57 protein-coding genes, 5 tRNA genes and 1 pseudogene (2 of these 63 only partly in view) are annotated in these 57,671 nt (G+C 58.7%); 47 read left to right on the top strand and 16 right to left on the bottom strand.

Going from position 1 to position 57,671, the window contains the following annotated elements; genetic code table 11:
- The 16 genes from L6R21_09180 to L6R21_09255 form a co-directional block, all read right to left on the bottom strand.
- A protein-coding gene (locus tag L6R21_09180) for an SDR family NAD(P)-dependent oxidoreductase (GenBank protein MCK6559363.1) crosses the window boundary here: on the bottom strand, positions 1–6,530 show its 5' portion. Its footprint begins 2,206 nt before the window's first position; 6,530 of the gene's 8,736 nt are visible here — the first part of the coding sequence; the start codon lies at positions 6,528–6,530; its stop codon lies off the left edge, out of view.
- A gap of 186 nt (positions 6,531–6,716) precedes the next feature.
- Entirely contained in the window at positions 6,717–7,220 is a 504-nt protein-coding gene (locus tag L6R21_09185) for a DinB family protein (protein MCK6559364.1), read from the bottom strand.
- A gap of 171 nt (positions 7,221–7,391) precedes the next feature.
- Positions 7,392–9,047 (bottom strand): acyl-CoA dehydrogenase family protein, encoded by a 1,656-nt coding sequence (locus L6R21_09190; GenBank protein ID MCK6559365.1) that lies wholly within the window; start codon positions 9,045–9,047, stop codon positions 7,392–7,394.
- Between the two features lie 761 nt (positions 9,048–9,808).
- Positions 9,809–10,177 carry a type II toxin-antitoxin system PemK/MazF family toxin gene (locus L6R21_09195; GenBank protein ID MCK6559366.1) on the bottom strand — a complete coding sequence of 123 codons (369 nt, stop codon included), beginning with the start codon at positions 10,175–10,177 and terminating at the stop codon, positions 9,809–9,811.
- On the bottom strand, positions 10,174–10,437 hold the full coding sequence (locus tag L6R21_09200; GenBank protein ID MCK6559367.1) for a hypothetical protein: 264 nt from the start codon (positions 10,435–10,437) through the stop codon (positions 10,174–10,176). Before L6R21_09200 ends, L6R21_09195 begins: the two co-directional genes overlap by 4 nt.
- 281 nt (positions 10,438–10,718) lie before the next feature.
- Positions 10,719–11,720, bottom strand: a complete 1,002-nt coding sequence (locus tag L6R21_09205) for a DUF1028 domain-containing protein (protein MCK6559368.1) — start codon at positions 11,718–11,720, stop codon at positions 10,719–10,721.
- Positions 11,721–11,956: 236 nt separating this feature from the next.
- Entirely contained in the window at positions 11,957–13,096 is a 1,140-nt protein-coding gene (locus L6R21_09210) for an acyl-CoA dehydrogenase family protein (GenBank protein ID MCK6559369.1), read from the bottom strand.
- Between the two features lie 51 nt (positions 13,097–13,147).
- Positions 13,148–14,143, bottom strand: a complete 996-nt coding sequence (locus L6R21_09215; GenBank protein MCK6559370.1) for an AAA family ATPase — start codon at positions 14,141–14,143, stop codon at positions 13,148–13,150.
- Positions 14,140–15,330, bottom strand: coding sequence for a putative DNA binding domain-containing protein (locus tag L6R21_09220; protein ID MCK6559371.1), 1,191 nt, complete (start codon positions 15,328–15,330; stop codon positions 14,140–14,142). Before L6R21_09220 ends, L6R21_09215 begins: the two co-directional genes overlap by 4 nt.
- A gap of 322 nt (positions 15,331–15,652) precedes the next feature.
- Positions 15,653–16,426, bottom strand: coding sequence for an enoyl-CoA hydratase-related protein (locus L6R21_09225; GenBank protein ID MCK6559372.1), 774 nt, complete (start codon positions 16,424–16,426; stop codon positions 15,653–15,655).
- 61 nt (positions 16,427–16,487) lie between these two features.
- Positions 16,488–17,795, bottom strand: coding sequence for an amidohydrolase family protein (locus tag L6R21_09230; protein ID MCK6559373.1), 1,308 nt, complete (start codon positions 17,793–17,795; stop codon positions 16,488–16,490).
- A gap of 41 nt (positions 17,796–17,836) precedes the next feature.
- Positions 17,837–18,955, bottom strand: a complete 1,119-nt coding sequence (locus L6R21_09235) for a hypothetical protein (GenBank protein MCK6559374.1) — start codon at positions 18,953–18,955, stop codon at positions 17,837–17,839.
- A 182-nt stretch (positions 18,956–19,137) separates the two neighbouring features.
- On the bottom strand, positions 19,138–20,745 hold the full coding sequence (locus tag L6R21_09240; GenBank protein ID MCK6559375.1) for a hypothetical protein: 1,608 nt from the start codon (positions 20,743–20,745) through the stop codon (positions 19,138–19,140).
- Positions 20,746–20,798: 53 nt separating this feature from the next.
- Positions 20,799–23,720, bottom strand: coding sequence for a hypothetical protein (locus tag L6R21_09245; protein MCK6559376.1), 2,922 nt, complete (start codon positions 23,718–23,720; stop codon positions 20,799–20,801).
- Positions 23,721–23,904: 184 nt separating this feature from the next.
- Positions 23,905–25,029, bottom strand: coding sequence for a hypothetical protein (locus tag L6R21_09250; protein MCK6559377.1), 1,125 nt, complete (start codon positions 25,027–25,029; stop codon positions 23,905–23,907).
- Between the two features lie 489 nt (positions 25,030–25,518).
- On the bottom strand, positions 25,519–26,004 hold the full coding sequence (locus tag L6R21_09255; protein MCK6559378.1) for an arginine repressor: 486 nt from the start codon (positions 26,002–26,004) through the stop codon (positions 25,519–25,521).
- Positions 26,005–26,788: 784 nt separating this feature from the next.
- On the opposite strand from L6R21_09255, the gene L6R21_09260 reads away from it, so the two are divergent.
- The 47 genes and pseudogenes from L6R21_09260 to rpsD form a co-directional block, all read left to right on the top strand.
- Positions 26,789–26,861 (top strand) — tRNA-Thr (locus L6R21_09260).
- A 38-nt stretch (positions 26,862–26,899) separates the two neighbouring features.
- Positions 26,900–26,981 (top strand) — tRNA-Tyr (locus L6R21_09265).
- Positions 26,982–27,070: 89 nt separating this feature from the next.
- Positions 27,071–27,143, top strand: a tRNA-Gly gene (locus L6R21_09270).
- A gap of 12 nt (positions 27,144–27,155) precedes the next feature.
- Positions 27,156–27,228 (top strand) — tRNA-Thr (locus L6R21_09275).
- 51 nt (positions 27,229–27,279) lie between these two features.
- Positions 27,280–27,429: a 50S ribosomal protein L33 gene (gene rpmG / locus L6R21_09280; GenBank protein MCK6559379.1), complete on the top strand. Its 150-nt coding sequence runs from the start codon at positions 27,280–27,282 to the stop codon at positions 27,427–27,429.
- A 14-nt stretch (positions 27,430–27,443) separates the two neighbouring features.
- Positions 27,444–27,517: transfer RNA gene (locus tag L6R21_09285), tRNA-Trp, on the top strand.
- A gap of 59 nt (positions 27,518–27,576) precedes the next feature.
- Entirely contained in the window at positions 27,577–27,780 is a 204-nt protein-coding gene (secE, locus tag L6R21_09290) for a preprotein translocase subunit SecE (protein ID MCK6559380.1), read from the top strand.
- Positions 27,781–27,814: 34 nt separating this feature from the next.
- Positions 27,815–28,396, top strand: a complete 582-nt coding sequence (gene nusG / locus L6R21_09295; GenBank protein ID MCK6559381.1) for a transcription termination/antitermination protein NusG — start codon at positions 27,815–27,817, stop codon at positions 28,394–28,396.
- A 20-nt stretch (positions 28,397–28,416) separates the two neighbouring features.
- Entirely contained in the window at positions 28,417–28,839 is a 423-nt protein-coding gene (rplK, locus tag L6R21_09300) for a 50S ribosomal protein L11 (protein MCK6559382.1), read from the top strand.
- A 45-nt stretch (positions 28,840–28,884) separates the two neighbouring features.
- A complete protein-coding gene (gene rplA / locus L6R21_09305) occupies positions 28,885–29,592 on the top strand; it encodes a 50S ribosomal protein L1 (protein MCK6559383.1) in 708 nt (235 codons plus the stop codon).
- 25 nt (positions 29,593–29,617) lie between these two features.
- Entirely contained in the window at positions 29,618–30,166 is a 549-nt protein-coding gene (rplJ, locus tag L6R21_09310; protein MCK6559384.1) for a 50S ribosomal protein L10, read from the top strand.
- A 124-nt stretch (positions 30,167–30,290) separates the two neighbouring features.
- Positions 30,291–30,635, top strand: a complete 345-nt coding sequence (gene rplL, locus L6R21_09315; protein ID MCK6559385.1) for a 50S ribosomal protein L7/L12 — start codon at positions 30,291–30,293, stop codon at positions 30,633–30,635.
- Positions 30,636–30,719: 84 nt separating this feature from the next.
- Positions 30,720–34,526, top strand: a complete 3,807-nt coding sequence (gene rpoB / locus L6R21_09320) for a DNA-directed RNA polymerase subunit beta (GenBank protein MCK6559386.1) — start codon at positions 30,720–30,722, stop codon at positions 34,524–34,526.
- Positions 34,527–34,603: 77 nt separating this feature from the next.
- Positions 34,604–38,818, top strand: a complete 4,215-nt coding sequence (gene rpoC / locus L6R21_09325) for a DNA-directed RNA polymerase subunit beta' (GenBank protein ID MCK6559387.1) — start codon at positions 34,604–34,606, stop codon at positions 38,816–38,818.
- 99 nt (positions 38,819–38,917) lie between these two features.
- Complete coding sequence (gene rpsL, locus L6R21_09330; GenBank protein MCK6559388.1) at positions 38,918–39,301, top strand: 30S ribosomal protein S12; 384 nt, start codon at positions 38,918–38,920, stop codon at positions 39,299–39,301.
- Between the two features lie 12 nt (positions 39,302–39,313).
- On the top strand, positions 39,314–39,784 hold the full coding sequence (gene rpsG / locus L6R21_09335) for a 30S ribosomal protein S7 (GenBank protein MCK6559389.1): 471 nt from the start codon (positions 39,314–39,316) through the stop codon (positions 39,782–39,784).
- Between the two features lie 188 nt (positions 39,785–39,972).
- Positions 39,973–42,051: an elongation factor G gene (fusA, locus tag L6R21_09340; GenBank protein MCK6559390.1), complete on the top strand. Its 2,079-nt coding sequence runs from the start codon at positions 39,973–39,975 to the stop codon at positions 42,049–42,051.
- 88 nt (positions 42,052–42,139) lie between these two features.
- Entirely contained in the window at positions 42,140–43,330 is a 1,191-nt protein-coding gene (gene tuf / locus L6R21_09345; GenBank protein MCK6559391.1) for an elongation factor Tu, read from the top strand.
- Between the two features lie 130 nt (positions 43,331–43,460).
- Positions 43,461–43,769 carry a 30S ribosomal protein S10 gene (gene rpsJ / locus L6R21_09350; GenBank protein MCK6559392.1) on the top strand — a complete coding sequence of 103 codons (309 nt, stop codon included), beginning with the start codon at positions 43,461–43,463 and terminating at the stop codon, positions 43,767–43,769.
- Positions 43,770–43,826: 57 nt separating this feature from the next.
- Positions 43,827–44,447: a 50S ribosomal protein L3 gene (rplC, locus tag L6R21_09355; protein ID MCK6559393.1), complete on the top strand. Its 621-nt coding sequence runs from the start codon at positions 43,827–43,829 to the stop codon at positions 44,445–44,447.
- 7 nt (positions 44,448–44,454) lie between these two features.
- Positions 44,455–45,084, top strand: a complete 630-nt coding sequence (gene rplD / locus L6R21_09360) for a 50S ribosomal protein L4 (GenBank protein MCK6559394.1) — start codon at positions 44,455–44,457, stop codon at positions 45,082–45,084.
- Entirely contained in the window at positions 45,081–45,389 is a 309-nt protein-coding gene (rplW, locus tag L6R21_09365) for a 50S ribosomal protein L23 (GenBank protein MCK6559395.1), read from the top strand. The genes rplD and rplW overlap by 4 nt, the downstream gene beginning before the upstream one ends.
- A gap of 52 nt (positions 45,390–45,441) precedes the next feature.
- A complete protein-coding gene (gene rplB, locus L6R21_09370; GenBank protein MCK6559396.1) occupies positions 45,442–46,290 on the top strand; it encodes a 50S ribosomal protein L2 in 849 nt (282 codons plus the stop codon).
- Positions 46,291–46,307: 17 nt separating this feature from the next.
- A complete protein-coding gene (gene rpsS / locus L6R21_09375; protein MCK6559397.1) occupies positions 46,308–46,613 on the top strand; it encodes a 30S ribosomal protein S19 in 306 nt (101 codons plus the stop codon).
- A gap of 15 nt (positions 46,614–46,628) precedes the next feature.
- On the top strand, positions 46,629–46,994 hold the full coding sequence (rplV, locus tag L6R21_09380) for a 50S ribosomal protein L22 (GenBank protein ID MCK6559398.1): 366 nt from the start codon (positions 46,629–46,631) through the stop codon (positions 46,992–46,994).
- A gap of 12 nt (positions 46,995–47,006) precedes the next feature.
- Positions 47,007–47,630: pseudogene (rpsC, locus tag L6R21_09385) on the top strand (30S ribosomal protein S3).
- 39 nt (positions 47,631–47,669) lie between these two features.
- On the top strand, positions 47,670–48,089 hold the full coding sequence (gene rplP / locus L6R21_09390; GenBank protein ID MCK6559399.1) for a 50S ribosomal protein L16: 420 nt from the start codon (positions 47,670–47,672) through the stop codon (positions 48,087–48,089).
- 48 nt (positions 48,090–48,137) lie between these two features.
- Positions 48,138–48,356, top strand: coding sequence for a 50S ribosomal protein L29 (gene rpmC, locus L6R21_09395; protein MCK6559400.1), 219 nt, complete (start codon positions 48,138–48,140; stop codon positions 48,354–48,356).
- A gap of 27 nt (positions 48,357–48,383) precedes the next feature.
- Positions 48,384–48,662: a 30S ribosomal protein S17 gene (rpsQ, locus tag L6R21_09400; protein MCK6559401.1), complete on the top strand. Its 279-nt coding sequence runs from the start codon at positions 48,384–48,386 to the stop codon at positions 48,660–48,662.
- A 107-nt stretch (positions 48,663–48,769) separates the two neighbouring features.
- Entirely contained in the window at positions 48,770–49,138 is a 369-nt protein-coding gene (rplN, locus tag L6R21_09405; GenBank protein MCK6559402.1) for a 50S ribosomal protein L14, read from the top strand.
- 30 nt (positions 49,139–49,168) lie between these two features.
- Positions 49,169–49,510 carry a 50S ribosomal protein L24 gene (gene rplX / locus L6R21_09410; protein MCK6559403.1) on the top strand — a complete coding sequence of 114 codons (342 nt, stop codon included), beginning with the start codon at positions 49,169–49,171 and terminating at the stop codon, positions 49,508–49,510.
- Positions 49,510–50,184: a 50S ribosomal protein L5 gene (gene rplE / locus L6R21_09415; GenBank protein ID MCK6559404.1), complete on the top strand. Its 675-nt coding sequence runs from the start codon at positions 49,510–49,512 to the stop codon at positions 50,182–50,184. The genes rplX and rplE overlap by 1 nt, the downstream gene beginning before the upstream one ends.
- Before the next feature lie 25 nt (positions 50,185–50,209).
- On the top strand, positions 50,210–50,395 hold the full coding sequence (locus L6R21_09420; GenBank protein MCK6559405.1) for a type Z 30S ribosomal protein S14: 186 nt from the start codon (positions 50,210–50,212) through the stop codon (positions 50,393–50,395).
- A gap of 22 nt (positions 50,396–50,417) precedes the next feature.
- On the top strand, positions 50,418–50,813 hold the full coding sequence (gene rpsH / locus L6R21_09425; protein ID MCK6559406.1) for a 30S ribosomal protein S8: 396 nt from the start codon (positions 50,418–50,420) through the stop codon (positions 50,811–50,813).
- A 21-nt stretch (positions 50,814–50,834) separates the two neighbouring features.
- Positions 50,835–51,371 carry a 50S ribosomal protein L6 gene (gene rplF, locus L6R21_09430; GenBank protein ID MCK6559407.1) on the top strand — a complete coding sequence of 179 codons (537 nt, stop codon included), beginning with the start codon at positions 50,835–50,837 and terminating at the stop codon, positions 51,369–51,371.
- Positions 51,372–51,477: 106 nt separating this feature from the next.
- Entirely contained in the window at positions 51,478–51,858 is a 381-nt protein-coding gene (gene rplR / locus L6R21_09435) for a 50S ribosomal protein L18 (protein MCK6559408.1), read from the top strand.
- Positions 51,859–51,867: 9 nt separating this feature from the next.
- Complete coding sequence (rpsE, locus tag L6R21_09440; GenBank protein MCK6559409.1) at positions 51,868–52,410, top strand: 30S ribosomal protein S5; 543 nt, start codon at positions 51,868–51,870, stop codon at positions 52,408–52,410.
- Positions 52,407–52,595 (top strand): 50S ribosomal protein L30, encoded by a 189-nt coding sequence (rpmD, locus tag L6R21_09445; protein ID MCK6559410.1) that lies wholly within the window; start codon positions 52,407–52,409, stop codon positions 52,593–52,595. The genes rpsE and rpmD overlap by 4 nt, the downstream gene beginning before the upstream one ends.
- A gap of 29 nt (positions 52,596–52,624) precedes the next feature.
- Positions 52,625–53,101, top strand: coding sequence for a 50S ribosomal protein L15 (gene rplO, locus L6R21_09450; protein MCK6559411.1), 477 nt, complete (start codon positions 52,625–52,627; stop codon positions 53,099–53,101).
- Between the two features lie 6 nt (positions 53,102–53,107).
- Positions 53,108–54,448 carry a preprotein translocase subunit SecY gene (secY, locus tag L6R21_09455; GenBank protein MCK6559412.1) on the top strand — a complete coding sequence of 447 codons (1,341 nt, stop codon included), beginning with the start codon at positions 53,108–53,110 and terminating at the stop codon, positions 54,446–54,448.
- An 84-nt stretch (positions 54,449–54,532) separates the two neighbouring features.
- Entirely contained in the window at positions 54,533–55,210 is a 678-nt protein-coding gene (locus L6R21_09460; protein ID MCK6559413.1) for an adenylate kinase, read from the top strand.
- Positions 55,207–55,977, top strand: coding sequence for a type I methionyl aminopeptidase (gene map / locus L6R21_09465; protein MCK6559414.1), 771 nt, complete (start codon positions 55,207–55,209; stop codon positions 55,975–55,977). Before L6R21_09460 ends, map begins: the two co-directional genes overlap by 4 nt.
- 4 nt (positions 55,978–55,981) lie before the next feature.
- Positions 55,982–56,200, top strand: a complete 219-nt coding sequence (gene infA / locus L6R21_09470; protein MCK6559415.1) for a translation initiation factor IF-1 — start codon at positions 55,982–55,984, stop codon at positions 56,198–56,200.
- A 47-nt stretch (positions 56,201–56,247) separates the two neighbouring features.
- Positions 56,248–56,364, top strand: coding sequence for a 50S ribosomal protein L36 (gene rpmJ, locus L6R21_09475; GenBank protein MCK6559416.1), 117 nt, complete (start codon positions 56,248–56,250; stop codon positions 56,362–56,364).
- A gap of 93 nt (positions 56,365–56,457) precedes the next feature.
- Positions 56,458–56,853: a 30S ribosomal protein S13 gene (gene rpsM / locus L6R21_09480; GenBank protein MCK6559417.1), complete on the top strand. Its 396-nt coding sequence runs from the start codon at positions 56,458–56,460 to the stop codon at positions 56,851–56,853.
- Positions 56,854–56,910: 57 nt separating this feature from the next.
- Positions 56,911–57,300, top strand: coding sequence for a 30S ribosomal protein S11 (rpsK, locus tag L6R21_09485; protein MCK6559418.1), 390 nt, complete (start codon positions 56,911–56,913; stop codon positions 57,298–57,300).
- Between the two features lie 26 nt (positions 57,301–57,326).
- Positions 57,327–57,671 carry the 5' portion of a 30S ribosomal protein S4 gene (gene rpsD / locus L6R21_09490; GenBank protein ID MCK6559419.1) on the top strand. Its footprint extends 285 nt past the window's final position, so 345 of the gene's 630 nt are visible here — the first part of the coding sequence; the start codon lies at positions 57,327–57,329; its stop codon lies off the right edge, out of view.

Consider the following 57,671-nt stretch of genomic DNA (forward strand, 5'->3'; position numbering starts at 1 on the left):
AGATCCAATGCCGTAAGCTCGCCTTCCGGGTCGAGCGCCGGCAGCCAGTACACGCCTTGAATCGGCCCGGCTGTCAGCCAATTGGTGAGGCGCGCCTGTAGCGTTTCAGCGTTGGGCGCGTCGTCAATCACCAACGTTTCCACGCCGAGTTTTTGCAGCCGGCCGGCAAGCGCTTTGCCTACACCGCCTTGATCCAGCATCAGCAGTACGCGGCTGCCGGCCGCGAGCGTGACGCCCGTGGGTATGCAGAGGGCGAGCGGCGGCCGCAACACCGGCACCGGCATGCGCCGCGGAATCTGATTGGCGGCCTCCAGACTGGCGGCAACCGGCGCGGCTGCGACGGTCACGCCGGTAACTGTTGCAGCCGGAGGCGGTGTCGCGACTGCCGGCGCGGTGATGCCGGGTTTGAGATCCGGCCGGCGATCATAGACGAATTGAATGGTGTGCTTGAGCGTGGGGAAATCGCGCAGCTTGAGCGTGTCATCGCGCGGGATGTCATACGCCGCACGAATGGCCGTGAACATCTCGGCTTGCTTGACGGTGTCAATGCCCAAATCCGCTTCGAGATCAAGATCGAGATCGAGCATGTCCGGCGGATAGCCGGTTTTCTCTGCGATGATCTCCAACACTTTCAGCTTCACCGGATCCTCGCCAGCCGCCGCGACGATCGTTTCCGGCTCCGCGGCCGGCGCAACCGGCATAGGCGCGGCGATGCCGGGTTTGAGATCCGGCCGGCGATCATAGACGAATTGAATGGTGTGCTTGAGCGTGGGGAAATCGCGCAGCTTGAGCGTGTCATCGCGCGGGATGTCATACGCCGCACGAATGGCCGTGAACATCTCGGCTTGCTTGACGGTGTCAATGCCCAAATCCGCTTCGAGATCAAGATCGAGATCGAGCATGTCCGGCGGATAGCCGGTTTTCTCTGCGATGATCTCCAACACTTTCAGCTTCACCGGATCCTCGCCAGCCGCCGCGACGATCGTTTCCGGCTCCGCGGCCGGCGCAACCGGCATAGGCGCGGCGATGCCGGGTTTGAGATCCGGCCGGCGATCATAGACGAATTGAATGGTGTGCTTGAGCGTGGGGAAATCGCGCAGCTTGAGCGTGTCATCGCGCGGGATATCATAAGCCGCGCGAATCGCGGCAAACATCTCGGCTTGCTTGACGGTGTCAATGCCCAAATCCGCTTCGAGATCAAGATCGAGATCGAGCATGTCCGACGGATAGCCGGTTTTTTCAGTGATGATTTGCAGAATGCGCTGCTGCACCGGATCGCCTGCAATTGCAGGCGCAGCAGCCGGCGGCGGCGCAACGATTGCCGGCGCCGCAGGCATTGGCGCGGCTGCGGGTTTGCGGAGATCGGGCCGGCGATCATAGACGAATTGAATCGTATGCTTGAGCGTGGGGAAATCGCGCAGCTTGAGCGTGTCATCGCGCGGGATGTCATAAGCCGCGCGAATGGCGGCGAACATCTCGGCCTGCTTAACGGTGTCAATGCCCAAATCCGCTTCGAGATCGAGGTCGAGATCGAGCATGTCGCGCGGATAGCCGGTCTTTTCCGTGATGATCTGCATGATGCGTTCCTGCACCGGATCAACTGCAAGCGCCGGCGCGGCGGTGACCACTGGTGGAGGCGCGGCGGGCTGGGGCATTGGAGCTGCGGCCGGAATCGGCGGTGCGGCTGCAGCAACCGGAGGAACAAGCGGTGCCGGCCTTGCGGCTGGAGGCACCGGCGGCGGCACGGGCACGGCGGCGCTGGTTGCCGCAGGCCGTTCTATTTGCGCCGGACCTTGATCCTTGACGCGCAGCGTGCGATAGGTCACTTCGACTTCCGGCGCCGGATAGCCGGTGACGCGGCGGAGCCAATTTTGCCACTTCACCGGATCGACGATGCGATACTGATAGCCCAGTTCACGCGGCGATCGGCGTTGGCCATCCGCGGGCGGCAGCCAGCGCGTGAGCGACATGCTGATTTGTGAGCCGAAGCCCGCGCCCAAACGCAACGCATAGCGCACCGGATAGGAGCCGCCGCGCGACAGATTCAGCAGACCCAACTCCGGATCGACTTCTTTGAAATTGGCCACCGGCGGCACGATGCCGGTTTCCAAAATCTTCACCGCCACCACGTCTTCGATGCCGACCGCCATGGGATGGCCGGTGCAGCCTTTGGTGTTGGCCACCACGATTTGATCGGCCGCGGACTTGAACACGTCGCGCAGGGCAAACACCTCGGCGGAGGCACTGCCGCCGCGCGCGGGCGTGTAAGTTTCGTGGGAGACAAATACCAATTGCGATGCAATTTCGTAGCGACTGATGCCCCAGGCGGCCTCGGCGCCGGCAATGAGTTTTTCCATCACGCCGACAATGTGACGCACATCCAGCCGGCTGCCGTGATAGGCGCTGTTTACCGCGATCGTGCTGAGCACCTCGCAAATCGGCTGCAGGCCGCGTTCGTGCGCAGCGTCGAGCGCTTCCACCACCAGGGCGGCGCCGCCCATGCCGACGATCAGGCCATGGCGCCGGCGATCAAAGGGAATCGCGGCCTCTTCGACCTTCTCATCCGTGGCGGCCGCGCCTGAGGCGAGAAAACCCGCGCCGAACCATTCCATGAGATTGTTGGAGGTCACATCATCCGCAGCGAGAATGATGACGCGGCGGCAACGGCCGGTTTGAATCCAATCATGGGCCATGGCCACTGCCTGAGTGGTGCTGGCACACGCGCCGTTGGTGCCGACGTTGGGGCCGCGCGCGCCGATGTATTCCGCAAACTGGGAGTGCCCCATGTTGAGCACGCGGAAAAGGAAGCGCCGGTCAAAGTGATAGGGATGCGCTTCCCTCTCGGCCTGCAGGCTCGCGATACGGCGCTCGAGTTCAGCGCGCAAAGCCGGGCTGCCGTCGGTCTGCGCGCGCTGTTGCAGGCTGCGCAGCTCTTCCAGGCGTTCGCGGCGAATGCGGTCTTGATAGTATCCGGAGATGATCTCGGTCAGTGAGTCCATGCCTGGAAAGGCCGAGGCGAAGATCACGCCGGTATCGTCGCGCATTTCCTCGGGCAGCATCCAGCGGTCGGGCAGTTGCGTGCCCTTGGTGGTGGTTTTGTAGCGCATCACCAGCGGAATGCCGGCGTCGCGCAGCGCGTCGATACCGGCGGCAATCGCGAGTTGGGAGACGATGTCGAGCGCGCCCAGGCGGTCTTCGGGATAGCCGAAGTCATGCACCAAATCCAGCGGTTTGGCGCGCGCCGCGAGCTTGATCACCTCGCTCAAGTCTTGAATGATTTCGAAACGGCTGCTGCCCTCCGCGGTTTTCACCAGCCGCGTGATGTTCTTGTCGACCATCGCGCGGCGGAAAGGCATGGGCACCGGCCCGATGAACTGATCGCCGCGCAGCATGCGCTCGACATTGGCATCGTCGAAGACCCGCTCGACGCCGGGCAAGCCCATGGCCGCGCCGCTGATGCAGACTGTGACCGGCGCGGGTTTTGCCGGTTGGCCGCCGGAGTAGATTTGAAAACCCTTTTCGAGAAACTCCGCGAACAAATGGCCAAGCTCCACATAGCGGTCGCGGCTGCCGGTTGCGGTGGGCCGCGGGGCCGGCATGGCTGCGGCAGACACAGGCATCGGTGCCGGTGAAACTGGCGCCGGCGCTGCTGATTGAAGCGGCGCACGCGCCGGCAGATTGCTTGGCAGAGAAACCGTTGGCAACATGGCGGAAACGTTTTCAACAGCAGGGGCGAGGCCATGGCCCACGCCGGCGGCATACAACCCGCAAAGCGCCAGGTTCACCGACTCAGCCTCGCCGATGCGCGGATGATTGGTAAACAGGGCGTAGACGTCCTCATGCTCGCCCAACACGTCATCCACAAAACCGTAGAGCACACGTTTCGGCCCGACTTCCACAAACACCCGCGCCCCGGCGTTGTACAGCGTGCGCAAGCCTTTGACGAATTGCACCGGCGAGTAAACCTGCTGCGCCAGCATCTCGATCATCTGCGGCGTCACCTGCGGACCCGTCGGGTAAAATTCTCCGGTGACATTGGCCACCAGCGGAATGCGCGGCGATTGCAGGTGCATGCGCTGCAAAATGCGAGACAGCGCCTCGCCGGCCGCACCGACAATCTTGGTGTGAAAGGCATGGCTCACTTGCAGCGGCCGCGCCACGTAGCCGGCCTCGCGCACCGCGGCCATGGCTTTTTCCACCGCTGCCGTGGCGCCACCGATCACCGCTTCTTTTGTGCTGTTGAGATTGGCAATCACCACGTAGCCGGCGATGGTGCTGAGAATTTTTTCGATCTCAGGAATGGGGCCAAAGACCGCGGCCATCATGCCGTTGTCATCGAACGAGGCTTTGGTCATTTCACTGCCGCGCGCCGCCACTGCCTGCAGGGCTTCCTCGAACGGCAAGGCACCGGCCGCCACCAGCGCGCCGTATTCGCCCAGGCTGTGGCCCATCACCATGTCCGGCGCCGCGCCATAAGCGCCCAGCAAGCGCGCCAGTGCGGTTTCAGTGGTGAGCACGGCCGGCTGCGTGATGGTCGTTTGCTTCAGGTGTTCTTCGGCGGCTGCTTTGGCCGCTTCATCGCTTTCATCCAGAAAAATGTAATCGCTCAAGCGTTTGCCGCCGAGTAGCGGCTGCATGACGCGATCGGCCTCGGCAAAAGTCTCGGCAACGATCGGCTCGGTGGCGCGCAGCCTCGCCAGCATGTTGAGATATTGTGAGCCCTGGCCGGTGAACAGAAAAGCGACCTTGGGCTTCGGGCCTTTGCCCAAAAAGATGCCCTTGGCGCGCAGGGCTTTCCAGCGGCCGGATTGTTTTTCCTCCAGCGCTTTCAAAGCCTTGCCCGCTTTTTCGGCAAGCTCGGCCGCGCTGCCGTAATCGAGGGCAAGGCGCAGCGGTGCTTGCAGATCGGATTGCAGCGGCGGCGCGACCGGCGGCGCCGAGCCGGCGGCTGCTTGTTGCTGCACCGCCGCCAGCCGTTGCGCCAGCGCTTTTTCATGCTCTGCGCCCAACAGCAACGCGCCGCGCAACGGGGTTTTGAGTGAGGCGACCGCGGGCGTGCTGCTCAATTCACCGGCGGCAACCGTGGTTTTCGTGCTGTGCGCGATCCGGCCGGGAATGTACTCTTCCAAAACCGTGTGAAAGTTGGTGCCGCCAAAGCCGAACGCGCTCACGCCGGCACAGCGCACACCTTCGCGCGTTGCGGTCCACGGCCGCAACTCGGTGTTGACGTAGAAGGGCGAGCGGACAAAATCGAGGTTGGGATTCGGCTTGTCAAAGTTGAGGCTGGGCGGCAGTACTTTTTCGTGCAATGCAAAGATCGTTTTGAGAATGCCGGCCGCGCCCGCCGCGCCTTTGAGGTGGCCGAGGTTGGATTTCACCGAACCCAGCGCAATCGTGCCCGCCGGAATGCCGTGCGGGCTGAAGGCCTCGATGAGGCTTTCGACTTCGGCGAGGTCGCCTACCACCGTTGAGGTGCCGTGGCCTTCGATCATCGTGGCGATGGCGGGAGAGAGTCCGGCACTTTCCCAAGCCCGCTCCACTGCTAGCCGCTGGCCGATGGGATTGGGCGCGGTGATGCCCTTGCCTTTGCCGTCACTGGAGGCGCCCAGGCCGCGAATCACCGCGTAGATTTTGTCGCCCTCCTGCTCGGCATCAGCCAGGCGTTTGAGCACGAAAAGTGCCGCGCCCTCGCCCATCACGAAGCCGTCCGCGCCGGCCGCGTACGGCCGCGTGCCGGTCGCAGAGAGTGCGCCGATCTTGCAGAACTTGACGTAGGAAGAGGCGCTCATGTTGGCGTCGATGCCGCCGGTGATCACCGCATCGAAATCGCGCGCCATCAGGCCTTCGACTGCGGCGTTGATGGCCGCCATGGCCGAGGCGCAAGCCGCATCGGTGGAGTAATTCGGGCCGTGGAAATTGTAGAGCGCGGCAATGCGGCCGGCGATGATGTTGGAGAGTTCGCCGGGCATGGTGTCTTCGGTGATTTCCGGGAAGCGCTTGCCGACGCGCTGGCGGAACTCGGCGAGGATGGTCTCCCGCACGGCCGCGGGCAGCTCCGCGAAGCCGGCGGCTTGATCCAACTCGGCGAGGAATTCCGGAAAGAGAATGCGGGTGGAAGTAAGCAGATGGTTGTCGCCGCCCAAGGCATTGCCGATGATCACCGCGGTGCGGTCGGTATCGAGCGGCCGGCCGGGAAAGCCGTAATCACTCAGCGCTTCGCGCGTGGCAACGATGGCCCATTTCTGCGCCAGGTCCATGGCGGCACCGACGCGCGGCGGGATGGGGAGCTTCCATTTCAGCGGGTCCCATTCGAACTGGCGCACCCAACCGCCGATCTTCGAGTAGCTTTTGTCAGGCGCTTTGGGATCAGGATCAAAATACAATGCCGGATCCCAGCGGTCGGACTGAACTTCGCTGATGCTGTAGCGTCCGGTTTTTATGTTTTGCCAAAAGGCCGCGGCATCCGGTGCGTCCGGCAGGATCGCGCCGACACCCACAACCGCGACGGCTTTGTGCGCCGAAGATTTCATTTCTTCTCTCCGCTGAAATTTACTGCTCTCGCTCTTACTCTTACTCTTACTCTTACTCTTACTCTTACTCCTACTCTTACTCCTACTCCTACTCCTACTCCTACTCGCTCTTAACGATTTTCCAACGCGAGGTTTTGAAGCCGAGTAGGAGTAAGAGTAGGAGTAGGAGTAAGAGTAAAAGAAATTCTATTTTTTATGTACATCTCGCGTCGCGCGGATTTGCTCGATATGATGAAACGCATGGGCGGTTTGCGTTTGGATGAGCTGGCCGACCGTGATCTTGCGCAATTCCGAATTGGCGTCGCGCTTCAGCATGACGTACCGCTCCCACGCCTCGGGCAAATGGTTCAGCAGCGCCTCCAGGTCGCGATGATTGGCTCGAAAGAGCGCGAGAGCGGGTGCAACCGGGCGGCTCGCGTAATTCAAAATCGGGACCCAGGAATTTTTGAGATCGTACCACTCCAACCCGAAGGTGCAACCGGAATTGCCCAGCGCCGCTTTGATGATGACTTTCGTCACTTCGTCCGCATCGACGATGTGATGGACGATTTGACGAATGGTCCATTTTTCTGCTGAGCGGGCCAATTCGAGATCAGCTTCCGCGAGACCGGCGAGGGCGGCTTCCAGTTTATCGGGCAGCGCGACGTAGCGGACGAGGATTTCGGCTGTGGTCATTGATTGGGCGGGCATGAAATCTTTTATCTCTTGATTCCGGTGAAAGTTGTTTTTTCAACGCCTGACGATAAACCGTCAGGCTCAGAGCAGAAGACGGCCAAAGCCGTCTGTATGAATTTTTCAAGTCTCTCCGGTCGCCTTTAGGCGGCTTCGGCCCAATAGCTGCGGCATTGATTTCGCGGGAGTTCATTTTCGCCCATAAACCACATCCGCCACAAAATCCATGTCCGCAATCAATCCCGCTTGCGTCCGATGAATAGCGGGAAGATTCAATTTCTTTTCAAACTCCGCCAACTCAACATCATTGATGTCATCCGCACCAACAATCCAGCGCATGCCTTCTTCCGCCACCTTCATCGCCGCTTCGCGCGCAAAGACGCGGCTGATGGCGGCCAATGCTTCGGGATTGAAACGCGCGTCGGATTTTGAATTCAACTTGCCATCGGCGGCACGAATGGCGCGATTGGCGAGGCTGCCGGCGCACTCGGCGTAGGCAATCAATTCTCCGAGGCGAAACATGACGTGTTGATTTCGTGTCAAACGCCGCACGCGCGCTCTTTCCAGAAGTTCGGCGAGGGCATGCAAGCTCAAGGCGGCAATGTTGGCGCCGAGGTTGGGATGACGCGCATGCAATTCCTCGAATCGTCGCGCTTCGTCGTGATAATGCTGGCCGCGGGTTTTCAGATGCAATTGCCAGCGGTCGCGGCAGATCGTCATCTCCATAATTTCGGACGTGCCTTCGTAAATCGTGGTGATGCGCACGTCGCGTTTGATTTTCTCCACCATGTATTCTCTGACGTAGCCGTAACCGCCAAGCGCTTGCATGCTCGCATCAGCAGCCAGGTTGCCGGCTTCCGTGGCGAGGTATTTCGCAATCGCACCTTCGGTGTTGAGATTATCGCCGGTGGAATCGATGCGCTCCGCGGTTTCTTCGATGTAGGCGCGGCTGGCTTCTAGGCGGGCGACGTGCGGCACAATGAGCTTGTGCGTGTAGCCTTGTTTCTCGGAGAGCGGACCACCGGCCTGCATGCGTTCGGTGGAATAACGAATGGCACGATCGAGCGCGGCCCAACCCGCGCCAAGGCCAAATGCCGCGACCATCAAACGGGTGTAGCCAAAAACCAATTGCGCTTGAATGAGTCCCTGCCCTTCGACATCACCCAGCAGGTGATCAGCCTCGACATAAACTTCATCGAGCGAAAGGGGAGCGGTGTTGCTGGCACGAATGCCGTGCTTGTCTTCCGGCCTGCCGTGACTGAAACCAGGCGCGCCTTTTTCCACAATAAACCAACTCGGACCGCCGGGCGCTTTCGCTAAGATGCTGTAGAGATCCGCGTAGCCGCCGTTGCTGATCCACATTTTGTTGCCGCTGATTTTGTAGCCGGCAATCTTGCCATCCTTTTCGACCGGCGTGGCGGTGGTGCGCAGCGCGCCCAAATCACTGCCAGCTTCCGGCTCGGTGGCGCCGTAGGCCATGAGCAGACCTTCTTCCGCAATGCGAGTGAGCCATTTCTTTTTCTGCTCAGGTGTGCCGCCGAACATAATCGGATCGCTGCCGAGAAAAGTGGCGAACACGCCGGTGGCAATGCCAAGATCGATGCGGGCCAATTGCTCGCAGATGTGATAGACATCAAAGGCGCCGCCGCCCATGCCGCTAAATTCTTCGGGAATGAAGAGAAGTTGAATGCCCAAGTCCGTGCACATCTCGCGCACGAGAGCGACGGGGAATTCGTCTTTGGCATCGAGTTCGAGAAGTTTTTCTTCGGGAAGATGGCTGGTCGCAAATTCTTTGATGGCAGAAAGCGTCAGATCGAGGGTTTCTTTGTCGAGACCTTGACTCATAGTCGGATGCCCTTGTGATTAGCACGCCTGGTCGAGAAAGAACTGCATGGAGAAATCCGCGGTTGCCGCGCAGAGGTGCGCACGCGGGTGCGCCGATCCACGCAGCCGAAATCAGCATGCAGCCGCGCCGATCGAGGTTCTGAGAGTTAGGCGGCTGCTGCGCCGCCGCAGGTCAGGGACGGGGAGAAGGGGAAATCCTGCACCTTGGAGCCTCCTGCGCCTCCAGGGCCTGGGAATCTGACGGGCAACTTGCAATCTTTGCGCCAGACGCTGGTGCAGAGAGCGAGACCTTTGACTTTATTGATGTTGGGTCAGGGGAGAGCAAATCCTGCGAAGCGGAGATTTCGCAGAAATCAGGAAGGAAAGCCGGCTTCTTTGCAAAAATGCAAAAACCGCTGCTGCCCGATTCCAACGGCTCAAATCAGGCGGCAGCGCGATTCACGTCTTTGGTCGGCGAGATTTTTACAAGACGACGGCCGCCAAATCAGACTCCGGTGCCTTGATCGTTCGTTCCGGTTTCTTACGGCTTCCAACGATTTTCTGGAGCATCGTCACGGTTGCCGGGTCGAAATACTGTTCGTCGCATTGCTGGCAAACTTGGGCGGGCACATTTTCCATCACGATGGGTTTGCGGTGAAATCACTTTTTCCCTGATTTCGGTGTCACGCTCAGAATCTTCTTCAACTGAACTTCATCCACCCTCAGCAAGTCCACCTGCGGCAGGCGCGGTGTCAGCACAGCCCAATTCGGATCGACGCCATTTATGACCGATGAATCGAGATCCGTAACGCATAAGCCCAGGCATTCTCCATCTCCTCTCGCTTGCTATCCGGCAGTCTACCCAAACGGCGAGTGATGAGATAGCGCTCGATGGTTGCAATCTTGTCCAATCGAATCACCGAATCGATCTTCAAACCGGTTTGTTGGAACTCCGGTTCAGAGCTTGCGAGAAGAAGAGAGCTGGGAGGCGGGCTGGCAGGAATTTGGCTGCTGATGAAAGCCAGGATGACATCCCCCAGATCTGTATTCTCATTGAGCATGAGCGCGGGTCGCCGTTTTTGCAGGGAAAGGTCGGCATAGGGAAAAGCGGCCAAAACAATATCGCCACGCGCCAGCGGCACAAGGTTCATACCGCTTCTCCATCAGCATCCGTATAGAGATCGGGTTCATCCCTGAGCCAATCGAAAGCACCGCCGAACACAGCGATTTGTGTCATTTCTTTGGCGCTCAGTTCTTCGCGGCCGGCGAGGGCTTGTTCGGAAAATTCGATGGGCGCCGCGGCGGAAGCGGCACGGCGACGCAATTCCTGAAATTGATCGATGGGCAGGATGACTTCCACAATTTTCCCGGAAGCGTCGTAAACGTACTTGCCATTGATGACCAGAGACATGATGTGCCTCATTTCACCCTGTTTTTGTGTAACGCAGTCTGCCAGACTGCAAACGAACCAAGCTGGAAAAGAGCTTCGCGGTCGCATTGGTTTTTCCAGAGTAGTCCGCATTTAGAGAATGGCCCCCGGCACTTCGGCTAGAATGCGAGGTCGGGGGGCGCAGTCACTCGAATTCTTGGTCCTGGGTTTCACCTCGACGTGCGGGCAAAGATACTCTCTTTTGTCGAGAGATTCAAGTGTGGCAATGCCAACCATCGGGCCGCAATAACGGCGATGGGTTACTATTCTCCCTTCGGTTTCGGTGTCACGCTCAGAATCTTCTTCAACTGAACTTCATCCACTTTCAGCAAGTCCACCTGCGGCAGGCGCGGTGTCAGCACAGCCCAATTCGGATCGCCGGCAATGACTTTTTGGAACAGCGGCAACGAGTCGTCGAGGCGGCCGGCGTTGACGAGCGCAACCGCGGTCCAATAAGCCATTTCGAGATTGTCGGGCATCATCTTCTGTGCGGCGCCGTATTCCGCCAGCGCCTTGGCCATGTCGTTGTGTTCGACCGCGAGATCGCCGGCATTCATGTGTTGATAAGCGCGAAGGACGTGCACCAGGCGCCGCAATTCCTTGAGCGGCTCGGGGTGATCTTCGACGCGCAGGTCCATGATGCGATCCGCCCACGGCCGGCCGGTATTGGTTCCGCTCACGATCAGAATCGCGGCGGATTGTTTGCCGCGAATGTCGCCGCCTACGGCCTGCGCGGCATCGAGCGCAGCGAGCATTTTGCCGGCCAGATCGCCGCTGGTGTTCTGATACGCTGCGGCCATGGCCGGCCAGACTTTTTCATTCAACATGAGATTGGCCTGCACGGAAAAATTCTCCCCTACGAAGTGCCCGGCCGCGGGAATGCACTTGCTGCCGGTGTGCGCGGCCACATTGCCCTGCGCGTCGATCATCGCGACCTGGCGCACGGCCTCGCCGGGATCAGCAGCGAGCACCGCAGCCAATGCCTGTTTCGCGGTTTTGCCGGCGCGCATGAGTTGCAGGCCGAGCGGACCGTAAGCGGGATCGACGAACGATTGCGTCGCCACCGCGCCCACGCCGGCCTCGGCCCAGGTGACCAGCGCGCCGACCGAGAACCAATGCGATTGCACGGCGACGCCCATTTCTCCGGTTTGCGGATCGCGGGCGACGATGGAGTAGGTGTGCACGGGGCGCAATGATTCCTGGGCAGGAACTGCAGCAGCCACAAGCCCAAGCGCGAAAAGCGAGAGGGGAAGACGTTGCAGCATGATGGTCTCCTCTTCATCATTGAAAGAATTTGAGCAAAGATGCCAAACCGCAAAGGTCCGCAAAGATCTCTGCCTCATTTGTTGTCTTTATTCTGTCTCTTGTTCCGTAGGGATTCTTGGTCCATCGAACTCGCAGCGAGAGCCTGACCGTCTTTGCAGGGCTCCGGCGGGAGGAAATTCAGCGCAGCGAATAGCACAGCAGGCAAGGCATTTCAAATGCGGCCCCGCACTTCCCCTTACCTTTCAAAAATCTCCTTCGCAATAATCAATCGCTGAATCTGGCTGGTGCCTTCATAGATCTGAAAAATTTTGGCATCGCGCATGAGTTTTTCGGCGGGATATTCGCGCGAGAAGCCGTAGCCGCCGAAAACCTGCACGGCATCGGTGGCCACGCGCATGGCGGTGTCCGCGGCGAAGCATTTGGCGTACGCGGCCTGCAGGGTGTTGCGTTTGCCCTGATCGATGGTCCACGCGGCCAGCCAGGTGAGCAAGCGGCTGGCTTCGATGTCTTTGGCCATGTCCGCGATCATGAAGCTGATGCCCTCATGCGCTGCGATGGGCACGCCGAAGGTCCTGCGTTCCTTTGCGTAGCTCGCGGCGTGTTCCAGCGCGGCGCGCGCCAAACCGACCGCCATGGCGGCCACCACCGGCCGGGAATGATCGAACGCAGCCATGGCGGCTTTCCAGCCGTCGCCCTCCTTGCCGAGCATGTTGGCGGCCGGCACTTTCACCTCTTCAAAACTCACGCCGCGCGTGTCCGAGCAACGTTGCCCCAGCTTGGGTTCGTGCTTGCCGATTTTCACGCCGGGCGTGTCCGCCGGTACGATGAAGCCGCTGATGCCTTTGTAGCTTTTGGCGGGATCGGTGTAGGCAATCACAAAAAACCAGCGGGCGTGGCCGGCGTTGGTGATCCACATCTTCTGCCCGTTGAGCACGTAGTCGGTGCCGGTTTTTTTTGCGGTGGTTTTGATCGCCTGCACGTCGCTGCCGGCGCCGGGTTCGGTGACGGCATAGGAACAGAAGGCAAACTCCTCGGTGAGCGGCGTGAGAAATCTCTTCTTCTGATCGTCATTGCCGGCAACGATGACGGGCGCGATGGCGAGGGTGTTGCAGATCATGGTCGTGCCCACGCCGGTGCAGCCCCAGCCGATCTCTTCGGAGATCAGGCATTCCTCCAGCACGCCCAAGCCCATGCCGCCAAATTCTTTGGGAATGTGCACGTTCATCAAACCGAGCTCCCAGCCCTTCCGGCAAACGGCTGCGGGGAATTCTTCCTGCTCGTCGAGGTGCGCGGCCACGGGGCGGATTTCGTTTTGCGCGAATTCATGCGCGAGTTCGCGGAACTGCTGCTGTTCTTCGGAGAGGGAGAAGTTGATCATGGCAATGTTCCTGCATTTTTCGTGGTAAGCAGCGTCAGATCAGTCGCTTCATGAAACCGGTATGCCGCAGCGCGCAGCAATTTTGAACGCCATGGCTTTGAAATCGAGATAGCAATCCTGCACCGCCTTGGCATGCGCGCCGATGGCGCCGTCAGCGGGCCGGAGAAAAAACATCGGCTTTCTTGCTTCCATAGCCATCGGCATCAGGCTGCGATAATGCTTGAGCAGATGGAGGCAGTGAGGATCATTTTCAGCCCTGGCCCCGACTGTAGTTGCGGCCGATTCTTCCAGAACATGAATTCGGTACTCCAGGGGAATACGACTCAGCCAGCGAGAGTAGGATTTAACCGGCCGGTCCAGCCGGATGGCATGTTGCTGAATCACGTATCCTGACATCTCCATGCTGTGAACCGGCAATTGCAGTTCTGGCTCGGGATTTTTTTTCAGCCGTTCCTGCCATTCTTGCCGCCAGCGCCGCAGCGTCGGGCCCAGGTTGCGCAGCCCCTGCAGGGAAAACAGATCGGGCACCAACGGCACGACGACATATTGCGCAGCGGTGAGAACCGCCCGATTGATGGCGCCCAAATTCGGGCCAATATCAAGCAAAACCAGCTCAGCTTCCCGCGTCTGCGCTGCCTGCAGCAGCACGCGATGGAAAGCGGAAATGATGCGAAAGGCAGACTCATCTCCATCGAGGCAGCGCGGCCAGGCGTCCGAGAGCTTGTCCTCAAACAAGGACAGGCCAAGATCACCTACCACCACCCCAATATTGTCTGCCACCTCCTCCACGTGCGGGACGGCAATATCTCCCGTCCCTCTGAGGATTGGCCTGATGGTTCCCAGAATGCTGAGCGGATGTTCGCCTTCCGGCCACAGCTCCTCGAGGCGGTCCTCTTCCAGGAACATGGAAGTCAAATTCGCCTGGGGGTCGAAATCTGCGGCCAAAACTCTCACGCCGCGATCGGCAAACATCCAGGCGAGATGGTAGGTCAAAGATGTCTTCCCCACGCCGCCCTTGTTGTTGAAGAAAACAATGGTCGTCATGGCCGTTTCCGAATGGTGACGAGTACGCGAGTCGGATCAAAATGAAATTCCGGCTCGGGATTGCCGTTTTGCCGCAGTTCTTTCCTGGCCAGGGGAATGCCCAGACCGAAGCGTTGTACAAAACCCAGAACCTTCATGGCCTCCGCCAACAAAGGGTTGCGATAGTCCGTTACGCCTGGCTGACCAAAATTCCGTTCGTTAACATTGCCATAGAGCCCGCCGGGACTGTGGATTTCAATGCGGTCTGTGAACCAATGGACTCGCACGGGCGCGCTGGTGGATTCATAGGACCGATGCAGCAAGGCATTGCGGGTGATTTGCTGCAGGGCCACCATGGGATAGTCTGGCTGCTTGGTCTCTGTTGACCCGCTGCGCACATCAGACGTCGTGGAGATATTGGCGGCTAATACCTCGTCAAGGCGCCGAATCAGGTCTTCCAAGGGGCCCGTCAGTTCAACTTGGTGTCGTATGGCGTCGGTCAGTTCGGTGCCGTCCAGCCGCAGGAATTGCAGATATGCTCCTGGAAGCCAACGAAGATGATCTTTGCCAAAGACGATCATGGCGGCGACATTTGGAACTAGATGCCGGTCGAGAAATCGCAATGAGGCCAACTGTTCTTCGATCAAACGTTGATTCTCGGCAAGCACTTCAGGAGATACCGCCGCAGGTAGATAATGAATTCGAAAGTACTCGAGATCGAGGTCCTCGCTGGTTGCGCCAATCACCGGCTGTTGATCGAACCACAGGATGCCGGCGCGTCGCTTCTCCATCAATCTTCTTTCCTCTTCCAGGCTTGCCTGGGCGAGGCGCGGTCCCACGCGTATCCAAACCCTGCCATTGTAGCGAACCGGCGGGTAGTCGGCCGGTTGCACTTCGACGACGGCAATTTCACAACCTGCTAGCACCTTCTTTTGGACGGTCATGCTGGGAAAAGGCAGAATATTGCCATCCGATCTCATGTCCGCAATTGTGCGCAGCAACTCGTCCGTGATCGCAAGTTTGGAGCAACTGCCGTCGTCATTGACCCCGATGAAGATGACACCAGGAAGACACGAATTCGGCAAATCATTGGCGAAGGCGCAGATCGCCTGCCGGATCTTGCTGCGATCGCTGAGAGAGGCCTTTCGCTCCACCCGGTCCGATTCTACATCGGTCAGGAGAGCCTGCAACTCCTGGTCGGTTATCATATCTGCCTATCCAGATTGAAAAAGTGCTACGACAATCATGCGTTCCGCGGCCGAACATCAGATAGTGCTTGTCTAAAGATGTTCCGACCTCGGATCAGCCGGAACCCAACAATTCGATAAGATTCCGCCGTTTCCGTCCATCAAATTCTCAGTGCGTTGTTGCTCTGCCATGTGTGAGCCTTCATTGGGCCATGGCATACGGGCGAATCTTGTGACGCACGAGGAGCTATGCCTAATTCGTGTCCGTCCAAAAACATCATCGCCCGGACGGTTTTTTCCTTTCCGGACAGACACCAATTCTTCAAAAGATCACTGCGGGATGTCATTTCCGCGCAGCCAGAAATCCTGCAATCGCCTGCGCGGCTTCAGCGGATTCAAAACACAAACCCTGCGCGTAGATCTCATACTTGAGCATGGCCTCGAGCGATTGCCCGAGGGTTTGCGCCAGGCCCTTCTTGAGCAAGCGCAGCACCAGCCGGGATTTCCCGGCAAGCGACTGCGCCAGCCGCAACGCCGCGGGCAGCAGTTCTTCGTCCGGCAAAACCTGATTCACGATTCCCAATCGCAATGCTTCTTCGGCGGCAATCATCTCGCCGGACATGAGCAGCTCTGCGGCCTTGGCGGTTCCCACCAGGCGCGGCAAGAAATAGGTGCAGCCGAGATCCGGATGCAGACCGAGTCGAATGAACGGAAACCCGAGGCGGGCGCCCGCAGCCATCAAGCGCAGATCACAAGCCAGGGCCAGGCTCGCGCCGCCACCCGCGGCGGCGCCGTTGATCGCGGCGATGACCGGTTTCTCTGCCGCGTGAATCATTTCCACGGCTTCGCTGCCGGTCATCACCAGCACGCGGCCCTGATCGATGTCTTTGGCGGCGGCGAGTTGTTCCAGGTAGTTGACCTCCGCGCCGGCGCAAAAGCCGCGGCCGTTGCCGGTCAATATCACCACGGCGACGTTGTCATCCTCCAGCAGCTCGCGCAGCGCCACTGGAATTTCCTGCACCATCCTGGCTTCGAAGGCGTTCAGCCGCGCCGGCCGGTTCAAGCGCAGAATGCCGGCGCCGTTGTGCTTTTCAAGGAGCAGAAATTGGTAATCCATGGAAGAGACTCTCCAACTTGCCGTGCCCGCCCTCCGCTCAGGCACCGCAGGCATGCGGCGCTCAGTCGTTTTTGTAAACCACGCCCTCTTTCATCACAAAGACAACATGCTGCAAGGCTTTGATGTCCTGCAACGGATTCGCCGCGACCGCAATCACGTCCGCGATTTTGCCGGCTTCGAGCGTGCCGAGATCATCGAGGCGGCCGAGCAGTTTGGCGGCATGATAGGTGGCGGATTTGATCGCCGCCATCGGCGGCATGCCGGCTTCCACCATGTATTGGAACTCGACGGCATTGCGGCCGTGGCGGAACACACCGGCATCGGTGCCGAACGCAATCGGCACCCCTGCTTTCCAGGCTTTGGCAAAAGTCTGCTGAATCACCGGGCCCACCGCCAGCGCCTTGGGCACGACCACGGCACTGTAGTAGCCCTCGATTTGCGCGGAATCGGCGACGGATTTTCCCGCGGTGATGGTCGGCACCAAGTAGGTGCCGTGCTGTTTCATCAGCGCCAATGCTTCGTCATCAAGATAGGTGCCGTGTTCGATGGAAGCCACGCCGGCGCGGATCGCACGCTTGGCGCCCTCGGCGCCGTGGGCATGCGCGGCCACCTTGCGGCCGAAATCCGCCGCGGTTTGCACAATCGCGCGAATCTCCTCTTCGGTGAATTGCGGATTGTCGGCGTTGCCGGAGAGCGACAGCACGCCGGCGGTGGCAGTGATCTTGACCCAATCCGCGCCGCGCTTGATCACCAACAATGCCGCCTGGCGGCCGCCCGCCACGCCATTGATCACGCCCTGCTCGATGCCCGGCACGCCGAGAAGGTCTTCACGATAGCCGTTGGTGGGATCGGCATGGCCGCCCATCACTGCCAGGCTCTTGCCGGCCACCAGCATGCGCGGACCGATGAGATCACCGCGATTGACTGCATCGCGCAGCGCCAGATCGACGCCTTCGCCGGCACCCAAATCGCGCACGGTCGTGAAACCCGCCAGCAGAGTCTGTTTCAAATAGGGCGTTGCTGCCAGCGCTTGATCGGCGGGATAGAGTTGGAAGCGCTTGAGGTAGCCGCCTTTTTCGGTTTGTCCGGCAAGATGTGTGTGCATATCCATCAAGCCGGGCAGCACGAATTTATCCTTGAGATCGATGACGGTATCGTTGCCTTGCGCGGGGAGGAAGCCTTTTTCCAATGCGCGGAGGTGGCCCGCAGTGATGACGAGGGTGATATTGCTCAGCGGTTGCTCGGAGATGCCATCCAGCAGCGTACCGGCGTGAATGAGCGTGCGTTGCGCCAGCGCCGGTCCGGCGCACACGAACAGCAACACGAGCAGGTTGATGACTGGCTGCCACCGCGCATGTGAACTGGGCATTAACTTCCTCCGTGGTTGAAGTGAAAGGCCAAGCGGCGGCTTCAGGGCATGGCATAGCCCAGCGCGAGATTCACGCCGCGCTGGCCGGCGAAATTTTGGTTGAGCAGATCGCCATCGAGAAAGCTGGCAGTGAGGCGAAAGCGGCCGAGTTGCACGCGCGCGCCGCCGGTCAAAAAGATCTCAGATTCCGGACCATCAACGAAGGCGGAGTAGTCTTTGAGAAAAGTGAAGGCGCCGCAGCCCACCTCCACCTGGCGTGACAGGCTGAGCGTGCCGCCGCCATAGAACTGCCATTTTTCGATCGGGAGGTTCGCCTTGAAATCTTTGAATTCAGCATCCGCGCTCAGGCGCAGGCGTTGAAACAAAGGCGGCGTCATCAAGCCCAGGCGGAAGGTCGCCGGTTCCTCGTGCAAAAAACGTTCGGTAATTTGCGCCGGCGATCGCATCGTCAATACGTTGGTGGCCTGGTAATGTGACTGCGCGGCCAGGCCGAACTGCCAGTCGCGATAGTGCCACAGCGCACCCACGGCCAAGCGCCAAGCGGAATCGCTGCCCTCGGCCCAAGCTTGCGGAATTTCATCGGTCATGCTGGCGCGGCGCCATTGCACGCTGCCCCCGAAGTGAAACCGCCCATTCACCGACGTTGCCAGCGCCACGCCGAGGGCATGTTCCTGCCGCCGCAATTTCGTGGTCGCGACTGCGTTTGTTCCTGCCGGCTGGAACGCCGAACGCAATTGAATTTCTCCCAAATCGAGATCGTAGTTGGTGGGGCGATGATAAGACACGCCCAGGGCAAGCTGGGGCAGCGGTCGCCAAGCCACACCGGCATACTGCACCGGCTGAAACTGCGAGGCAATATTGATATTCAAAAAACGAAAGAAGTCGGTGCGTGAGGCCCAACCTGCTTCAACAAAAAGCGAAAGCCGATCCGGCATGGAGGCCAGGCTGGCGGGATTGATCACCATCGCGGCCGGATTGCCGGCGGCGGCTGTCATCGCGCCGCCCTGCAGATGCGCTTCCGCGCCCAACCGGTTGGGATGATATTGCCAGCGCGTCACCGCAACCAATGGTGACGGTGAATCCGATTGGCGGCTGAAGGCCGGCTGCGCCAGCAGCATCACGGCGGCGGCCACAGGAGGAATGTTGCGCCAGGAGAGCATGCGATTTTGCGGATAGAGATCATGTGCTTTGAACTTGCCGGATTGCGCATGAATATAGCTTTTCCCGGCACAAAGTCAAATACCGGCCGCCCAGCCTGCAAAAAGAAAAAGCCATGAAGCAGGCTTCATGGCTCTCTTCAAAAGGGCCGGAGGTGCGGCGTGGCCGCCATGGCGTCTTTCTCTCAAAAAAGCTGTTGCCAAAGCTGATTGAGGGCAGGTTGATCCAAGGCTTCGATTTGAGCGCGCAGCTTGGGCAGGTCTTCGTCCATGAGTTGCGCGATGCGGCGGTCGAAATAGATCGGACCTTGCACCGCGATCTTGCGGGTCTCGTAGAGGCTGTCGAGCAGGGAGTCGAGAATTTCACGGCGCGTTTCGCCGCTGTCTTTGCCGGGCGTGGGAAGGTTGAGCGACAGCTTCAGGGCGTGGTCATTGATCCAGGTTTCATAGCTGATCGCCAGATCGACGGTGTGACGGTGCAGGGTCTCAGCGGCGCCGGCTTCGACGGGCACACCAGCTTCGCGGCAGGCGCGGGCGAGGTGTTGCAGGCCCTCGGCGGTGCGCCGCAACGAGTCGAGCTTGAGCGCAGTGACGCTCGGAGGGGCGAGCAGCGGCTTGGTACTGCTGGCCGCGACCACGCCATCGATTGCTTCGACGATTTCATCAAGGCTGGCGGCGCGGATCTTCGGCTCACCGGCGAGATCCCAACGTCTTGCCGGCGCCGCCGCCGCAGACTCAGCGCTGCTGGCAGCGTCAGCAGCGGCGCCGGCGGCAGCGCCATTTTCCGGGTCGGCTTGCTTGGCCAGACTTTCGAGCATTTCATGTTGCGCCGCGAGGGCTTTTTGCGTGGCTTCGGCCACCGCCCGCAGCTTGGCGACCATGTCCGGCGTGGTTGCGGTTTCTGTTACCGGGGCTTCGGCTTTGGGTTCGGCTTCTTTGTAGAGAAAAGCAAGGCGATTGGCCGGCAGAGGAAGATCGTCTGCCGTGCCAGGTGCGACGGTTGCCGGGCGCGCGCTGCGTGCTGCCGGAGCAGCAACCCGGGTTGGGCCGGGCGTGCCCGCCAGTGGCGTCGTGGCCATGGTGGATTTGGAACGCACGGCGGCAGGCTCACGCGTGACGCGCTTGCTGGAGGAAGTCTGCTCCGAGAATTGCCGGCTCTTGCTGCTGCTGAGAATGCTGAGCACGACCATCAGCAATACACCGACTACGACCACGGCGATCAACACCCAAAGCAGCACCTTGCCCTGGGTGGCAGTCGGTTCCTCTTCGGCAGCGATTTTGGCCAGGCTGGCGGCCACCGAGTCACTATCAGCGGCCGCAATGGTCAGTGAATCAAGCGGAGCGGCGTTTGCCGTTTCGCGGAGTGCTTCCGGCTTGCCGATGATGAGCATTGCGGTGGCGGGCGGCCGCTGCGGCTGTTCGAGATTGACAAAATCAAAGCGCAGATGGAAGGATCCGCTGGAGTCCGCCGCAGCGCGCAGAGTCAGATCGAGCTCCGACAGGATGATGAGCGCGGAGTCTTGCAGCGCCCACTGGTAAGTTGGCGCGGTGCGCAATACGAAACCGCTGCTGCCCTGCAACCGGCAGCGGTGACGTTGCAGCTTGAAGGAATCCGCCACTGCCAGGGTGAAGTGGACTTCGACGCTGTCGCTGGCTGTGCTCATGGCGGGCACTTGCAGTGTTTGACCGGGCGTGAGCACGAGACGGCCGGCTTCCAAAGCGGGCGCGCTGCTGCCGTCGAGCAAGGCGAGCAGCGAAATCCAACACAAATGTGCAATCCTGGCAATCATCATAGCAACTCCTGAACAGACGATGATTCATGGGCGAGACCGGCGGTGCCGGTCGGTCAGAGTCGGAGGTAGATCACGTGCTCGCGGCCGCGGGCTTGCAGCATGACGTGAAGCTCGTGATTGGTGGTCAATTTCAAGCGCAGCTTGCCCGTGCAGACGAGTTGGAGCAGCTCCTGGTCGCGCAGATCACCGGGCAGCGGCGGATTGAAATCGAGCCGGGTGGAGGCCAGCAGTCTGGCCTCCTCCGGCAGGCGCAACGGGCCTTCTTTTTCACTGGCATAGAAACTGATGATCGTATCCCGCGTGAGGCCGAAAGCGCGTACGATGTACTCCGTGCCGAGCAGATCTTGTTTGCCGATGACTTCCCAAAAACGCAGCTCCTGCCCGGCGCGCAAGCCCAGCCCTAGACGCACGCCGGCGCGGCGGGGCTCCGGCTCCCTGCCGGCAACAACCCAGCCGCCCATGCTGAGATGGCGCAGGTAGAACGCGCCGCCCACCGCCGCCGTGGATTTCAGGCCGTTGATGGGCAGCAATGACTTGGCCGGCTTGCCGTCCAGGCTGTAGACGACTTTGCAGAGCTCCGAATCAAAGACCCTTGCCATGCGCGAGCGCACGAAGGAGAGCAGGGTGCTCTTGCCGGTGAGCCGCAGAATGTCCGGGCTGTCCAATCCCGCCTTGTGCACCAACTGCCGCAACTGCAGTACGTGCATTTCCAGGCTGGCGGCCACCAGATTTTCCAGCAGCTCATTGTTGACTTCGATATTGGAAACCGTGGCCGCTCTCATTTTGCCATCGGAGACGACTTGCAGAGTCACGTGCCTGAGCGCGCAGCTTTGCTCGGAAGCGAGCTCAGCCAGCCCGCATTTGAGTTGTTCGGCGTGGCGCAGCAGTCGCCGCCAGTTCAGATAACCGACCTTCTCGAGTTTCATCTGGGGCAACTCGAATGACCGGTTCCAGAGCGGCACAACTACCGGCGCCGGCAACCGCTCTTCGAGTTGCGCCACGGCTTGTTCCATTAAATGCTTCGCCAGGGCAACGGTGATGGTATCGCCGCCGAAGGTTTCATCGCCTGCGACGCTCACAACCTTCAGGTTCATTTTGATGGTGGAACTGGCCACCAGGCTGCGTTCGGCTTCGGGATATAATTCCAAACAGGTGAGGGCCATGTTGGTTGCGCCCGCGCCCAGGTCATAGGTCAAAACGTGATGCCGCTGCATGGTGGAGACGGAAGAATCGGTTTCGCTTCGCCAGTGCGGCACGCGCGCGGTCAAACCTTCAAATCCCGCAATCACCGGCGCAGGCTGCAACCAGGAATCATCGGAAAGCATGACGCCGGCGAGAGCCAGGGCTTGGCGCAGGGCGTTTTTCTGGGCCGGCGTGAAAGTCGTGGGATGGGCCACCAGCATGTTCTGCAGCAGGCACGCGCCGAAATCCAATGCCTCGCCGGTGCGCGGCTGGCGGCGATAGAGCTCTTCGGCGAGATCGTGCTCGGCTTCGTAGATGAAGCGTCGGAGGAAATCGACGACGATGGTGTGCGCCGGAATCATGGCGGTGGCACCGGATTCGCGCAAAACGATCTCACGATCGGTTTCGACGCCCAGGTGTTTCTTGACGTCGTGAATGACTTGCATGATCGCCTCGACGCCGCTGCTGGCCGCCAGCGCGGCCTGGCCGATGTCATAGCGCCGTTCGCCCTCCTGATCAACGCCATGATAGAGAATCACCGTTGGCACGAAGGCTTCGTTTTCAACCCGCAGCAAGCGCGGCAAAGAAGCGGGCTGATCGTCGCGTTCCGCCACGGCCAGGCAGGTGTGACTGGTGCCGAAATCGAGCGCAGCGACGCCGCGATAGGGTTGCGGCACGCGCACCTCGATTTGCAGCGGCAGCCGGGTGAGGTAGGTAGCTTCATTGCCGGCCCGAAAGCGAAAGGTCATTTCACCGGCAAGCGTCGTGGCGGTATGCGAAGCTCCCGGAGAAAGGAGAAAGTGAATCGTCTCGATTTGTTTGGGCATGAGCCGCACGGGCGCAGTGGGGCGTTGCAGCAACACGGCCGCTGCGAGCGACTCAGCGGGGGTGACCGCGATGATATCAATCGGCAACGTGCTGGCGTTGCGAACTTGCAGCGAGAGCCGGCGGCTGCGACCGGCCAGGCCCCACGTTTTGAGCTGCAACCGTTCCTCGACCCACTGACGCACGAGTCCGGGAAACTCCAGACGCGGAACCGGATGCGGCAGAATGCGCAAGGGTGAATTGAACGGCGCGAAGGTGCCGGGTGGATTGCTGCAGACCAGCTTCAATGCCGCCAAAATGGGTTGGCCGGTTCGCAGGTAGGGTGCAATGAATTCTCGTGTGACTTCCACTTGAAAGGAGAGCGAGCCGTTGCCCTGGCCGGCTTCGAGCTGCCCCGGCAGAGGATGAGGGCCATCGGGCACGAGTTTGACCGCGGGAAGATCACAGGCCAAATCGCGAATGGCAGCTTTGCCGCGTCGCAGGCGAATGCGGCCACCGGAACTGCAGCGCAAGGTCGGGGAATTAGCCGGAGGCCGGTCGAACAACTGCAGCGTTGGTGTCAACAATTCGAATTCCGGCAGCGGCAAGACTTCGAATTCACAAGCCGGGAGATCCAAAGCCGGGCTGGTGAGGAGACGGCAACTGATTCGAAGGCCGGGCTGGAGCGTGCCGTCCGCAACCGGAGCGAGCGCAGAGTCGAATGGTGATTGATTGTGGTCGACGGCGCCGTTGGCGTCAGGAGGCTTGGCTTCCGGCTGAGGTATGAGGGCTTGCAATGCTGCGGCTGTGATCTTGCCGGGCAATTCGCGCACCTCGCCGGGCTGCAGCAAGAGTGCGGGCTTGCCGGCCTTCGCGGCGGCCTCCTCGACTGGCTGAGGCGAATGTAGGCGCGGGAAATGGGCAAATCCTGCCGGCTCGGTAACCACCTCCACGACCGTGACTGGCAGCCGGCCATTGTTCTTGATCAACAAACTGATCGCGGGCTGGCCGCCGTCTGGCGGCAGAAAGTAGACGAGATCAGGCGAACCGCTGCATTCAACCTGATAGAGGAGACAACCGCACCAGGGGCAGAATCTGTCCGTGGCTGCGCCAGGCGAGATTTCCCATGTTTTGCAATTTGGACAAAGCACGTCGATGGATATCGAGAAAGGGCTAGAAGTTGAATTGCAAGAATGCCGCCGACTGCCGAGAGGCGGCGGCCTCGGGCTTTAACACAGCGATCAAGCCGGAGGGGCTGCAGACCGGCGCCGGCGAGAGCGCGGCACGCTCCGACAGGGGCAGTAGCCGCCCGGGAGGGATCAGGGCCAGCAACCCGAGGCGTTCGCCAGCCCCGCCTGCGCTGCGCACAACGACGATGAGGTGATCTCCCCACCTTTGCGGGGAGGCGAAATTCACAGCAAAATCGGGGGCAGACTCCCGGCGCAAACGCCAGGTTTCAATTCCGGTCCTGGCCTCAAAGGCTGCCAGTTCACCGTGGCCCAGTTCGAGAAGTGCATCGCCCGCCGTGTTCCAGAGCAGATGAGATGCTTCCCGCAAGCCGGTCGCAAATGGGACCACGCCGAGATTGATGTTGGCAGGATCGAGGCAATAGATGATATCATCGCGTCCGAGCAGGAAGATTTGGCCGGTGCGGGGATGGCGCAGCGGCGGCACCGATACATCAAGACCAGTTCCCGGTGCCAGCGAGTGGCTTTCCTGACCGGTGTCGAGGTTGAGCCGGACCGCTTCCTGGGCGGTGTGATAGAGAATCTCATTATCAGCACTGAGTTTGATGGCACGGCTCGCCGGCCCGAAATGTTGCCAGGGCAACGTGGTCACCTGTCGTGAAGAACCGTCAATCGAGAGCCAGCGCCAGCGCGCGGCGAGGCGATCATAGAGGCGAATGACGACCCGCGTGCCGCAAATCACCGCCTCATGAATTTGCCAGGCCTTGTCCGTCAAGCGGAATAGGCAGCGGCAACTGGGATGCGGGGCGAGGGTCAGGTGAAAAATCACTCGCCGGCCCAAGGCAAAAAAGCCGGGCAGCCACTGTGGGTGCGAGACCGGCTGGAATTGGGTAACCAGACCGCCTTCCTGGCTGCGAAAGCGGCTCATGAGACGCGGTGGATTTAAGGAAGCATTCGCCATCAAGCCAATCCCCCAGTTTGCCGCGGCAAAGGTCAGATAGCCCCAGCCGGTCGCCATGGCCGTGATGCTGCCGGCGGCAATGTTGGGCAGGGTTGTCTGCCGGAGGCTGCTGGCCTGAGACTGTTGCGTGAAGTCGCGCTGCGCCAGCATGTGCTGAAGGCTTTCTTCATATGAGAGGTGCTGGCCACAATGCCGGCAAAACCGCGCGACGGTGCGATTGGTGGCACCACAGCCCGTGCAGCGCAGAATGGGCTGCAGGCAATGCGGATCGAAACAGACTTCGCTGAGGCCGTTGTCTGTTTCAATCGCCCCGTTGACCGCGGGCTGGAATTCCCCAAGAACTGGCGCCACCTCGTGGGGGTAGGGGCAAAGCCACTTCTCGCGGTGACCTGTTTGTTGAGGCATCATATCCTTGTGGTATGCAATCATTACATTGTTTCTATATAGATTTTAGGGGAGGGATTCGCGGAAAAAAATCTGGCAGGCTGCCTCCACTTTGGTTAAGCCGGCGGCTTGGGAGGAATGGGGAGGAAATACTGCGCCACTGCTCCTGCCGGTTGCTGGCACAACCGGTCGGGAGTCAGTACCGACGCAAAGAAGGGAAGTGAAACGAGGCGGGCGAAAGCAAGGCCCGGCGTCCTATGAGGCCGGTTGGTTGTTAGCCTCGGCTTTCTGATCACTGGCGCCCAGGTTGCGCAGGAAGTCGATCACTGCCTGGGTCTTGCTCATGCCTGCCGGAACAACGAGCAGAGTATCGTTGCCGGCCACGGTGCCGAGGATCTCCGGGTGTCTGAGATGATCGATGAACACGCCCACACCGGGCGCCCGGCCGGGCAAGGTTTTGATCAGAATCGCGCATTCATTGCCTTGAATCTGCACGATCTCCTCCTGCACGACGCGGCGCAGCTTTTTGCCTTCCGCGACTTCCGGCAGGACGTAGCGCACGCCGTTGTCTTCCGGCATGCGCGCGATGCGCATTTCGCGCAAGTCGCGCGAGAGCGTGGCTTGAGTGACTTCTACGCGCTGGCGCCGCAACATTCGGCTCAGTTCATCCTGGCTGGAGATATGATTGGAGACAATCAATTCGCGTATGATCATTTGACGTTGCTGCTTCGTCAGTTTCATAAATGGCTCCTGCGAGGTTTGGGCGTGGTACCGTGCCCTGCCTGCAGGTACTCACGCAATCATGATTTCAAGAGATTATTCAGCAGGTCGAAAAAATATTCCAAATAGTTGGCAATGTCAATTGATTTTTGCGGTAAGAATGGTTGCGCCTGCCGGCTCGGCGTGGCAGTGCCAAAACAACTCGCTTCACTCGAAAGGAGTATGAGAACTTCGCCGTGCTGCGCCGCAGCATCGGAGACACATTGGACTGCTGCCTTTCACGAAATGATGAGCACCGCCACTCCCTGTGGTGCAGGCGGGGCTGCCGCTGACGTGACTCGAGCACGCCAGTGCGGTGAAATCAACTTGGCATCGTACGCGATTTTGCTGCTGCAACGATCCTGATCGCGACGCAGGCGATTTTCATGATAATTGTGGCTTGAGGCCCAGTAGCAATCACCGCACCTTGAAGGCAGAGCTGGCGGAGGCATTTTTTGCGACGCACCCGAATCAGGAGGGTGGCATAGACTATTCGGTCATGCTTCCGTTCTCGAAGCTCCTTACCAAGACCATCGAGCGGTCAATTTGCAGACTTCCGGGGCAAAATATATCTTGACAAATTCAATAACTTTTATATATTGCGAGTCTATGTCCAAAAACTACGGGTTTGGAAGATAAAAAATTTTGTGCCATGCAGCGGCAAGGCACATCAAACTGTATTCTACTTCTGGGTCGTAGAGTTTTATTTTGCCTGAGCTTAAAGGACTGATTCTTGGGTGCTCATCTCTGTTAGTGGCACCAAGTTGCCACCATAGCTCAGACGGTAGAGCGCCTCACTTGTAATGAGGAAGTCGCGGGTTCGATTCCTGCTGGTGGCTCGAGTGGAGACATAAGAAGCGCTCAGTTTTGAGATCAAGGGGAGGTTCCAGAGTGGCCAAATGGGGCAGACTGTAAATCTGCTGGCTATGCCTTCGGAGGTTCGAATCCTTCCCTCCCCACTCTCTGGTTGTCTGTGCATGACTTGCTGGTTGGAGGCAGAGCAGCCAGCGAGGTCTGGTTGCGGGTACGGCGAACCAAATGCTCTCAGGCGGGAGTAACTCAGGTGGTAGAGTCACAGCCTTCCAAGCTGTTGGTCGCGGGTTCAAGTCCCGTCTCCCGCTCTTAGTGAACAGGCTCACGTAGCTCAGTCGGTAGAGCACTTCCTTGGTAAGGAAGAGGTCACCGGTTCAATCCCGGTCGTGAGCTCAAAGCCAGTGTTGTAGCCGTCTCGGATATAAAGACAAGGTGTGACGAGCCGTGAGAGAGAACATCGCCCTGGAATGCAGTGTCTGCAAGCGCCGCAATTATGCCATGACGAAGAACAAGAAGACGCATACGGCGCGCGTCGAATTCAAGAAGTTCTGCCGCTTCTGTAACAAGCACACGAGTCACAAGGAATCGCGCTAGCGCGGCTCCCGCGTAGGCCTGTAGCTCAACTGGCTAGAGCGCCGGTCTCCAAAACCGGAGGCTGGGGGTTCGATTCCCTCCAGGCCTGCTTCTGTAGACCGAAACTATCGGCCATGCCATCGCCCCGAATAGCAAAGAGACCGCACTATGAAGAAGCTGCTCGAGAAGGTGAAGTCCTACTTTGATGAAATCAAAACCGAGATGACCAAGGTGAGTTGGCCGACCCGGGAGAATCTCAAAGACTCCACACTCGTGGTGTTGGTGGTTACACTCTTCTTTTCGGTCATCACAGGCGCGGTTGATCGCGTGCTCTCCTGGGGCGTGCAACAGCTTTACCGGTTGATCGGCTAGCGTCATCGAACACTTCAAATTCCCATATATCCCCGTGGAAGAAACTTCTGAAAAGAATACCGAGACCTCAGGTACTGAGACCTCGGCGAAAAGATGGTACGCGATTCACGTTCTCTCCGGACATGAACGGAAGGTCAAGGCCTATTTGGAGAATGAAGCCGCCGCCTTGGGCCTTTCCGATCGCATTACTGGGGTGCTGATCCCGTCCGAAGAAGTCACCGAGATGCGCGAGGGGAAAAAACGCGTCCGCAACAAGACATTCTTTCCGGGCTACATGCTCGTCGAGATGGTGCTCGACAAGGACACCCAGCACCTGATTCTCAACACCCCCGGCATCACCAATTTCGTCGGCCCCAAAAACAAGCCACAGCCGCTCCGCCAGGATGAAATTGATCGCATCCTCGGGCGGGTGCAAGAGAGTCGCGCCAAGGAAATCGTTTCTGTTCCTTTCAAAGTGGGCGATCCGGTGCGCGTGACCGACGGGCCGTTTCTGGATTTCACCGGTTTTGTCGAGGAAATAAACGAGGAAAAGAAGAAGGCGAAAGTGATGGTCAGCATTTTTGGGCGGTCCACGCCTGTTGAGCTGGATTTCCTGCAAATCGAGTCAGAAAAATAACGATGTCGGAGAGTTGAGGCATGGCAAAGAAAATCGTCAAGGAAATCAAACTGCAGATCCCCGGTGGGCAGGCCAATCCCGCGCCGCCAGTTGGCCCGGCGCTCGGCCAGCATGGCGTCAATATCATGGAATTCTGCAAGGCGTTCAACGCCAAGACCTCGGATCGGCAGGGTCTGGTGATCCCGGTGATCATCACAGTTTACTCCGACCGTTCCTTCACGTTCGTGCTCAAAACGCCGCCCGCCTCGGTGTTGCTGCTCAAGGCCATGGGCGCCGCCAAAGGCTCGGGTGAGCCGAATCGCAACAAGATCGGCAAGGTGAGCAAGGAGCAGGTTCGTCAGATTGCGCAATCCAAGATGGAAGATTTGAATGCCAATGATATCGAGGCGGCCATGCGGATGGTGCAGGGTACGGCGCGCAGCATGGGTGTTGAAATCGCGTGAGTCGAGCGCATCACTCTCTCAAAATACTCCCAGACAGGGTTAGGAATTATGAAACATAGCCGTCGCTTTCGTGAGCTTGCCAAGCTGGTTGATCCAGGCAAAGAGTACTCCCTGGAAGAGGCCGTGGCTCTGTTGAAGAAATCGGCGACCGCCAAGTTCAACGAGACAATTGAAGTGGCAATGCGCCTGGGCGTCGATCCCCGGCACGCCGACCAGGTCGTGCGCGGCACGGTGTCCTTGCCGCACGGCACCGGCAAAACGGTGCGTGTGCTGGTGTTGTGCAAAACCGCCAAGGAGGCCGAGGCGCGCGAGGCCGGTGCGGATTATGCCGGTTTCGAAGAGTATATCAAAAAGATCAATGAAGGCTGGTTTGAATTCGATGTCGTCATTGCCACGCCCGATGTTATGGGCGAAGTCGGCAAGCTCGGCAAGGTGCTGGGGCCGCGCGGCCTCATGCCCAACCCCAAGAGCGGCACGGTCACCTTTGAGGTCGGACAAGCCGTGAAAGAAGTCAAAGCCGGCAAAATCGAATTCCGAGTGGACAAAAGCGGCATTCTTCATGTGAATGTCGGCAAGGCGTCTTTCACGGAAACCCAGATTGTCGACAACGTGCGGACCTTCATTGAAACCGTCATTCGCCTGAAGCCGGCGTCATCGAAGGGCCAGTATGTGCGCAGCATCACGCTGTCGAGCACGATGGGGCCGGGCATCGCGATCGACAACAATGCCGTGATGGGCGATCTTAAAGTTTAGATAAAGTTTAGATTTGGAAACGATCATGCCAGAAACCAAACCGATTCGGCCGGAAAAGCAGGAAGTCGTCACCGATCTCGCCGCCAGGCTGTCGGCGGCCAGAAGCGTCTTTGTCACCGATTATTCGGGTCTCACCGTCGAGGCGATCACCCGGCTGCGCCGTCAGTTGCGCAAATCCAACGTCGATTTTCGCGTCAGCAAGAACACGTTGACGCGCTTGGCGGCGACTCAGGTTGGGATGAAAGACATTGTGCCCCATCTCGAAGGCACGACCGCGATTGCCTTCGGCATGGGGGACCCGGCCGCGCCTGCCAAGGTGTTGCTCGATTTTCTGAAAAACAGCGAGAAGCCGACCATCAGGGCCTTTGTGTTTGAAGGCCAGTTCTATGACGGCAAGCTCGCGGAACAAATCTCCAAGCTGCCCAGCCGCAACGAGTTGCTGGCGCGCTTGTTGGGCGGCTTGAATGCGCCCGTCACCGGCCTGGCCAGTTCGTTGCAGGGCATTGTGCGCAAGCTGGCCTATGCCCTCAACGCCGTCGCCGAGCAGAAGCAGCAGACGGCGGGCACGCCCTGACCGGCCAACAGCAAAACGTTTGCGCCTCGGCGCATCGCACATGAGTGATGGTTTTCATTTATCCGTAAGGTTAAGTAAGGAGGACGTAGTGTCTACCACTGATTTCATCCAGGCGATCGAGAACATGAGTGTTCTTGAACTGTCCAATTTGGTCAAGGCCATCGAAGAGAGATTCGGCGTGTCCGCAGCAGCGCCTGCGGTTGCCATGATGCCCCAGGCTGGCGGTGCGATGCCGGCGCAAGCGGCCGTGGAAGAGAAGACGGAGTTCGACGTGGTGTTGGCCAGTGCCGGCGCCAACAAGATCAACGTCATCAAAGTCGTGCGCACGATGACCAATCTCGGCTTGAAGGAAGCCAAAGACCTGGTGGACAGCGCACCCAAGACTTTAAAAGAGGGCATCAACAAAGAAGAAGCCCAGAAGATCAAAGCGCAACTCGAAGAAGCGGGCGCCACGGTCGAGATCAAGTAATCTCGCTGCCATCGAGTAACCTTCGGAATTTGACTTAGCCCTCTTTCCCCAAGAAAGAGGTTGCTGTTTATAGGTGCATGCTTCATGGAGAATACCAACGGAAAGCGGCGCTCATTCTCGAAATTGAGCACCGTGATCGATCTGCCGGATTTGCTGGACATCCAGCTTAAGTCGTTCAACGAATTCCTGCAGCTCGATGTCGAGCCTTCCAAGCGCGACAACAAAGGAATGCAGGCAGTCTTCAAAGGAATTTTCCCGATTTATGACAGTCGGGAAAATTTTTGTTTGGACTTCGTGGAATACTACATCGAGAAGCCCAAGTATGACATGGACGAATGTCAGGAGCGGGGCGTCACCTATTCCGTGCCGCTCAAGTCCAAATTGCGGCTATCGGTGAAGGACGAAGAAAGCGGCACGTTCGGTGAAACCACCGAACAAATTGTCTATTTGGGCAATATTCCCTTCATGACCACGCGCGGGACCTTCATCATCAACGGCGCCGAGCGTATCGTGGTCAGCCAGCTTCATCGCTCCCCCGGCGTATTCTTCGATGAATTGAAGCATCCCAACGGCACCAAGCTCTTCTCCGCGCGCATCATCCCGCTGCGCGGCTCCTGGGTCGAATTCCTCACCGACATCAGCGATGTGATGTACGTCTATATCGACCGGCGCAAGAAATTCCCGGTCACCACGTTGCTGCGCGCCATCGGCTATTCCAGCGACAAGGAAGTGCTGCAGCTTTTCGACTTGATCGACGAAGTCAAACTGTCCGACGCCAAGGTCAAGCAGTTCCTCGGCCGCCAGTCGATCAACGACGTCGTCGATCGCGAGACCGGCGAAATCCTGCTCGAAAAAGACGCGGAGTTGACGGAAGAAGCGATTGATCGCTTGAAGAAGGCCAAGATCACCACCGTGCGCCTCCTGCGTTCCGACAGCGCTTACGGCCCGGAAGTGATCTCGAACACTCTGCGCCGCGATGCCGCCCACTCACAAGAAGAGGCGCTCGAGGCGATCTATCGCCAATTGCGCTCCGGTGAACCGCCGGATTTGGACACCGCCAAGCAGTTTCTGGATCGCCTGTTCTTCAACCCCAAGCGCTATGATCTCGGTGAAGTCGGCCGCTACCGGCTGAACAAGAAGCTGGGATTGGAGACGCCGGTGTCGACCACGGTGCTCACCGAATCCGACATCGTGACCATCATCAAATACCTGCTCGACATGCGCAACGGCCATCGCACTGCGGACGACATTGACCATCTGGGCAATCGCCGCATCCGCACGGTGGGCGAGCAGCTCGCGCAGCAGATGAGCGTCGGCTTGTCCCGCATGGCGCGCACGATCAAGGAGCGCATGAACCTGCGTGACAGCGAAAAGCTCACCCCGCAGGATCTGGTGAACGCGCGCACGATCATTTCGGTGATCAACACCTTCTTCGGCACCAGCCAGCTCTCGCAGTTCATGGACCAAACCAACCCGCTTGCCGAATTGACTCACAAGCGGCGTCTTTCGGCGCTCGGCCCCGGCGGTTTGACGCGTGAGCGTGCCGGTTTCGAAGTCCGCGACGTGCATTATACCCACTATGGCCGGCTGTGCCCGATCGAAACGCCGGAAGGACCGAACATCGGTTTGATTTCCTCGCTGACCACGTTTGCCCGCATCAATGATTTCGGCTTCATCGAGACGCCGTATCGCCGGGCCAAGAACGGCCGCGTGACGAGTGAAATCGAATACCTCTCGGCCGATGATGAAGACCAGTACGTGATTGCCCAGGCCAATGCGCCGATCGACAACAAAGGACACTTCATCAACAACCGGGTAAAGGCGCGCATCAAGGGTGAGTTTCCCGTGGTGCAGCCCGAAGAAGTGCACTACATGGACGTGTCGCCCAACCAGATCGTGTCCGCGGCCGCGGCGCTCATTCCATTTCTCGAACACGACGATGCCAACCGCGCGCTGATGGGCTCCAACATGCAGCGCCAGGCAGTGCCATTGCTGGTGCCGGAGGCGCCGTTGGTCGGCACCGGTTTCGAGGCCAAAGTTGCCCGCGATTCGCGCGCCATGATCATTTCCGAGCATGACGGCGTCGTCGAGCACGTCGAAACGGACAGAATCATCATCCGGAAAGATCCCTCGGCGGGCCGCGGCAAAAAGACTGATCTCGAGGCCTTGTTGAATTTTGAAGAATCCGACCTGGTCAGCTATCGCTGCACCAAGTTTATGCGGACCAACCAGGACACGTGCATCAATCAACGGCCCATCGTGCGCGTCGGCGATCGCGTCAAGAAAGGCGAGGTGCTGGCCGATGGTTGCGCCACCCAGGGTGGCGAGTTGGCCTTGGGCCGCAACGTGCTGGTGGCGTTCATGCCCTGGCGCGGATACAATTTTGAAGATGCCATCGTCATCTCCGAGCGCGTGGTTCAGAAGGACATCTATACCTCGCTGCATATCGAGGAATTCGAGCTGCAGGTGCGTGACACCAAGCGCGGCGAGGAGGAGCTGACCCGTGAAATCCCCAATGTCTCCGAGGAATCCACCAAAGATCTCGACGAGAACGGCATCATTCGCGTGGGCGCGGAAGTGGTGGCGGGCGATATTCTCGTCGGCAAAGTCACCCCCAAAGGCGAGACCGATCCGACTCCGGAAGAAAAGCTGCTGAAGGCCATTTTTGGCGAGAAAGCCGGCGATGTCAAGGATGCTTCGCTCAAGGCGCCGCCTGGCCTGAAGGGAATCGTCATCGACACCAAACTCTTCTCGCGCAAGAAAAAGGATGCCAAGTCGAAACGCCAGGAGAAGAAGAAGGTCGACGAGATCGAAGAATGGCATACGCGGGAATTGAGCCGCATCAAGCAACTGCGCAACGAGAAGCTCATCAATCTGCTCACCGGCGAAACGGCCGCGACCATTCGCGACCTGCACGGCAAAGTCGTGGTGCGTGCCAGCACCGAATTGACCGAAGAGCGCCTCTCCGAGCTGGATTTTGACAAACTCGACCGCGGCGAAGGCTGGACCGAAAAGAAGCGCATCAACGAACTGGTGGAGACGCTGTTCTCTGCTTATGAGCGCAAAGTCCAGGACACGGAAGAGGAATACGAGCGGCGCAAGCTCAAGATCATTGTGGGCGATGAACTGCCGCCCGGCATCGTGCAGCTTGCCAAGGTCTATGTGGCCAAGAAACGCAAGCTGATGGTGGGCGACAAGATGGCCGGCCGTCACGGCAACAAGGGCGTCGTGGCCAAGATCGTCCCGATCGAGGACATGCCCCACTTGGAAGACGGGACCCCGGTTGACATCGTGCTCAATCCGCTGGGCGTGCCCTCCCGTATGAATCTGGGCCAGATTTTTGAAACCACCCTGGGTTGGGCGGCGGCCAAACTCGGACTGAAGTATGCCACACCGGTTTTCGATGGCGCCAGTGAAGATGAAGTCATCGAAGAAATGAAGACGGCCGGCATTCCCGAAGACGGCAAGGTGCAATTGTATGACGGCCGCACCGGCGAGCCTTTCAATGAGCGTGGCACGGTCGGCCAAATCTACATGCTCAAGCTCTCCCACTTGGTGGAAGACAAGATTCATGCCCGTTCGATCGGCCCGTACTCTCTGATCACCCAGCAGCCGCTGGGCGGCAAGGCGCAGTTCGGTGGCCAGCGTTTTGGCGAAATGGAAGTCTGGGCTTTGGAGGCTTATGGCGCTGCTTACACCCTGCAGGAAATCCTGACGGTGAAATCGGATGACGTGCGCGGCCGCTCCAAGGTCTATGAAGCCATTGTCAAAGGCGACAATCTGCCCGAGCCTGGCTTGCCGGAATCTTTCAATGTTCTCATTCGAGAACTGCAGGGCCTGGGGTTGGACGTTGAGCTTGTCGATGACGGCGAGAACGGCAAGTCCAACTGACCGGGTTTGATGTGCGGTATGACTTTGTGAAAATGGATGTTTTTGGAATAACCTCTCTGATGCAGTGGAGGTGAGTTTTGACTTACTTTCCGAAACAGGATGCGGCCGCCCGTCGCAGCTTTAATGCTATCGCCATCAGCCTCGCCTCGCCGGACAAGATCCTCGAGCGTTCGCATGGCGAAGTAACCAAGCCGGAGACGATCAACTATCGTTCGTTCAAGCCGGAGAAAGACGGCTTGTTCTGCGAAAAGATCTTCGGCCCGGTGCGCGATTGGGAGTGCCATTGCGGCAAATACAAGCGCATTCGCTATAAAGGCATTGTCTGTGATCGTTGCGGCGTGGAGGTGACCACCAAGTCCGTGCGCCGTGAACGCATGGGGCATATCACGCTCGCGGTGCCGGTGGTTCATATTTGGTACTGGAAGGCCCTGCCCTCGAAGATCGGCTACATCCTGGGCATGAGCGGCAAGGACCTGGAAAAAGTCATCTATTATGAATCCTACGTCGTCATCCAGCCTGGTCGCAGCGGCCTCAAACCCAAAGAGCTGATCACCGAAGACGACTATTTCCGCATCATGTCGGAAATGGGCGAGAACAGCGGCAGCAGCGAGCCCGGCGCCGAACCTTTCCTGGCCAAGATCGGCGGCGAAGCGGTGCTGGATTTGCTCAAGCGCGCTGATCCGACGCAGCTTTCTGTGGATTTGCGCCAGCAGGTCAAAACGGAGACCTCGTTTCAACGCAAAACCGAAGCCCTGAAGCGCCTGAAAGTGATCGAGGCGATCAAACGCAGCACCAATCGCCCGGAGTGGATGGTGCTCTCCGTCATTCCCGTGATTCCACCGGAACTCCGGCCGTTGGTGCCCTTGGAAGGCGGCCGGTTTGCGACTTCGGACCTGAATGATCTTTATCGCCGCGTCATCATCCGCAACAATCGCCTGAAAAAGCTGATGGAGATCAAGGCGCCGGAAGTGATTTTGCGCAACGAGAAGCGCATGCTGCAAGAGGCGGTCGATGCCCTGTTTGATAACGGCCGCAAGACGGCGGCGGTGCGCGGCGACGGCAACCGCCCGCTGAAGTCGCTTTCGGACATGTTGCGCGGCAAGCAGGGGCGTTTTCGCCAGAACTTGCTCGGCAAGCGCATCGACTACTCCGGCCGTTCGGTGATCGTCGTCGGTCCCGAGCTGCGCCTGCATGAGTGCGGCCTGCCCAAGGAAATGGCACTCGAGCTATTCAAGCCCTTCGTCATCCGCAAGCTGGTCGAACGTTCGATCGCCAAGACGGTGAAGAGTGCAAAGAAGATGGTCGATCGCCGCGACGGCAGTGTGTGGGACATTCTGGAAGAGATCATCGACGATCATCCCATCCTGCTCAACCGGGCACCCACGCTGCACCGCCTCGGCATCCAGGCGTTTCAACCAAATCTGATTGAAGGCAAGGCGATTCAGATTCACCCGCTGGTGTGCGCGGCCTTCAATGCGGACTTTGACGGCGACCAGATGGCAGTGCACGTGCCGTTGAGCTATTATGCCCAAACCGAGACACGTTTGCTGATGCTGTCGAGCCACAATATCCTGTCGCCGGCATCCGGGCGGCCATTGGCGATTCCCAGCCAGGACATCGTCTTGGGCATCTATTATCTCACCAAGGCAAAGAGCGGCCTGCCGGGTGAAGGGAAAATTTTTGCCAGCGTCGATGAAGTCAACATTGCCTATCATACCAACCAGATCGCGCTACATGCGAAGATCAAGGTTCGCATCGATGGCAAAATCATCGAGACAACGGTGGGCCGCGTGCTGCTCAACCGCATCGTGCCGCGCGAAGTTGGCTTCGTCAATGAGCTGCTCACCAAGAAGCGCCTGGAGGAGCTGACCTCCCAGGTTTACAAACAGCTGGGCAACTACAAAACCGCCATGTTCCTGGATGAACTCAAGCAGCTCGGGTTCTTCTATGCGATGCTCTCGGGCGTGACGGTGGGCGTGAGAGACGTGATCATTCCGGACGAGAAGAACAAGTTCCTTGATGACGCCTTCAAGAAGGTGCACACCATTCAGAATCAGTATGAGAAGGGCGTCATCACCGACGGCGAACGCTATAACCAGATTATCGACATCTGGACGCACACCACCAGTGACGTTGCGGAAAAGATGTTCGACCGGCTGCAGGCTGACCGCCAGGGCTTCAATCCGATTTTCATGATGGCCGATTCCGGCGCGCGTGGCTCGAAGGAGCAGATTCGGCAGCTCGCCGGCATGCGTGGCTTGATGGCCAAGCCGCAGAAGAAGATGACCGGCCAGATGGGAGAGATCATCGAGAACCCCATCACCGCGAATTTCCGTGAAGGCCTGTCGGTGTTGGAATACTTCATCTCCACGCACGGCGCGCGCAAAGGTCTGGCAGACACGGCGTTGAAAACCGCAGACGCCGGCTATCTCACCCGCCGCCTGGTCGATGTGGCGCAGGATGTCATCATCTCGATGGATGATTGCGGCACGATTCTCGGCCTGCGCATCGGTGATTTGAAGGAAGGCGAAGAAGTCATCGAGCCGCTGCGTGACCGCATCTTGGGTCGCGTCGCGCAGGAAGACATCTACAATCCGGATTCCGGCGACAGCATTTGCGCCGCCGGCGACCTCATCGATGAAGACCGGGCCGACCTGATTTCCAACATTGGCCTGGAGACGGTGTTGATTCGTTCCGTGCTGACGTGCGAAGCCGAGCGCGGCGTGTGTGCGCGCTGCTACGGCCGCAACCTCGCCACCGGCAAGATGGTGGATATTGGCGAGGCCGTGGGCGTGATGGCGGCACAATCCATCGGCGAACCGGGCACGCAGTTGACCCTGCGAACCTTTCACATCGGTGGCACCGCTTCTCGCATTGCCGCACAATCGCAATTGAGCGCGAAGAATGACGGCATTGTGAAGTTTGAGAATCTCAAGGCAGTGTTGCATGGCGACGGCACCACCATCGCGGTCGGTCGGAATGGCAAACTCAAGATTATCGATGAGAACAACCGCACCGTGGCGCACTACATCATTCCCTACGGCGCCAACCTGCTGGTGAAGGAAGATGAGACGGTTCGGCGCGGCAAGATTCTCTTCCGGTGGGATCCCTACACCGCCAGCATCCTCGCCAACCACGACGGCGTCGTCAAGTTTGTGGATATCCGCGAGAACATCACGTTGCGCGAGGAGCTTGATGAGACGACCGGCCTCAAGCAGCGGGTCATCATTGAGACGCGTTTGCGGAATCTCAGCCCGCAGATTCATATCATGGATGGCGACCGCAAGCTGAGCACTTACATCCTGCCGACCCGTTCGCATTTGCAGGTGCACGACGGCCAGGAAGTCAAGGCCGGCGACGTGTTGGTGAAGATTCCGCGCGAAATCGCCAAGACGCGCGACATTACCGGTGGTTTGCCGCGTGTGGCGGAGCTGTTTGAAGCGCGGCGGCCAAAAGAGCCGGCGATCGTGAGCGAGATCGACGGGCAGGTCAAGTTCGGTGAAATTCGGCGCGGCGTGCGCAAGATCACCATTGCTTCGCGGGACGGCAAGGAAGAGAAAGTATATCAAATCCCGTACGGCAAGCATGTTCTCGTCCACGACGGTGACTGGGTGCAAGCCGGTGAGAAACTGTCGGAAGGCTCGATCGCACCGCAGGATATTTTGAACATCATGGGACCGAACAAAGTGCAGGAATACCTGGTGAATGAGATCCAGGAAGTGTATCGCCTGCAAGGTGTTCGCATCAATGACAAGCATATTGAAGTCATCGTGCGGCAGATGCTGCAGAAGGTGAAAGTCGAAGACCCGGGCGACACCGCCTACCTCGAAGGCGACCAAGTTGACAAGATTCGTTTTCTGGCAGAGAACGAGTTGATGAAACAACGGGTGGTGATTACCGATCCCGGTGATTCCAAACTGGTGGCCGAGGCGTTGCTCGATCAAGCGGAAGTGGATCGCTTGAATGAGAAGCTCAAGACTGCCGGTAAGGATCCGATCAAATTCCGCCCGGCAAAGCCGGCGACTTTCCAACCCTTGCTGCTCGGCATTACCAAGGCCTCGTTGACCACGGACAGTTTCATCTCCGCGGCGTCTTTTCAGGAGACAACGCGTGTTCTCACTGAGGCTTCCATCGAAGGAAAGACCGACAAGCTGCTGGGCTTGAAAGAGAATGTCATCATGGGTAACCTCATTCCGGCGGGCACGGGTCTGAGCAAATTCAGACGGCTGCGGGTTTTTCCGAATGGTCAAGTGGGTGAAATGGAGACCACCATCAAAACTGCGGTCGGATGAGGGGAGTGTATCGCCATGCTGGCAGTGCCAGAATAAAAAATATTGCTTTATTAGAGCTTCTTGTGTATATTCACGTTCTGTAATTTTATAGGAGCCTGCTTGCCTACCATCAGTCAATTGGTTCGCCTTGGGAGGAAGAAAATCGGTCGCAAGACGACCGCGCCGGCTCTGGCTGGCTCTCCGCAACGGCGAGGTGTTTGTACAAGAGTGTACACGACCACACCCAAAAAGCCGAATTCCGCGCTGCGGAAAGTTGCCCGTGTGCGGTTGACCAACAGCTACGAGGTCACTGCCTACATTCCCGGTGAAGGCCACAATCTCCAGGAGCACTCCATTGTTTTGATTCGCGGGGGACGAGTGAAGGATTTGCCGGGCGTGCGCTATCATATCGTGCGTGGGGTGTACGACACGGCCGGAGTGCAAGAGCGCAATCAAGGGCGCTCGAAGTACGGGACAAAGAAGAAATCAACTGCAAGTAAATAACCCTTTTGAGCCATGCCGAGACGAAAACGAGTTCTAAAGCGTGAGGTGTTGCCCGACCCCAAATACGGCAGCATCCTGGTGACCAAGTTCATCAATGGCTTGATGGAGCGCGGCAAACGCAGCATTGCGGAGAAGATTTTCTACCGGGCGGTCGATCTCGCCGAGGAGAAGAGTGGCCGCAAGGGGCTGCAGGTTTTCGAGAAGGCCGTTGACAATGTGAAGCCTCTGCTCGAAGTGAAATCCCGCCGCGTTGGTGGCGCCAACTACCAGGTTCCCGTTGAAGTACGGGCGCAGCGCCAGCAGGCATTGGCGATCCGGTGGCTGGTGGGGTATGCCCGCGAACGAAGCGAGAAGACGATGGCGGAGCGGCTCGCCAATGAACTGTTCGCGGCCTCCAACAAGGAAGGCAATGCGATCAAGAAACGCGAGGACACTCACAAGATGGCCGAAGCCAATCGGGCCTTCTCGCACTTTCGCTGGTGAACCGCGCGTGAAAGGCACTTTGTCGCAATTCAAAAACCTGCGATTGATTACGTCTCAACTTACATCGAGAAGCCTGACCCTCCCGTCAGGTGTATAACCTGAAGTGTGCTGTAGCGAGCAATCTCCACTCGCCTTGAGAGAAAAGCACGTCGGGTTTTCTCTTGGGAAAAGTGGAGTTTTTTATGTCTATGAGCCAAGATCTATCAAAAACCCGAAACATCGGCATCATGGCGCACATTGATGCCGGCAAAACGACCACGACGGAACGCATTCTGTTCTACACGGGTCGCATTCATCGCATGGGCGAGGTCCATGACGGTGCCGCCACCACCGATTGGATGGAGCAGGAGCGGGAGCGTGGGATCACGATCACTTCCGCCGCCATCACCTGCTATTGGAAGAATTATCGCATCAACATCATCGACACGCCTGGTCACGTGGACTTCACCATTGAAGTTGAACGTTCGCTGCGTGTTCTGGATGGTGCCGTTGCGCTGTTTTGCGCCGTGGGCGGCGTCGAACCGCAATCCGAAACCGTCTGGCGCCAGGCCGACCGCTATCGCGTGCCGCGTCTGGCCTTCATCAATAAGATGGATCGCGTTGGCGCTGATTTCTACGGCGCGATTCAAATGATCAAGGAACGGCTGGGGGCCAACGCCGTCCCGCTCCAGATTCCCCTGGGCGAAGGTGAACTGTTCACCGGCTTGATCGATTTGATCAAGATGAAGGCCGTCGTGTATGCCGATGACGTTCTGGGCAAGGAATGGGAGGAAATCGACATCCCGAAGGAACTCGCGGAAAAAGCCAAAGAGTATCGCACCAAATTGCTCGAAGCGGTTTCGGACTATGACGATTCGCTCATGGTGAAGTATCTGCACGACGAGCCGATCGGGGAAGAGGAAATTCGCGCAGCCATTCGCAAGGCGACGATCGACGTCAGCATGGTTCCCGTCTTGTGCGGCTCGGCTTTCAAGAACAAGGGCGTGCAGCGTCTGCTCGACGCGGTCACCTTCTATTTGCCAGCTCCCAGCGATTTGCCGGAAGTCAAGGGGACACATCCCAAAACCAATGAGGAAGTCGTCCGCAAGCCGTCGCCGTCGGAGCCGTTTGCGGCGCTGGCTTTCAAGATTATGACCGACCCCTACGTCGGCAAGCTCACTTACTTCCGGGTCTATTCCGGCACGATCAATGTCGGCAGTTACGTTCACAACAGCTCCACGGGCAACAAAGAACGCGTGGGCCGCTTGTTGTTAATGTCCGCCAACAAAAGAGAAGACATTGAACAGGCGCAGGCCGGCGATATCGTCGCGGCGGTCGGTTTGAAGAACACCAAAACCGGTCACACCCTCTGCGAGGAAAAGAAACCGGTGGTGCTCGAAGCGATGCACTTTCCGGAGCCGGTCATTTCGGTAGCGATCGAGCCCAAAACCAAGGCCGACCAGGATGCGCTGGGCGAATCGCTCGCCAAACTCGCCGAAGAAGATCCAACCTTCAAAGTTCGCACCGACGAGGAGACCGGTCAGACCTTGATCGCCGGCATGGGCGAGTTGCATCTGGAAATCCTCGTTGACCGTTTGTTGCGTGAGTTTAAGGTTCATGCCAATGTCGGCAAGCCGCAAGTTGCCTACAAAGAAACCATTCGCAAGAAGGTCGAAGGCGTGGGCAAATTCATCCGGCAGAGCGGCGGCCGCGGCCAGTATGGGCATGTCGTGATCGAACTCGAGCCGAATGAACCGGGCAAAGGCTTTGAATTTGAAAGCAAGATCATTGGCGGCGTGGTTCCGAAAGAGTACATCAAGCCGACGATGGAAGGCATTCAGCAGGCCCTGCAAAACGGCGTGCTCGCGGGCTATCCGGTGGTTGATGTGAAAGCCAGCCTCCTCGACGGCTCCTATCACGAGGTTGATTCTTCCGAAATGGCCTTCAAGATCGCCGGCTCGATGGCGTTCAAGGATGCCGCCAAGAAGGCTTCTCCGGTTCTGCTGGAGCCGGTGATGGATGTGGAGGTCGTGGTGCCCGAGAGTTACATGGGCGATGTGATGGGTGACCTGAATTCCCGGCGCGGCCGCATTCGCGGCATGTTTCCGCGTGCCGATGCCCAAGTGATCGCCGCCACCGTGCCGCTCAGCGAAATGTTCGGCTATGCGACGACCTTGCGCTCGATTACGCAGGGGCGCGCCATCTACACCATGCAGTTTTCTCATTACGATCAGGTACCCCAGTCCATTGCGGACACCCTGACTGAAAGCGTCAAGAGTCAAAGATGATTGATCGCGGTGTTTCGCCGGATCGCTTAACCGTCTGAAGCTGTCAACAATGACTTCATCCCAACGTTCCCATCGGGAGGATTGATTCATGGCAAAACAAAAGTTTGTGCGCAACAAGCCGCATGTGAATATCGGCACGATTGGTCATGTCGATCACGGCAAAACCACGTTGACGGCGGCTATCACGCAAGCGCTCGAGAAGAAAGGTCTGGCGCAGTTCAAGAGCTACGATCAGATCGACAACGCACCCGAAGAAAAGGCCCGTGGCATCACGATCAACACCGCGCACGTCGAGTATGAAACCGACAAACGCCATTACGCCCACGTCGACTGCCCCGGCCACGCCGATTATGTCAAGAACATGATCACCGGCGCGGCGCAGATGGACGGTGCCATCCTGGTGGTGAGCGCCGCCGACGGCCCCATGCCGCAAACCCGTGAGCACATCCTGCTGGCGCGTCAGGTCGGTGTGCCCTACATCGTCGTCTACCTGAACAAAGTTGACATGGTCGATGACCCCGAGCTGTTGGAATTGGTGGAGCTGGAACTGCGCGACCTGCTCAAGCAGTATCAGTTTCCGGGCGACGAGATTCCGATCATTCGCGGCAGCGCACTGGAGGCGCTCAGCAATCCCAACGATCCGGAAAAGAACAAGTCGCTGTTCGAGTTGATGGACGCGGTTGACCGGTATGTTCCGACGCCGGTTCGTGACATCGACAAACCGTTCTTGATGCCGGTGGAAGACGTGTTCTCGATCACCGGTCGCGGCACGGTCGGCACCGGCCGTATCGAGCGCGGCCGCATCAAAGTCGGTGAAGAAGTGGAAATCGTCGGCTTGGGCGCCAAGCGCAAGTCCGTCGTCACCGGCGTTGAAATGTTCCGCAAACTGCTTGATCAAGGTGAAGCAGGCGACAACGTCGGCTTGCTGCTGCGCGGCGTGGACAAGGAAGAGCTGGAGCGCGGTATGGTCATCGCGGCGCCGGGCTCGATCACCCCGCACACCAAGTTTTCGGCCGAGGTTTACGTGCTGAAGAAAGAAGAAGGCGGCCGCCATACCCCGTTCTTCAATGGTTATCGTCCGCAGTTCTACTTCCGCACCACGGATGTGACCGGCGTGGCGCATCTGCCGCAGGGCGTGGAGATGGTCATGCCCGGCGACAACATCACCATGGAAGTCGAACTCATCACTCCCATTGCCATGGATGAAGGTCTGCGCTTCGCTATCCGCGAAGGCGGCCGCACCATCGGCGCCGGGGCTGTGGCGAAGATCAGGGAGTAATGGCAAGATAGCAAGCGCGGCCCGCGTGCGAAATGGGCATCGTGAAGAGAGCGATGCCCTTTGTTTTGTTGGGACGTCTGCGGAATTCCTGTTGTTGTGAATCGCAATTGAAACTCGGAGTGAGTTCGTCGTGGTTGGACAAAAGATACGGATCAAGCTGAAAGCGCACGATCACCGGTTGATCGACAAATCGACCGATAAGATTATTCGAACGGCGAAGCAGACGGGCGCTGCCATTTCCGGCCCGATACCTCTCCCGACGAAACGGTCCATCTATACGGTGTTGCGCTCTCCGCACGTTGACAAGAAATCGCGCGAGCAATTCGAGACCCGCATCCACAAGCGCTTGATCGACATTCTCAACTCAAATGCCAAGACGGTGGACGCGTTGATGAAGCTGGAATTGCCCGCGGGCGTGGATGTCGAGATCAAGGTCTGAGACCGCACCGCACGCTGGACGTGACAGAGGATTAGATTCAAACTTGCAAAGGCGATTATGACTGGCTTGATCGGCAAAAAGCTGGGGCATTCACGTATTTTCGACGAAAAGGGAAACAGTGTGCCGGTGACGGTGGTGCAGGCCGGGCCGTGCTATGTCTCCGAGATCCGCACCCAGCAAAAACACGGTTACGATTCGCTGCAGCTCGGCTTCGCGGAAAAGCGCCAAAAGAAAATCAACAAGGCAGAAGCCGGGCATTTTGCCAAGGCCAATGTGCCGGTGCTGCAGCACGTCAGGGAATTCCGCGATTTCGACAACCTCGCCGGCTTCAAGCTGGGTGATGCGATCAAAGCCGATATTTTCAAAGTCGGCGATCTCGTCAAAGCCATCGGCACCAGCAAGGGCAAGGGCTTTCAGGGCGTCGTGAAGCGGCACCATTTCGGCGGCGGCCCGGTAACCCACGGCGAGAGCGACCGCACGCGCGCGCCGGGTTCGATGGGCGGAAGCTCCTATCCCTCGCGGGTGTGGAAGGGCATGCGCATGGCCGGCCGCATGGGCGGTGAGCGCGTCACCGTCCGCAACCTGCGCGTCGTCAAAGTCGATGCAGAAAACAACATTCTGATGCTGCGGGGCAGTATTCCGGGCGCCAACAACAGTATTGTTATCATCTCCAAGTGAGAGTGACATGCAAGTCGAGGTCTATACAAAGGACGGCCAGAAATCCGGCAAAACCGTCGATCTCCCTGACGAGATCTTCGCCATCGAGCCCAACCGGCATGTGATCTATCTTGCCGTGAAGGCGCAACAGGCCAACCAGCGCCAGGGCACGCACAAAACCAAAACCCGCAAGGACGTGAGCGGCGGCGGCAAGAAGCCGTGGAAGCAAAAGGGCCGTGGTGTGGCGCGCGCCGGTTCTACGCGTTCGCCCGTGTGGGTGGGTGGCGGTCGTGTGTTCGGGCCGCAACCGCGGGATTACAGCCAGTCCGTCAATCAAAAAGTGAAGAAGCTGGCGCGCCGCTCGGCCTTGTCGTTGAAGGCCAAGGCCGGCGAAATCGTGGTCGTGGAGGATTTCACCGTTGCCAGCGGTAAGACGCGGGAAATGGCCGGCATCCTGAAAAATCTCGGAGCCGACAAGCTCAAATCGCTGTTGTTGATTCCGCAGGCTGACCCGACCTTGCTGCGCGCGAGCCGCAATCTCTATCGCCTGCGGTTGCAGGTGGGCTCAGATGTCTCCACCTTCGAATTGCTCAATTGCCAGAAGCTGTTCATTCAAGAGAGCGCCGTGTCCCGGCTCGCGGGAGTGTTGCAGGCATGAGAACCCCGGAAGAAATCTTGCGTCGGCCGCTGCTGACGGAAAAGAGTCTGATCTTGAGCGAGTCCAAGAACAAATATGGCTTCGAGGTTTTGCCCGATGCCAACAAGTTCGAGATCAAGCGCGCCGTGCAAAAGAAGTTCAATGTCGAAGTCCTCGACGTGCACGTGATCACGGTCAAGGGCAAGAGCAAGCGCATGAACACCCGCCGCGGCGTGACCACGGGCAAGCGCCGCAATTTCAAGAAGGCAGTGGTGACGCTTAAAAAGGGCCAGAAAATCGATTTTTATGCGGGATTGACCACGTAACGCCGGCAGCGGGCGGGCAATCACCCAGACCAGCGAGAAATCAGGATTTCATATGCCGATTAAAACGTTTAGACCGCTGACGCCGAGCTTGCGCTATCGCACGGTGTCGACGTTCGAGGAAATCACCAAGACGCAGCCGGAAAAGTCCCTGCTGGAGCCGACGCGCAAATCAGGCGGGCGCAACAATCAGGGACGGGTGACCAGCCGGCATCGCGGTGGCGGCCACAAACGCCACTACCGTCGCATCGACTTCAAGCGCGACAAAGACGGCATTCCCGGCAAGATCGCCGCGATCGAATACGACCCCAACCGCTCGGCGCGCATCGCGCTGGTGCATTATGCCGACGGTGAGAAGCGCTACATCCTCGCGCCCATTGGCTTGAACGTCGGCGATGTCGTCGCTTCCGGCCCGACCGCCGAGATTCGCGTGGGCAACTGCCTGCCGTTGGGCCAGATTCCCCTGGGCTTGACCGTGCACAATGTCGAATTGCGCCAGGGACGCGGCGGCCAGCTCGCGCGCAGTGCCGGCAGCGCGGTTCAACTCGTGGCACGCGAAGGCAGCTATGCCCAACTCAAGCTGCCCTCCGGCGAGGTGCGTATGGTGCGGGTGGAAAATCGCGCCACCATCGGGCAGGTGGGCAACACGGATCATGAAAACATCAGTTGGGGCAAGGCCGGCCGCTCGCGCTGGCTGGGCTGGCGGCCGCGGGTGCGTGGCGTTGCGATGAACCCAGTGGATCACCCGATGGGTGGCGGTGAAGGCAAAAGCTCGGGCGGACGCCATCCCTGCTCGCCCTGGGGCCAGAAGGCCAAGGGTTTGAAGACGCGCCGGCGCAAGAAAGCCTCGAGCAAATACATCATCAAGTCACGCAAAGGTCTCAGTCTAAATAAGTCTCTCTAAAGAGAGGTTGAAAGCACATGCCGCGAAGTGTTAAAAAAGGCCCCTACGTCGACGAGAATTTGGCCAAACGAATTGCGGAGATGAACAAGCGCAATGAGCGCAGGGTGGTCAAGACCTGGGCGCGCCGCTCGACGATCACCCCGGAGTTTGTCGGTCACACGCTGGCCATTCACAATGGCAACAAGTTCATCCCGGTGTTCATCAGCGAAAATATGGTCGGTCACAAACTCGGTGAATTTGCGCCGACCCGCACTTTTCGCGGCCACGCCGGCAAATCGGCCACCGAGAAAACGACCAAAGTCAAAGCCGCACCAGCAGCTTAGGAGATCGATCGAGTCATGGAAGCACGTGCCAAACTGCGCTACTTGCGCATGTCTCCGCGAAAAGTCCGGCGAGTGATCAATCTCGTCCGGGGCAAGGGCGTCGATGACGCGCTCAATGTCTTGCATTTCACTCGTAAACGGGCGGCATTGCCGATCGAGAAGACGATTCGCTCCGCCGTGGCGAACTACATCAATGGCACGGAATCCAAGAAGGCTTCCACCGAGGATCTTTTTGTCATGCGGGCATTTGTCGACGGCGGCTTCACTATGAAGCGATTCCGCGCCGGCTCCATGGGCCGGGCCTCGCGCATTCGCAAACGGTCCTGCCACATCACCATTGTGGTATCGGACGGACAACCGTTGGACAATCAAGCTAACTAGCGAGGAGGTCTTTTGGGTCAGAAGACGAATCCCATCGGTTTGCGCCTGGGCATCGTGCGCGACTGGGAATCGAATTGGTTCGGCGGGCGGAACTTCCAGAACAAGCTCAAAGAGGATCTGCACCTGCGCCGCTATGTGCGCAGCCGTTTACAGCGCGCCGGCGTTTCCACCATCCAGATTGAACGTGATCCCTCGGACAAGCGCATCACGATCACGATTCACACGGCGCGGCCGGGCATTGTGATCGGCCGCAAAGGCTCCGAAGTCGACAAGCTGAAGGAAGAGCTGCAGCGCGTGACCAAGAAGGAAATTCAGCTCAACATCAACGAGATCAAACGGCCGGAGCTTGACGCCTATTTGGTGGCGGAGAATATCGCGCACCAGCTCGAAGCCAAGATTGCCTTCAAGCGCGCCATGAAAAAGGCCATCACCGGCACCATGCGCATGGGCGCGGAAGGCGTGCGTGTTTTTTGCGCCGGCCGGCTGGGCGGCGCGGAAATGGCGCGCACCGAGCAGTACAAAGAAGGCCGCATTCCGCTGCATACTCTGCGCGCGGACATCGATTTTGCGCGCGCCACCGCGAAGACGACCTATGGCACCATCGGCGTCAAGGTGTGGATTTGCCGCGGTGAGATCATCGGCGACCGCCGCATGTGAGCAAGGAGACCAGATCCCATGTTAATGCCGAAGAGAGTGAAATTTCGCAAACAGCAGCGCGGCCGCATGAAGGGCACGGCGCAACGCGGCAACCACATCGCGTTCGGTGAGTTTGCGTTGAAAGCGGTGGAGCCCGCGTGGATCACCGCGCGCCAGCTCGAAGCCAGCCGCGTGGCAATGACCCGCCATCTCAAGCGTGGCGGCAAAGTGTGGATTCGCGTGTTCCCGGACAAGCCCGTCACGGAAAAGCCCGCTGAAACCCGCATGGGTAAAGGCAAAGGCACACCGGAATACTGGGTGGCGGTGATCAAGCCGGGACGGATTCTGTTCGAGATCGGCGGCGTGGCCAAGGACGTGGCGCAGGAAGCGATGCGGCTGGCGGCACACAAGCTTCCGATCAAGACCCGTTTTGTGAGCGCCAGCGAGTTTGGCGAGTAAGGTCCCTTTTTCCCTTTTTCATTTCGTAAACGAACAGGCCGCAGGCTCATGAAAAGGTATGAGTTGAAAGAATTGACCCCGGCGGATTTGGAACGCCGGCTCAAAGATCTGATGGAAGAGTATCAAAATTTCCGCTTTCAGCACGCAACGCGGCAGCTCGACAATCCCCTGCGCTTGCGCATGATTCGTCGCGACATCGCGCGCTTGAAGACGGTTTTGCAAGAATACCGCACGGGCCGGCGCGCCCCGCGCGAGGCCACCCGATAACCGTAGAGACCAGTGACGAGCCAGTTTATGGAAAACACCGCGACTGCTGCAACCTCCCGAAATCAGCGCAAGACCAAGATCGGCAAGGTGATCAGCAACAAGATGAACAAGAGCATTGTCGTCAGCGTCGAACGTCTGGTGCGGCATCCGCTCTACAAAAAGTATTTCAAGCAGACTTCCAAGTTCATGGCGCATGATGAGGGTAATAGCGCCGGCGTCGGCGATACCGTCTTGATCATGGAGACGCGCCCGCTGAGCAAACAGAAACGATGGCGGCTGGTCGAGGTTCTGGAAAAGGCCAAGTAAGGGCGCGGTGCCGTAAACAGTCAACGCACTTTCTGCCAGGAACAAGAAACGAACGGATATTCCGCCAGTTGCTAGTATTCCTGAATAGCATCGACGGGAGTGGGATTATGGTACAAGAATACACGCGACTCAACGTCGCCGACAATACCGGAGCCAAGAAAGTCATGTGCATCCGGGTGATGGGCGGCAGCAAGCGCCGGTACGGTTCGGTGGGCGATATCATTGTGGTCGCCGTCAAATCGGCGGCGCCCGGCGGCTCGATCAAGAAGGGTGACATCAGCCATGCCGTCATCGTGCGCACCAAGCGCGAAGTTCGCCGCAAGGACGGCTCGTACATCCGCTTTGACGAAAATGCAGCGGTCTTGATCAACGAAGAAAAAGAGCCCAAGGGCACGCGCATCTTCGGGCCGGTGGCGCGCGAGCTGCGCGACAAACAGTACATGAAGATCATTTCGCTGGCGCCGGAAGTGTTGTGAGTGCCGGTGCGCGGCAAGAGGAAGGTTCGCATGAGAATTCGCAAGAATGACATCGTGGTGGTGATCAGCGGCGATCACCGGGGCCGGCAGGGCAAGGTGCTGAAGGTTTACCCCGAGAAGAATCGCGTGATCGTGGAGGGGGTCAATCTGATCAAGCGGCACACCCGGCCCAGCCAGCGCAACCAGCAGGGCGGGATCATCGAAAAGGAAGCCCCGCTGCACGTGTCGAACGTGATGTTGATCGACCCGAAGCTCGGGGTTCCGACGCGAATCGGCATTCAGACCATCAACAACTCCAGCAAGACTTCCCGGAATCGGGTTCGCGTTGCCAAGAAGAGTGGTGAGATCATTGTCGAAGCGAAGGTGAAGTAATGGCAGAGAAGTCCAAAACCAGCGCGCCCGCGAAAGGCAAAGCCAAAGCCAAAGGCGAAGGCGCTGCCAAGGCCGCTGCGGCCGAGAGCAAGGGCGGCAAGCAACCGCAGGAGAAGCTGCCGTCCGATTATGTCCCCGGGTTGCTGCAGACGTACCGCAAGGAAATCGTGCCGGCCCTGCAAAAGCGGTTCAACTATGCCAATCCGATGCAGGTGCCGCGGCTCGCGAAGATCACCATCAACATGGGCGTGGGTGACGCCGTTGACGACCAGAAATATCTTGATGCGGCGGTGAGCGACATGGAGATCATCACCGGGCAGAAGCCGATCGTGACGCGCGCCAAGAAGTCGATCTCGAACTTCAAGCTGCGCCAGAACATGGCGATCGGCTGCATGGTGACCCTGCGGCGCTGGCGCATGTACGAGTTTCTGGAGCGCTTCATTTCGATCGCCGTGCCGCGCATTCGTGATTTCCGCGGTCTGCCGGAAAAGGCCTTTGACGGCTTCGGCAACTACTCCATCGGCGTGAAGGAGCAGATCATTTTCCCGGAAATCAACTACGACAAAGTCACCAAAATTCGCGGCATGAACATCACGTTTGTGACGACCGCCAAGTCCGACGAGGAAGCCTATGAGCTGCTGTCGGGTTTTGGCATGCCCTTCCGACGCAAGTAGCACAACTTATTGTTAGGGATTGAACGTGGCAAAAAAGTCAATGCGGGCCAAGCAACAACGGACGCCGAAGTTTTCCACTCGCCGGTACAACCGCTGCATGCAGTGCGGCCGGCCGCGCGCTTATCTGCGCCGTTTTGGTCTGTGCCGTATCTGTTTCCGCATGTTGTCCCTGGATGGCAAGATCCCGGGCGTCACCAAGGCGAGTTGGTAAGGGAAAGTTTTGGAGTCTATTCATGCAGACTGATCCGATTTCAGATTATCTCACGCGCATTCGCAACGCCGGCAGAGCCAAGCATCCCAAGGTGGATATCCCGGCGTCGCGCACCAAAATCAGCATTACGAAGATCCTGCAGCATTACGGCTACATCAAGGACTATTTGATCATCGAAGACGGCAAGCAGAATCTCATCCGCATCTATTTGAAGTATGACGAATACGAGCGCCATGTGATTCGCGGGTTGCGCCGGATCAGCCTTCCCGGCTTGCGCAAGTACGTCGGCGTCCGGAATTTTCCGCGCGTGTTCAACAATTACGGCCTGGCCATCCTGTCGACACCGAAGGGCGTCATCACCGACCGCGATGCCCGCAAGCTTCATGTCGGCGGTGAAGTCTTGTGTTACGTGTGGTAATAACTTGAGAAGGAATCATCCGTGTCGCGCGTAGGCAAAAAAGCAATTCCGATACCCGGCGGTGTGCAGGTGTCGGTCGACGGCTCCGCCGTCAAAGTGAAGGGACCGAAAGGCGAGCTTTCGTGTCCGTTCCATCCCCAAATGGGCGTGCGCGTCGAGGGAGGGGAAGTGAGTGTGACCCGCCCCAATGATGAGAAATCATTCAAAGCGATGCACGGCCTCTATCGCGCCCTGATCAACAACATGATTCTGGGGGTGACCAAGGGTTTTGAGAAGAAGCTCGAAATCGTCGGCGTCGGTTACCGCGCGGAAATGAAGAGCAAGCGGCTGCTGCTGCAACTCGGCTTCGGCCATGCCATCGCTTTTCAGCCGCCGGAGGGCGTTGCCATCACCTGCGAGTCGCAGACCAGCATCAAGGTCAGCGGCATTGACAAGGGCTTGGTGGGACAGGTGGCCGCCAAGATTCGATCGTTCAAACCGCCGGAGCCTTACAAGGGCAAAGGAATCAAATACAGCGACGAAGTTGTGCGTCGCAAGGCCGGCAAGACAGCGGCTTAGTTGAGGTCGCCTCCTTCTTCTCGAACACAGAGGAAGGGAGACCAAGCCGCCAAGCTCGACCTGTCGTAACGCAACCAACGAATGATAGACTATTCTGGGAGAGGTTATGGGATTCAAGCGAATTGCACCCCGTGTGCGGCGGGACAAGAAGAAGAAATCCTTCCGGTTCCGCAAGAAAATCGTTGGCACGCCCGGTCGCCCACGTTTGGTGGTTTTTCGCAGTCTGAAGAACATTTATGCACAGTTGATTGATGACAGCGCCAAGAAGACCTTGACGACCGTCTCGACCGTCAGCAAGGATATTCGTGAAGAGATCAAGCAAGCCGAGACGAAAGTGCAGGCGGCTAACATCGTCGGCCGCGCGCTGGCGCTGAAAGCGCAATCCATGAACATCAAAAGCGTCGTGTTTGACCGCAGCGGCTACGTCTATCACGGCCGCGTGAAGGCTCTTGCCGATGGTGCCCGGCAGGGCGGTCTGCACTTCTAACGGAGAGTTATGGTACGCAAAGAGAAAATCAGCTCGGGTGAGCTGGAACTGAAGGAGCATGTCGTCGCGGTGAACCGGACCGCCAAAGTGGTCAAGGGCGGCCGCCGTTTTGGTTTCAACGCGATCGTGGTGGTGGGCGACGGCAAGGGGCACGTCGGCTGCGGCTTGGGCAAGGCCAAGGAAGTCACCGACGCCATCTCCAAGGGCGCCGAGGATGCCAAGAAAAACCTGGTGCGGGTGCCGGTGCTCAATGGCACGCTGCCGCACGAGACGCAGGGTAAATACGGCGCGGGCAAGGTCTTTTTAAAGCCGGCCTCGCCGGGCACCGGCGTGATTGCCGGCGGGGCGGTGCGTGCCATCATGGAAGCCGCCGGCATTCAAGACGTGCTGTCCAAATCGCTGGGTTCGGCCAACCCCCACAATGTCGTGAAAGCCACCATGCGCGCGTTGAGCAGCATTGTGGATGCGGCGGAAGTGGCGCGCCGGCGCGGCATGACGGTACGCGAGATGTTTACCCGGACGATGACTGAAGACAGTGAAGTGAGGCCATGAGCACAGAGAAGAAATTGAAAGTCACCCAGATTCGCAGCGTCATTGGGCATCTGCAGAATCAAAAGCTCACCATGAAGGCCTTGGGCCTGCGGCGAATCAGGCAGAGCGTGGTTCACCGCGACACGCCGCAGATCCGCGGCATGCTGGCCAAAGTGAAGCATTTGGTAACCGTTGAACAAATCTAAGCACGTCTTTACACCGGAATCGGCACATCATGGACTTATCCAGTTTGAAGTACGCCAAAGGCTCACACAAGAAGGCCAAACGCATCGGCCGGGGCATCGGTTCCGGGCACGGCGGCACCTCGACGCGCGGCCACAAGGGCCAGTATTCCCGCTCCGGCGCCAAGCGCAAAGCCTGGTTTGAAGGCGGCCAGATGCCGTTGCAGCGTCGCATTCCCAAACGCGGCTTTACCAACATTTTCAAGACCGTGTTTCAGCCGGTCAATCTGGCCATGCTCAACCGCCTCACCGAGGTGAGCGAGATTACGCCCGAGGTGCTGCGGCAACACGGGCTGATCCGCAAAAGCAACGTTCCCGTGAAGATTCTCGGCAACGGAGAGCTGAGCCGGGCATTTGAAGTGCACGCCCATGGGTTCAGCAAGGGTGCGCAGGAGAAGATCGAGAAGGCCGGAGGCAAAGCCATCGTCATTCAACCGGCAACCGCTGCGTCCGCGCAAACCAAGAACTAGAACGTCATGATCCTCAGCAGTTTCAAAAACATTTTCAAAATCCCCGAGCTGAAGAAGCGTGTGATTTTCACGTTTCTCATGCTTCTGGTGGAGCGGATCGGCACGCACATTCCGGTCCCGGGCATCAACAGCCAGGCCTTGCTGGCCTACCTGCAAGACGCGCAGGGCGGCGGCATTCTCCAGCTTTATGATCTCTTTGCCGGCGGCGCCTTCAGTCGCGCCACCATTTTTGCGCTCGGGATCATGCCCTACATCTCGGCCTCGATCATTCTGCAGTTGCTCGGCGCAGTGATGCCTTATTTTCAGCGCCTGCAGAAAGAGGGTGAAGAGGGCCGCAAGAAGATCACCCAGTACACCCGCTATGGCACGGTGCTGATCGCCTTCATGCAGGCCTACGGTGTCAGCATCTTCCTGGAGAACATTCAAGCGCTGCCCAACGGCATGGTGGTCGTGCCCGACCCCGGCTGGGGGTTTCGTCTGCTCACGATGTTGACTCTGACCGCGGGCACGGTTCTCATCATGTGGTTCGGCGAGCAAATCACCGAGCGCGGCATCGGCAACGGCGTGTCCCTGATCATTTTCATCGGCATTATTGCTCGGCTGCCCGATGCGCTGATCGACGAGTTCCAGCAGGTGAGCGCGGGCAACCGGGAGATTCTGACCGAGCTGTTCCTGCTCGCTTTGATGGTGGTCACGGTGGCATTGGTGGTGTTGCTCACGCAGGGGACGCGCAAGATTCCCGTGCAATATGCCAAGCGCGTCATCGGCCGCAAGGTTTACGGCGGCCAAAGCACGCACCTGCCTCTGCGGGTGAACACCGCCGGTGTGATGCCCATCATTTTCGCGCAATCGATCATGTTCATCCCGACCACGATCAGCACCTTTTTTCCGAACAGCGAGCTGATTGCGAATTTTGCCCGCTACTTCGACATCACCTCGGGGGTCTACTGGGTGATGGAAGGCGTTTTGATCGTCTTCTTCACTTATTTCTACACCGCCATCGCCTTCAATCCCGTGGACGTGGCGGACAACATGAAGAAGTACGGCGGGTTCATCCCGGGCGTGCGGCCGGGCAAGAAAACCGCGGAGTTCATCGACAACATTTTGACCAAGATCACGCTGCCCGGCTCGATTTTTCTGGCACTCATTGCGGTGTTTCCCTACATCCTGCACAAGCTGATGAACGTGTCGCTCAACTTTGCCTCGTTTTTCGGCGGCACCTCGTTGCTGATTATCGTCGGCGTGGCGTTGGATTTTCTGCAGCAGCTTGAATCTCATCTTTTGATGCGGCATTATGACGGCTTCATGAAAGGCGGACGTATTCGAGGGAGACGGTATGCCTCCTGAGGCCACGAGGCGTGGCGGCATCCCGGATGCTTGATCCCGCGCAGGTCTGGGTCCATCATCCTTCATCGCGGAGAATTAGATCTTATGGAGCTCGTTTTCCTCGGATATCCCGGATCTGGAAAGGGTACCCAGGCCACCCTGTTGAGCGAGCTTTATCAAATACCCAAGATTTCGACGGGTGATATTTTGCGGGCGTCCGTGCAGGCCAGGACCCAGCTCGGACTGCAGGCCAAGCAGTTCATGGACCGGGGTGAGCTGGTGCCGGATCGGGTGATGATCGGGCTGGTGTTGCAGCGCCTCACTGAGCCGGACTCGGCGACGGGTTACATCCTCGACGGTTTTCCCCGCACCCTCAACCAGGCGCGGGAGTTGGATCACGTCTTTCTCGATTACAAGAAGCAATTGACCGCCGTCATCAGTTTGGAGATCGAAAAGAAGAAAGTCATCGAGCGCCTGACCAGCCGGCGCGTGTGCGAGCAGTGCGGCAAGCTTTTCAACCTGGCCACCGATCCGCCGCCGCCCTCCAACCGCTGTGACAACTGCAGCGGGCAGATCTATCAGCGCTCGGATGACAAGCCGGAGACGGTTTTGCATCGCATGGATGTCTATGAAGAGTCGACGCGGCCGTTGAAAGACTACTACGGGGCGCAGGGAAAGCTGCTGCAAATCGACGGCAGCTTGAGCATTCCCAAGGTGCATTCCGATATCGTAAAACGGCTCCGCGAGCTGGCGGGCGTCGGATCAGCGAAACAGCGGGCATGATTCACATCAAGAGTGAAAGAGAAATCGCGCGCATCCGGGAAAGCTGCCGGCTGACGGTTGAGACATTTCAGAAGGTCGAACAGGTGATTTGCGCCGGGATGACGACGTTCGAGCTTGATCACATCATCGAGGCCCATATTCGCGAACACGGTGGCCGGCCGGCCTTCAAAGGATACAAAATCGGCAAGAACGTCTCGCCTTTTCCGGCCAGCAGTTGCATCTCAGTGGAGGGCGAAGTCGTGCACGGCATTCCCAGCAAGCACCGCAAGCTGCGCAACGGCGAGATTGTCAGCATCGACGTCGGCATCGAGTACGAAGGTTTCTTCGGAGACGCGGCCAAGACCTATGCCATCGGGCAGGTGGAAGAAAGGCGCGCACGGCTGATGCGCATCACTCAGGAGGCGCTCCACCGCGGGATTGCCCGGGCGATCGTGGGCAGCCGGCTCTCCGATATTTCGCACGCGATTCAGGTGCACGTCGAGAGCGCCGGGTTTTCGGTGGTGCGCGATCTCGTCGGCCATGGCGTTGGCCGCAAGCTGCATGAGGACCCGCAGATTCCCAATTACGGCAGCCCAAATCGCGGGCCGCGGCTGAAGGAGGGCATGGTCTTCGCGATCGAGCCGATGGTCAATGCCGGCGCGGCCGACGTCAAGACCACTGCCGACGGCTGGACCGTGATCACCAAGGACGGACAGCCCTCTGCGCATTTCGAGCACACGGTGGTGGTGCGTGACGGCGAGGCGGAAATTCTAACCAAGGGGTTGTAGTTTTATGCCCAAAGAAGAAGGGATCAAGGTCGACGGCACCATCATTGAGACATTGCCCAATGCCTCCTTCCGCGTGGAGCTGGAGAACGGCCACAAAGTGCTGGCGCACATCTCCGGCAAGATGCGGATGCATTTTATCAAGATTCTGCCCGGCGACAAAGTGACAGTTGAGCTTTCGCCGTATGATCTTTCGCGCGGGCGGATTACGTATCGCTATAAATAAGGCGCGCGGCGCACAGCCCGGCAGGCCAGCACAAGGGAGATACGACGATGAAGGTTCGTTCCTCGATAAAGAAAATTTGTGAGAAGTGCAAAATCATTCGGCGCAAGGGCAAGATCCTGGTGATCTGCCCCGCCAATCCCAAACACAAGCAGCGCCAGGGATGAGGCCACTCGGGCAATGCGGCTCGTGGCAGCGTGCCGGCATTTGCCTGAGGCGTCGAACCGGCTTGCATAAATCTGTTTGAATGGAGGCACACGGTGGCTCGAATTGCGGGCGTTGATTTACCTCGTGACAAGCGAGTCGATATCGCATTGACTTACATCTTCGGCATCGGGCGCAGCAACGCGCGCGCGATCATTGCCGAGGCGGGCGTGGATCCCGCGCTTCGCGTGAAGGACTTGTCGACCGACGACGTTGCCAAGATCCGCTCCGCGATTGGCGCCAACTACAAGGTGGAAGGCGCGCTGCGCGCGGAAATCTCGATGAACATCAAGCGGTTGATGGATATCGGCTGTTATCGCGGCTTGCGCCATCGTCGCGGGCTGCCGGTGCGCGGCCAGCGCACCCACACCAACGCGCGCACGCGCCGCGGTCGCCGCCGGATGGTGGGCGGCAAGTCGGCGTCGGCGGCCAAGTCGTCCGCCAAGAAGTGATTGGATTCGATCTCTTCCCTCGGGATTTTATGACCATCTTTTGAAGGAGATTTCAGGTTGGCTAATCCAAAGAAAAAGCGCACCAAGAAGAAAGAAAAAGTCGATGCCAACGGCTTGGCGCACATTCAGGCGACCTTCAACAACACCATCGTGTCGTTGACGGACATTTACGGCAACATCATCTCGTGGGCTTCGGCCGGCAAGGTCGGGTTCAAAGGGTCGCGCAAGAGCACGCCGTTCGCGGCGCAGGTGGCTGCGGAAAATGCCGCCCGCGCGGCGATGGACCTGGGGCTGCGCCGGGTGGAAGTGCTGGTGAAGGGCCCCGGCTCGGGCCGGGAGGCGGCGGTGCGGTCGCTGCAAGCCGCGGGGCTGGAAATCTCCGCGATCAAAGACGTGACCCCGATTCCGCACAATGGTTGTCGTCCCCCGAAGCGTCGTCGCGTTTAATCGTCCGTTGGAGGAATAGAAAGTCTATGGCAAGATATATCGGTCCCGTTTGCAAGCTCTGCCGGCGGGAAGAGAAGAAGCTCTTCCTTAAAGGCGCCAAATGCACTTCGCCGAAGTGCCCGATCGAGAAACGCAACTTCCCGCCCGGGCAGCACGGCAAGAACCGGCGCTTCAAGGTCTCGGAATACGGCCTGCAGTTGCGCGAGAAGCAGAAGATGCGCCGCATCTATGGCCTGCTGGAGCGGCAATTCCACAACACTTACAAGAAGGCGCTGCGCGTGAAGGGCGTCACCGGCGAGAACTTGCTGCGCTTGCTTGAACGCCGGCTCGACAACATCGTTTACCGTCTGGGGTTCGCGCCTTCGCGCAAT

The organism is bacterium (assembly GCA_023150945.1).
Classification (GTDB): Bacteria; Zhuqueibacterota; Zhuqueibacteria; order Zhuqueibacterales; family Zhuqueibacteraceae; genus Coneutiohabitans.

What these genes read in the sequence shown, in the direction of transcription:
- L6R21_09185 (MCK6559364.1), bottom strand. Translation starts at nt 7,220, where the DNA reads ATGCCCGCCCAATCAATGACCACAGCCGAAATCCTCGTCCGCTACGTC.
- L6R21_09190 (MCK6559365.1), bottom strand. Translation starts at nt 9,047, where the DNA reads ATGAGTCAAGGTCTCGACAAAGAAACCCTCGATCTGACGCTTTCTGCC.
- L6R21_09195 (MCK6559366.1), bottom strand. Translation starts at nt 10,177, where the DNA reads ATGAACCTTGTGCCGCTGGCGCGTGGCGATATTGTTTTGGCCGCTTTT.
- L6R21_09200 (MCK6559367.1), bottom strand. Translation starts at nt 10,437, where the DNA reads ATGTCTCTGGTCATCAATGGCAAGTACGTTTACGACGCTTCCGGGAAA.
- L6R21_09205 (MCK6559368.1), bottom strand. Translation starts at nt 11,720, where the DNA reads ATGCTGCAACGTCTTCCCCTCTCGCTTTTCGCGCTTGGGCTTGTGGCT.
- L6R21_09215 (MCK6559370.1), bottom strand. Translation starts at nt 14,143, where the DNA reads ATGACGACCATTGTTTTCTTCAACAACAAGGGCGGCGTGGGGAAGACA.
- L6R21_09220 (MCK6559371.1), bottom strand. Translation starts at nt 15,330, where the DNA reads ATGATAACCGACCAGGAGTTGCAGGCTCTCCTGACCGATGTAGAATCG.
- L6R21_09225 (MCK6559372.1), bottom strand. Translation starts at nt 16,426, where the DNA reads ATGGATTACCAATTTCTGCTCCTTGAAAAGCACAACGGCGCCGGCATT.
- L6R21_09230 (MCK6559373.1), bottom strand. Translation starts at nt 17,795, where the DNA reads ATGCCCAGTTCACATGCGCGGTGGCAGCCAGTCATCAACCTGCTCGTG.
- L6R21_09235 (MCK6559374.1), bottom strand. Translation starts at nt 18,955, where the DNA reads ATGCTCTCCTGGCGCAACATTCCTCCTGTGGCCGCCGCCGTGATGCTG.
- L6R21_09240 (MCK6559375.1), bottom strand. Translation starts at nt 20,745, where the DNA reads ATGATGATTGCCAGGATTGCACATTTGTGTTGGATTTCGCTGCTCGCC.
- L6R21_09250 (MCK6559377.1), bottom strand. Translation starts at nt 25,029, where the DNA reads ATGCTGGCGCAGCGCGACTTCACGCAACAGTCTCAGGCCAGCAGCCTC.
- L6R21_09255 (MCK6559378.1), bottom strand. Translation starts at nt 26,004, where the DNA reads ATGAAACTGACGAAGCAGCAACGTCAAATGATCATACGCGAATTGATT.
- secE (MCK6559380.1), top strand. Translation starts at nt 27,577, where the DNA reads ATGAAGAAGCTGCTCGAGAAGGTGAAGTCCTACTTTGATGAAATCAAA.
- rplK (MCK6559382.1), top strand. Translation starts at nt 28,417, where the DNA reads ATGGCAAAGAAAATCGTCAAGGAAATCAAACTGCAGATCCCCGGTGGG.
- rplJ (MCK6559384.1), top strand. Translation starts at nt 29,618, where the DNA reads ATGCCAGAAACCAAACCGATTCGGCCGGAAAAGCAGGAAGTCGTCACC.
- rplL (MCK6559385.1), top strand. Translation starts at nt 30,291, where the DNA reads ATGAGTGTTCTTGAACTGTCCAATTTGGTCAAGGCCATCGAAGAGAGA.
- rpoB (MCK6559386.1), top strand. Translation starts at nt 30,720, where the DNA reads ATGGAGAATACCAACGGAAAGCGGCGCTCATTCTCGAAATTGAGCACC.
- rpsG (MCK6559389.1), top strand. Translation starts at nt 39,314, where the DNA reads ATGCCGAGACGAAAACGAGTTCTAAAGCGTGAGGTGTTGCCCGACCCC.
- fusA (MCK6559390.1), top strand. Translation starts at nt 39,973, where the DNA reads ATGAGCCAAGATCTATCAAAAACCCGAAACATCGGCATCATGGCGCAC.
- tuf (MCK6559391.1), top strand. Translation starts at nt 42,140, where the DNA reads ATGGCAAAACAAAAGTTTGTGCGCAACAAGCCGCATGTGAATATCGGC.
- rplC (MCK6559393.1), top strand. Translation starts at nt 43,827, where the DNA reads ATGACTGGCTTGATCGGCAAAAAGCTGGGGCATTCACGTATTTTCGAC.
- rplD (MCK6559394.1), top strand. Translation starts at nt 44,455, where the DNA reads ATGCAAGTCGAGGTCTATACAAAGGACGGCCAGAAATCCGGCAAAACC.
- rplW (MCK6559395.1), top strand. Translation starts at nt 45,081, where the DNA reads ATGAGAACCCCGGAAGAAATCTTGCGTCGGCCGCTGCTGACGGAAAAG.
- rplB (MCK6559396.1), top strand. Translation starts at nt 45,442, where the DNA reads ATGCCGATTAAAACGTTTAGACCGCTGACGCCGAGCTTGCGCTATCGC.
- rpsS (MCK6559397.1), top strand. Translation starts at nt 46,308, where the DNA reads ATGCCGCGAAGTGTTAAAAAAGGCCCCTACGTCGACGAGAATTTGGCC.
- rplV (MCK6559398.1), top strand. Translation starts at nt 46,629, where the DNA reads ATGGAAGCACGTGCCAAACTGCGCTACTTGCGCATGTCTCCGCGAAAA.
- rplP (MCK6559399.1), top strand. Translation starts at nt 47,670, where the DNA reads ATGTTAATGCCGAAGAGAGTGAAATTTCGCAAACAGCAGCGCGGCCGC.
- rpmC (MCK6559400.1), top strand. Translation starts at nt 48,138, where the DNA reads ATGAAAAGGTATGAGTTGAAAGAATTGACCCCGGCGGATTTGGAACGC.
- rpsQ (MCK6559401.1), top strand. Translation starts at nt 48,384, where the DNA reads ATGGAAAACACCGCGACTGCTGCAACCTCCCGAAATCAGCGCAAGACC.
- rplN (MCK6559402.1), top strand. Translation starts at nt 48,770, where the DNA reads ATGGTACAAGAATACACGCGACTCAACGTCGCCGACAATACCGGAGCC.
- rplX (MCK6559403.1), top strand. Translation starts at nt 49,169, where the DNA reads ATGAGAATTCGCAAGAATGACATCGTGGTGGTGATCAGCGGCGATCAC.
- rplE (MCK6559404.1), top strand. Translation starts at nt 49,510, where the DNA reads ATGGCAGAGAAGTCCAAAACCAGCGCGCCCGCGAAAGGCAAAGCCAAA.
- rpsH (MCK6559406.1), top strand. Translation starts at nt 50,418, where the DNA reads ATGCAGACTGATCCGATTTCAGATTATCTCACGCGCATTCGCAACGCC.
- rplR (MCK6559408.1), top strand. Translation starts at nt 51,478, where the DNA reads ATGGGATTCAAGCGAATTGCACCCCGTGTGCGGCGGGACAAGAAGAAG.
- rpsE (MCK6559409.1), top strand. Translation starts at nt 51,868, where the DNA reads ATGGTACGCAAAGAGAAAATCAGCTCGGGTGAGCTGGAACTGAAGGAG.
- rpmD (MCK6559410.1), top strand. Translation starts at nt 52,407, where the DNA reads ATGAGCACAGAGAAGAAATTGAAAGTCACCCAGATTCGCAGCGTCATT.
- rplO (MCK6559411.1), top strand. Translation starts at nt 52,625, where the DNA reads ATGGACTTATCCAGTTTGAAGTACGCCAAAGGCTCACACAAGAAGGCC.
- secY (MCK6559412.1), top strand. Translation starts at nt 53,108, where the DNA reads ATGATCCTCAGCAGTTTCAAAAACATTTTCAAAATCCCCGAGCTGAAG.
- L6R21_09460 (MCK6559413.1), top strand. Translation starts at nt 54,533, where the DNA reads ATGGAGCTCGTTTTCCTCGGATATCCCGGATCTGGAAAGGGTACCCAG.
- map (MCK6559414.1), top strand. Translation starts at nt 55,207, where the DNA reads ATGATTCACATCAAGAGTGAAAGAGAAATCGCGCGCATCCGGGAAAGC.
- infA (MCK6559415.1), top strand. Translation starts at nt 55,982, where the DNA reads ATGCCCAAAGAAGAAGGGATCAAGGTCGACGGCACCATCATTGAGACA.
- rpmJ (MCK6559416.1), top strand. Translation starts at nt 56,248, where the DNA reads ATGAAGGTTCGTTCCTCGATAAAGAAAATTTGTGAGAAGTGCAAAATC.